Annotated in this window: 43 protein-coding genes (1 of these 43 cut by a window edge); 17 read left to right on the top strand and 26 right to left on the bottom strand. The window is 59.7% G+C overall.

Features of this window, described 5'->3' with window-relative positions:
• Positions 1-987 carry a tRNA dihydrouridine(20/20a) synthase DusA gene (dusA, locus tag AC07XZ_RS25645; protein ID WP_102688124.1) on the top strand — a complete coding sequence of 329 codons (987 nt, stop codon included), beginning with the start codon at positions 1-3 and terminating at the stop codon, positions 985-987.
• A 75-nt stretch (positions 988-1062) separates the two neighbouring features.
• Complete coding sequence (locus tag AC07XZ_RS25640) at positions 1063-1443, top strand: DUF2388 domain-containing protein (RefSeq protein ID WP_256590582.1); 381 nt, start codon at positions 1063-1065, stop codon at positions 1441-1443.
• Here AC07XZ_RS25640 and AC07XZ_RS25635 read toward each other — a convergent pair whose 3' ends face one another.
• Complete coding sequence (locus AC07XZ_RS25635; protein ID WP_102688123.1) at positions 1444-2277, bottom strand: undecaprenyl-diphosphate phosphatase; 834 nt, start codon at positions 2275-2277, stop codon at positions 1444-1446.
• Positions 2278-2783: 506 nt separating this feature from the next.
• Between AC07XZ_RS25635 and AC07XZ_RS25630 the strand changes: the two genes are divergently transcribed.
• The 3 genes from AC07XZ_RS25630 to AC07XZ_RS25620 all read left to right on the top strand — a co-directional run bounded on the left by AC07XZ_RS25630 (position 2784) and on the right by AC07XZ_RS25620 (position 6251).
• Positions 2784-3524: a winged helix-turn-helix domain-containing protein gene (locus AC07XZ_RS25630; protein WP_102688122.1), complete on the top strand. Its 741-nt coding sequence runs from the start codon at positions 2784-2786 to the stop codon at positions 3522-3524.
• A 291-nt stretch (positions 3525-3815) separates the two neighbouring features.
• Positions 3816-4475, top strand: coding sequence for a winged helix-turn-helix domain-containing protein (locus tag AC07XZ_RS25625; RefSeq protein ID WP_102688121.1), 660 nt, complete (start codon positions 3816-3818; stop codon positions 4473-4475).
• Positions 4476-4856: 381 nt separating this feature from the next.
• Positions 4857-6251: an undecaprenyl-phosphate glucose phosphotransferase gene (locus tag AC07XZ_RS25620; protein ID WP_102688120.1), complete on the top strand. Its 1395-nt coding sequence runs from the start codon at positions 4857-4859 to the stop codon at positions 6249-6251.
• Between the two features lie 346 nt (positions 6252-6597).
• Here AC07XZ_RS25620 and AC07XZ_RS25615 read toward each other — a convergent pair whose 3' ends face one another.
• From AC07XZ_RS25615 to galE, 6 genes are all read right to left on the bottom strand, one after another.
• The gene (locus AC07XZ_RS25615) at positions 6598-8676 is read right to left on the bottom strand and encodes a YjbH domain-containing protein (protein WP_102688119.1); all 2079 of its coding nucleotides are present in this window, start codon (positions 8674-8676) and stop codon (positions 6598-6600) included.
• Entirely contained in the window at positions 8673-9404 is a 732-nt protein-coding gene (locus tag AC07XZ_RS25610) for a capsule biosynthesis GfcC family protein (RefSeq protein ID WP_102688127.1), read from the bottom strand. Before AC07XZ_RS25610 ends, AC07XZ_RS25615 begins: the two co-directional genes overlap by 4 nt.
• A 29-nt stretch (positions 9405-9433) precedes the next feature.
• Positions 9434-10099, bottom strand: coding sequence for a YjbF family lipoprotein (locus AC07XZ_RS25605; RefSeq protein ID WP_102688118.1), 666 nt, complete (start codon positions 10097-10099; stop codon positions 9434-9436).
• An 11-nt stretch (positions 10100-10110) separates the two neighbouring features.
• Positions 10111-11226: a polysaccharide biosynthesis/export family protein gene (locus AC07XZ_RS25600; protein WP_172829496.1), complete on the bottom strand. Its 1116-nt coding sequence runs from the start codon at positions 11224-11226 to the stop codon at positions 10111-10113.
• Positions 11227-11316: 90 nt separating this feature from the next.
• Complete coding sequence (locus AC07XZ_RS25595; protein WP_003226528.1) at positions 11317-11553, bottom strand: hypothetical protein; 237 nt, start codon at positions 11551-11553, stop codon at positions 11317-11319.
• A 227-nt stretch (positions 11554-11780) separates the two neighbouring features.
• On the bottom strand, positions 11781-12797 hold the full coding sequence (galE, locus tag AC07XZ_RS25590) for a UDP-glucose 4-epimerase GalE (RefSeq protein ID WP_039772766.1): 1017 nt from the start codon (positions 12795-12797) through the stop codon (positions 11781-11783).
• Positions 12798-13177: 380 nt separating this feature from the next.
• Between galE and galU the strand changes: the two genes are divergently transcribed.
• A complete protein-coding gene (gene galU, locus AC07XZ_RS25585) occupies positions 13178-14011 on the top strand; it encodes a UTP--glucose-1-phosphate uridylyltransferase GalU (protein WP_085613139.1) in 834 nt (277 codons plus the stop codon).
• 47 nt (positions 14012-14058) lie between these two features.
• Positions 14059-14466 (top strand): phosphohexomutase domain-containing protein, encoded by a 408-nt coding sequence (locus tag AC07XZ_RS25580; RefSeq protein WP_085748361.1) that lies wholly within the window; start codon positions 14059-14061, stop codon positions 14464-14466.
• A 3-nt stretch (positions 14467-14469) separates the two neighbouring features.
• Here AC07XZ_RS25580 and AC07XZ_RS25575 read toward each other — a convergent pair whose 3' ends face one another.
• The 8 genes from AC07XZ_RS25575 to AC07XZ_RS25540 are packed head-to-tail and all read right to left on the bottom strand — an operon-like array spanning position 14470 to position 23956.
• Positions 14470-15618, bottom strand: a complete 1149-nt coding sequence (locus tag AC07XZ_RS25575) for an SGNH/GDSL hydrolase family protein (protein ID WP_102688117.1) — start codon at positions 15616-15618, stop codon at positions 14470-14472.
• A 12-nt stretch (positions 15619-15630) separates the two neighbouring features.
• Positions 15631-16674: an acyltransferase family protein gene (locus AC07XZ_RS25570; protein WP_102688116.1), complete on the bottom strand. Its 1044-nt coding sequence runs from the start codon at positions 16672-16674 to the stop codon at positions 15631-15633.
• A gap of 12 nt (positions 16675-16686) precedes the next feature.
• Positions 16687-17790, bottom strand: a complete 1104-nt coding sequence (locus tag AC07XZ_RS25565; RefSeq protein WP_011335164.1) for a hypothetical protein — start codon at positions 17788-17790, stop codon at positions 16687-16689.
• Positions 17781-19013 carry an MATE family efflux transporter gene (locus tag AC07XZ_RS25560; RefSeq protein ID WP_085608227.1) on the bottom strand — a complete coding sequence of 411 codons (1233 nt, stop codon included), beginning with the start codon at positions 19011-19013 and terminating at the stop codon, positions 17781-17783. The genes AC07XZ_RS25565 and AC07XZ_RS25560 overlap by 10 nt, the downstream gene beginning before the upstream one ends.
• Positions 19010-20122, bottom strand: a complete 1113-nt coding sequence (locus tag AC07XZ_RS25555) for a polysaccharide pyruvyl transferase family protein (RefSeq protein WP_007951622.1) — start codon at positions 20120-20122, stop codon at positions 19010-19012. Before AC07XZ_RS25555 ends, AC07XZ_RS25560 begins: the two co-directional genes overlap by 4 nt.
• A 14-nt stretch (positions 20123-20136) precedes the next feature.
• Positions 20137-21213, bottom strand: a complete 1077-nt coding sequence (locus AC07XZ_RS25550) for a glycosyltransferase (protein WP_102688115.1) — start codon at positions 21211-21213, stop codon at positions 20137-20139.
• 41 nt (positions 21214-21254) lie between these two features.
• Complete coding sequence (locus tag AC07XZ_RS25545) at positions 21255-23477, bottom strand: polysaccharide biosynthesis tyrosine autokinase (RefSeq protein ID WP_102688114.1); 2223 nt, start codon at positions 23475-23477, stop codon at positions 21255-21257.
• A gap of 38 nt (positions 23478-23515) precedes the next feature.
• On the bottom strand, positions 23516-23956 hold the full coding sequence (locus AC07XZ_RS25540; RefSeq protein ID WP_102688113.1) for a low molecular weight protein-tyrosine-phosphatase: 441 nt from the start codon (positions 23954-23956) through the stop codon (positions 23516-23518).
• A gap of 290 nt (positions 23957-24246) precedes the next feature.
• Between AC07XZ_RS25540 and AC07XZ_RS25535 the strand changes: the two genes are divergently transcribed.
• On the top strand, positions 24247-25191 hold the full coding sequence (locus tag AC07XZ_RS25535; protein ID WP_085748354.1) for a glycosyl hydrolase family 5: 945 nt from the start codon (positions 24247-24249) through the stop codon (positions 25189-25191).
• Between the two features lie 188 nt (positions 25192-25379).
• Complete coding sequence (gene tal / locus AC07XZ_RS25530) at positions 25380-26306, top strand: transaldolase (protein WP_102688112.1); 927 nt, start codon at positions 25380-25382, stop codon at positions 26304-26306.
• Positions 26307-26379: 73 nt separating this feature from the next.
• Here tal and rssC read toward each other — a convergent pair whose 3' ends face one another.
• The 3 genes from rssC to AC07XZ_RS25515 form a co-directional block, all read right to left on the bottom strand.
• Positions 26380-26862 (bottom strand): anti-sigma factor antagonist RssC, encoded by a 483-nt coding sequence (gene rssC / locus AC07XZ_RS25525; RefSeq protein WP_003226553.1) that lies wholly within the window; start codon positions 26860-26862, stop codon positions 26380-26382.
• Positions 26862-28043: a two-component system response regulator RssB gene (rssB, locus tag AC07XZ_RS25520; protein ID WP_041475374.1), complete on the bottom strand. Its 1182-nt coding sequence runs from the start codon at positions 28041-28043 to the stop codon at positions 26862-26864. The genes rssC and rssB overlap by 1 nt, the downstream gene beginning before the upstream one ends.
• A gap of 322 nt (positions 28044-28365) precedes the next feature.
• Positions 28366-29055, bottom strand: coding sequence for an MlaA family lipoprotein (locus AC07XZ_RS25515; RefSeq protein WP_011335174.1), 690 nt, complete (start codon positions 29053-29055; stop codon positions 28366-28368).
• 187 nt (positions 29056-29242) lie between these two features.
• Between AC07XZ_RS25515 and pcrP the strand changes: the two genes are divergently transcribed.
• A complete protein-coding gene (pcrP, locus tag AC07XZ_RS25510) occupies positions 29243-29863 on the top strand; it encodes an HAD superfamily inactivated hydrolase PcrP (protein WP_102688111.1) in 621 nt (206 codons plus the stop codon).
• A gap of 108 nt (positions 29864-29971) precedes the next feature.
• The gene (locus AC07XZ_RS25505) at positions 29972-30235 is read left to right on the top strand and encodes a DUF4404 family protein (RefSeq protein ID WP_039772780.1); all 264 of its coding nucleotides are present in this window, start codon (positions 29972-29974) and stop codon (positions 30233-30235) included.
• Positions 30236-30298: 63 nt separating this feature from the next.
• Here the strand turns inward: AC07XZ_RS25505 and queF are convergent, their stop codons facing one another.
• The gene (gene queF / locus AC07XZ_RS25500; RefSeq protein WP_085608218.1) at positions 30299-31129 is read right to left on the bottom strand and encodes an NADPH-dependent 7-cyano-7-deazaguanine reductase QueF; all 831 of its coding nucleotides are present in this window, start codon (positions 31127-31129) and stop codon (positions 30299-30301) included.
• 61 nt (positions 31130-31190) lie between these two features.
• Positions 31191-31724 carry a copper-resistant cuproprotein CopI gene (gene copI / locus AC07XZ_RS25495; RefSeq protein WP_102688110.1) on the bottom strand — a complete coding sequence of 178 codons (534 nt, stop codon included), beginning with the start codon at positions 31722-31724 and terminating at the stop codon, positions 31191-31193.
• A gap of 154 nt (positions 31725-31878) precedes the next feature.
• Between copI and AC07XZ_RS25490 the strand changes: the two genes are divergently transcribed.
• Positions 31879-32559 carry a heavy metal response regulator transcription factor gene (locus AC07XZ_RS25490; RefSeq protein WP_007951608.1) on the top strand — a complete coding sequence of 227 codons (681 nt, stop codon included), beginning with the start codon at positions 31879-31881 and terminating at the stop codon, positions 32557-32559.
• A complete protein-coding gene (locus AC07XZ_RS25485) occupies positions 32559-33896 on the top strand; it encodes a heavy metal sensor histidine kinase (protein WP_102688109.1) in 1338 nt (445 codons plus the stop codon). The genes AC07XZ_RS25490 and AC07XZ_RS25485 overlap by 1 nt, the downstream gene beginning before the upstream one ends.
• Positions 33897-34015: 119 nt before the next feature.
• Here AC07XZ_RS25485 and AC07XZ_RS25480 read toward each other — a convergent pair whose 3' ends face one another.
• From AC07XZ_RS25480 to AC07XZ_RS25470, 3 genes are all read right to left on the bottom strand, one after another.
• Complete coding sequence (locus AC07XZ_RS25480) at positions 34016-35260, bottom strand: lipoprotein-releasing ABC transporter permease subunit (protein WP_011335181.1); 1245 nt, start codon at positions 35258-35260, stop codon at positions 34016-34018.
• Positions 35261-35323: 63 nt separating this feature from the next.
• Positions 35324-36007, bottom strand: a complete 684-nt coding sequence (lolD, locus tag AC07XZ_RS25475; protein ID WP_162831788.1) for a lipoprotein-releasing ABC transporter ATP-binding protein LolD — start codon at positions 36005-36007, stop codon at positions 35324-35326.
• Between the two features lie 7 nt (positions 36008-36014).
• The gene (locus AC07XZ_RS25470; protein WP_102688108.1) at positions 36015-37265 is read right to left on the bottom strand and encodes a lipoprotein-releasing ABC transporter permease subunit; all 1251 of its coding nucleotides are present in this window, start codon (positions 37263-37265) and stop codon (positions 36015-36017) included.
• A 94-nt stretch (positions 37266-37359) separates the two neighbouring features.
• Here AC07XZ_RS25470 and AC07XZ_RS25465 point away from each other — a divergent pair, with 94 nt between their 5' ends.
• Together AC07XZ_RS25465 and AC07XZ_RS25460 are read left to right on the top strand one after the other, a co-directional pair.
• Positions 37360-37941 (top strand): PilZ domain-containing protein, encoded by a 582-nt coding sequence (locus tag AC07XZ_RS25465; RefSeq protein ID WP_039772787.1) that lies wholly within the window; start codon positions 37360-37362, stop codon positions 37939-37941.
• A gap of 14 nt (positions 37942-37955) precedes the next feature.
• The gene (locus tag AC07XZ_RS25460; protein WP_007953017.1) at positions 37956-38678 is read left to right on the top strand and encodes a glycerophosphodiester phosphodiesterase; all 723 of its coding nucleotides are present in this window, start codon (positions 37956-37958) and stop codon (positions 38676-38678) included.
• Between the two features lie 42 nt (positions 38679-38720).
• Here AC07XZ_RS25460 and sthA read toward each other — a convergent pair whose 3' ends face one another.
• Together sthA and AC07XZ_RS25450 are read right to left on the bottom strand one after the other, a co-directional pair.
• Positions 38721-40115 (bottom strand): Si-specific NAD(P)(+) transhydrogenase, encoded by a 1395-nt coding sequence (gene sthA, locus AC07XZ_RS25455; RefSeq protein ID WP_102688107.1) that lies wholly within the window; start codon positions 40113-40115, stop codon positions 38721-38723.
• Between the two features lie 197 nt (positions 40116-40312).
• A complete protein-coding gene (locus AC07XZ_RS25450) occupies positions 40313-41362 on the bottom strand; it encodes an FAD:protein FMN transferase (RefSeq protein WP_173892811.1) in 1050 nt (349 codons plus the stop codon).
• Positions 41363-41415: 53 nt separating this feature from the next.
• Between AC07XZ_RS25450 and AC07XZ_RS25445 the strand changes: the two genes are divergently transcribed.
• A complete protein-coding gene (locus tag AC07XZ_RS25445) occupies positions 41416-42708 on the top strand; it encodes an MFS transporter (RefSeq protein WP_007953024.1) in 1293 nt (430 codons plus the stop codon).
• Between the two features lie 65 nt (positions 42709-42773).
• Here AC07XZ_RS25445 and AC07XZ_RS25440 read toward each other — a convergent pair whose 3' ends face one another.
• Positions 42774-44237 (bottom strand): glyceraldehyde-3-phosphate dehydrogenase, encoded by a 1464-nt coding sequence (locus AC07XZ_RS25440; protein ID WP_007953026.1) that lies wholly within the window; start codon positions 44235-44237, stop codon positions 42774-42776.
• A gap of 354 nt (positions 44238-44591) precedes the next feature.
• Between AC07XZ_RS25440 and mfd the strand changes: the two genes are divergently transcribed.
• Positions 44592-47699, top strand: partial view of a transcription-repair coupling factor gene (gene mfd / locus AC07XZ_RS25435; protein WP_102688106.1) — the 5' portion only. It continues 342 nt past the right edge of the window; the window shows 3108 of its 3450 coding nt (coding positions 1-3108); the start codon lies at positions 44592-44594; its stop codon lies off the right edge, out of view.

The raw sequence follows: 47699 nt of genomic DNA, 5'->3' as shown, positions 1-47699 counted from the left end.
ATCACCGCCACACCCGCCCCACTCTCCCGCCGTTTCTCCGTCGCGCCGATGATGGATTGGACTGACCGCCATTGCCGGTACTTCCTACGCATCCTGTCGAAAAACGCCCTGCTCTACACCGAGATGGTCACCACCGGCGCTTTGCTGAACGGCGATCACGAGCGTTTCCTCCGTCACAACGACGCCGAGCACCCGCTGGCGTTGCAGTTGGGCGGTAGTGTTCCGCTGGACCTGGCCGCTTGCGCACGCATGGCGCAGGAGCACGGTTACGACGAGGTGAATCTGAACGTTGGCTGCCCGAGTGATCGGGTGCAGAACAATATGATCGGGGCGTGCCTGATGGGGCATCCGCAGTTGGTGGCGGATTGTGTGAAGGCGATGCGGGATGCGGTGTCGATTCCGGTGACGGTGAAGCATCGGATCGGGATCAATGGGCGGGACAGTTATGAGGAACTGTGCGATTTCGTCGGCACGGTGCGAGATGCCGGGTGCACCAGTTTTACGGTGCATGCGCGGATTGCGATTCTGGAGGGGCTGTCGCCGAAGGAGAACCGTGACATTCCGCCGTTGCGTTATGACGTGGCGGCGCGGTTGAAGGCGGATTTTCCGGAGTTGGAGTTCATTCTGAACGGCGGGATCAAGACGATGGAGGCCTGCCATGAGCATTTGCAGACCTTTGACGGCGTGATGCTGGGGCGCGAGGCGTATCACAATCCTTATCTGCTGGCCGAGGTGGATCAGCAGTTGTTCGGCAGCAGCGCGCCGGTGATCAGCCGGGCCGAGGCGCTGGCGCAGTTGCGGCCTTATATAGCCGAGCATTTGCTGGCCGGCGGCGCGATGCATCACATCACCCGGCATGTGCTGGGCCTGGGCACCGGGTTCCCGGGGGCGCGCAAGTTTCGTCAGTTGTTGTCGGTGGATATCCACAAGGCCAAGGATCCGCTGGCGTTGCTGGATCAGGCGGCGGAGTTGCTGGCGGGTCGTTGATCGATGCGTTGAATGTGCGGGCAACGAATGAGCGCTGCCCGGTGTTTTGCTGTACTGACAGGATGTCTTTTGGTTATGCCCGCGTTCAGCCGCGTTTTATTCAAGCGTTTCACCCTCCTCGCTTTACTCTCGACTCTCTCTGCAAGCGCCTATGCATCCTGTGATTTTGCGAAGGGGTGCGGCAACGGGGAAAATGGCCCTTTTCAATCTACCCAGATGTCTGGTTTTCTGGTTTTCAGGACGACGATGGTCACAGTCGACGGGATGTCGGACATTTCCGGACTGAAAAAACGTGTGTATTCGGTAGAGGAAATAGAAGCGGCACGTTATTTCCTCGCCAGTGACGGCATGCTGCAAGCCGCGTATTTCACCTCGGCGTTGCAACGGTTTCGTCAGGATTCGCCCGACTCTGAATTAAATGACCTCGCCGTCGCTGCGCTGATCAGCAGTCAGTGATCAAGCGGCTGCGGCCGCCGTCCAGTTCACCCAGCCGAACTGCCAGGTGGCGAGGATCAGCAAGCCGAAGGCAATGCGGTACCAGGCGAAGGTGGCGTAGCTGTGGTTCGCAATGAACTTCAGCAGGCCGCGCACGGCGATCATCGCGAAGATGAACGCTACGACGAAGCCCAGGGCGAAGACCGGCAGGTCGCTGCTCTGGAACAGTTCGCGGTATTTGTAGCCGGAATACACCGCGGCACCGACCATGGTCGGCATCGCCAGGAAGAACGAGAACTCCGTCGCCGCCTTGCGTGACAGGCCGAACAGCAAACCGCCGATGATGGTGGAACCGGAGCGCGACGTGCCTGGAATCATCGCCAGGCACTGTACGCAACCGATCTTCAGCGCGTCGGCCCACTTCATGTCGTCCACATGGTCGACATTCACTACATGATCCCGCTGCTCGGCCCACAACATCACGATGCCGCCCACGACCAATGCGACCGCTACGGTGATCGGGTTGAACAGGTATTCATGAATCGTGTCGGCGAATAACACGCCGAGTATGACCGCCGGGAAAAAAGCGATCAGCAGATTGCGGGTAAAACGCTGGGCATTGCTTTGGGTTGGCAGGCCTTTGACGATCTCGAAGATCTTCGGGCGAAACTCCCAGACCACGGCCAGGATGGCGCCCAGTTGAATAATGATGTTGAACGCCATGGCGCGTTCGCCGCCGAACTCCAGCAAGTCGGCAACGATAATCTGGTGGCCCGTACTGGAAATGGGCAAGAACTCGGTCAGGCCTTCTACCGCCCCAAGAATCAGCACCTTGAACAAGGTCAGTAAATCCATTAATCCTCCGTCAGAGCGCTCTTTGCGGGCGCCCTGTTAAATGCATTCAGGCATTGAGTATCTGAAGTAAAACAATTGGCAGATGAACACCCATTGCCCGACTCGGGGACGGAGAATATGTCTTATCAAAAGCCACACTCAAGGCATGTTAATAAACGTCCGTGTGTGAACTTGTCGACGTTATAGCCAAAAGACAGGCCTCCCCATAAAATGTGACCCACCTCACAGTGCTCTGATACGTATGCAGTTGAGTGATGGCCAAGGGACATAAAAACAGGTCGCGATAATTACAAAATAGTGGCACCATTCCATATTGCCACCATCTAACGGCCTCAATTCCGTTAGTTCACAGCCCCGAAAAAATCAACTAAAAGCTTGAATCGCTTAATTATTGTTAGAAAACTCGGGAGCCACGTCTAAAATTCGTCCAAATGTTACCAATTGTCAGTCACAGATGAGAACCGGTGCTTTAACATCCCGATGTCAGCACCTTTTCGAGTCAATGCATGATGCTCACAGGTAACTTAGCGACTAGAAGCCCGCGCCGCACAAGCGACGAACCAGGTGTTCTCACTCTGGGTCGTACCCGTGGCGTGGCTGAACACTTTAGCGCGCTAATCGCAAAGCATGTGCAGAGCGGTGTGGCTGTTGAAGCCGACGCCTACATTAGTTCATATCAGCACAACGAATATCACGGCCTGTATCGGGCGATCTTCATTATCATCGACAGCCCTCAGGCACTCGAAGATAACCTTGCGCTGGTGGAAAACCTGCGCAACGACAACTTGAAGCCTATTATTTGTGCAGTGATCACAGGTCGCGGCGCCCACAACAAGATCAAGTACTTTCTGGCCGGTGCCGACTTCTGTATCAAACTCAATACCTTGTCCGATGAAAGCGCGGAACTGCTGGGTGAGTTCTTCGACAGCGAAGAATGGCAACGCGATATCAATCTGGTGCTGGACCCCACCCGCATCTGCCTCTCGGACACCAGCAAGAAACTGGATATCTCCTTTGCCGAAATGAAGATCCTGCAAGCCTTTGCGCAGACCGGCAATCACATTCTCAGCCACGATGAAATCGCCAGCATCATGGGGCTGAACACCCAATTCTACGACCCTCGGGCACTGGAAAAATCCATCAGCCGCTTGCGCGGGAAAATCAAGGACGTGTACGGTACGAACGCCATACAGAGCATTCGCGGGTATGGCTATCGTCTGATGAGGGGGTTGATCTCAACTCCTTGATTCAGGGAAAACACTCTTTTGCAGCATACGAGGGAACGTCTGATGCAACGCTTCAAACATCCGCTTTCTCATAGTTTTAACCGCGTCACACATCTAATAAAAAGCTGTCAATTGCATGAGCGCTGCAACACTTAAACATAACAATAAACCATTACTCTAACGCAGACCGAGTGGAACTTATCGAGGCCATCTTTGGGCCCAGACCCTGCCTGATCGATTAATTCCGAGGAAAACATTGCTCGCCTGCCATTATTTTTTCGCCAAATTTGGTGTGTACTTTAGGAGAGAGACATGGAAACCAGCACGACCCTCCCAAGAAAATACTTTGTTGTCGTGACTAACAGCTCAGCGTCGCAGCGCGAACTCGAGAGCATTCTCTCCAGTGAGCGTTTCAATTCGTTTGGCACGTCTCAGGCACAAATGTTTATTGAAGGTGTTGCTTCGCCCTCTTCCACTCCGATGCTGATGGAGTTCACTTACCCACGCGGCACAAGGAAGCATGTCGCACCCAGCATTGAACATGATACCCAGCGCATATTGGCCACCCTCGAATCGGAATGGCTGGCAGCACAATCGGCGCATTCATTTCACAATTCCACGGCCATGTCCGAAAACCCCACTGACACTACCCGAACGATTAAATCCGACGCGCCCTGCACCGAAGCCTGGCATCTGGACAATGATCAGGGTGCATTGACCAAAGAAGGCGTCGAGATCAGTCTCACCGGGCTCGAAACCGCACTGGTCCGCAAGATGCTTCACCATGAAGAGCGTGTTGTCAGTCGCGACGATCTGATCCTCAGCATCGGCCGCGAGCCGGAGCAGTACCGGGGACTGGAAATGTGCCTGAGCCGTCTTCAAGACAAATTCAAGAACGCCAGCAACGGTGAACGATTGTTTCGTGCCGTGCGCAATCGCGGTTATTGCCTGATCCAGGAAGTTGTTGCCTAAACAACATCCCCCCTACAAGACAAACAGATACAAGTGCGATTACAAAAATAAAAAAGCACTCTGTTTGGTTTCACCCCTCCCTGGTTATACCCGCCTCCTGACCCCACCTACGATAGCAAACACAATATTGATTATTCACCCCCTGCCTTTCGACCTTTTCTAACGTTTGCATATTGAAAATTTAAACAAGTTGGCACTGTGCCATCTTGTTAGAACTCGTCAGACAGCATCCCCGACAATAACTTAGTCTATTGACTGACGACAGTTCCGCATTCCGGCGTTGTTACCTCAGGACACTGGCTCAAACAACAATAACAAGTCTGCTTAACAACTCGGTTTTCTACTGTCGAAACCTGAATGGACGTCTTTTGGGGATATCGTATGGATCTTTCTCTTCGTATCAATCGAAACACCGGCCTCAAGGGACTGACCTTTTGGGGCCAATGGGCGCTGGCACAGAGTTTCATTGTTTCCCTGTTGTTCATACTGGCCGAACAGCACACCGGCACCGTCGAGTTCTACTATCGGATGTGCACGATCCTGGCGGTACTGGCCTCGGTGCCGGCTTATACCTTCAGCGGCGCGTATCGAAAGCGAGACAATTACCTGACCGGGCTGGGTCGACTGTTCATGGGCTGGTTCATGACCATGGCCGGGCTGGCGTTCATCGCCTTCATCTGCAAGGCCGATGCGCTGTTCTCCCGCCAGGTCATCCTTGAATGGGCGGTGTACGGTTTCCTCGGTCAGGCGCTGCTGTACGCACCGCTGCATGCGTTTTCGAAGTTCTACCAGCGTTCGCGCAAAAGCGAACACAAGACCCTGATCGTCGGCACCGGCGAACTGGCACTGGGCCTGGCGAAGAAGTTGAGCCAGCACGAAAACCTGCCGCTGGTCGGTCTGGTCAGCAACGGCGATACCCCGTCGCTGGAAGCGGACGCCCCGCGCGTTGTCGGCGCTCAGGACGAACTGCTCGAGCTGATCCAGACCCACGACATCCGCCGCTTGTACATCACCCTGCCGCTGTCGGAAGCCGCCAAGATCGAGGCGATGTATGTGGACTTGCTGGATGCCAACGTTGACGTGGTCTGGGTGCCGGATCTGAACAGCCTGACACTGCTTAATCACTCGGTGAAAGTCGTGGATGGCCTGCCGGCGATCTACCTCAACGAAAGCCCGTTGACCAGCCGCCCGACCGCAGCGCTGAGCAAAAGCCTGGTGGAAAAAGCCGTCGCCCTGCTGGCCATCATCCTGTTGAGCCCGGTGCTGCTGGCCGTGGCGTTGGCGGTGAAGCTCAACTCACCAGGCCCGGTGTTCTTCAAGCAGGATCGCCATGGCTGGAACGGCAAGGTGATCAAGGTCTGGAAATTCCGCTCGATGCGCGTGCACGATGACCGTGACGTCAAGCAGGCCAGCCGCAACGATTCGCGCATTACCGCGGTCGGTCGCTTTATCCGTCGCACTTCGCTGGACGAGCTGCCGCAACTGTTCAACGTGCTGCAAGGACACATGGCACTGGTCGGCCCACGCCCGCATGCCGTGGCGCACAACAACTACTACTCGGGCAAGATCCTCGCCTACATGGCCCGTCACCGAATCAAACCGGGCATCACTGGCCTGGCGCAGATCAGCGGTTGCCGGGGCGAGACAGACACTCTGGACAAGATGGAAAAGCGTGTTGAGATCGACCTGAAGTACATCAACAACTGGTCGCTGTGGCTGGATGTGAAGATCCTGGTGAAGACGCCGTTCACCCTGTTGTCGAAGGATATTTACTGAGACGCAGGGCTTGAGAAGGCAACACCGCAAGGGGACGAAAGTCCCCTTTTTTGTGGGCGGGATTTGGGGGTTGGCGGAGGGCTCTGCGGCCGAGGAAAGTCTGATGATTTGATGTCGGCTGAACAGACGCCATTGCGGGCAAGCCCGCTCCCACAAGGATCCGGGGAATGGCGAAGATTAAGGAATCACCTGAAACCTGTGGGAGCGGGCTTGCCCGCGATGGCGCCGGATCATTCAACACCAGGCTTGAGCCTGCCAACTTCGCCAGCTGCATCAAGATCCCCCTTCACCACAAACCAAAACGGGAGCCCACAGGCTCCCGCTTTAACTCCCCGCTCCCCCGAACCTACTCGGTAATCTTCCCGAAGTTGCGGTAGAACATGTCCCCTTCCCGACTGTCCGTCATCGAATGCAGCTGGAAGCTGCGATTGAGCCGCGCGCCACCGTCACGGGTCAGCGGTGCCCACACCAGGTTGGCGCGGCGCATGGTCGACATGCTCATCATTTCGTCGAACGGAATCGACAGGTACAGCCCCTTGTCGAAACTACCTTCACCATACTCGGCGCTGCCGGCGGTGGTGATGGTCGCCCAGGCGCCAAAGCGCACGCCGTTGAAGAACTCGCGGGAGATATCCACCGTGCCGCCAAAGTCGCCCGCCAGGTAACGCCCGACGCTGACTGCGGCCAGCGTGTCGAACGGCAGGTCGGTGTAGCCGGTGATGTGACCGGTCCAGACCGAGTAATCACGCAGGCCGAAACCCTGGTCGAACTCACGCTGACGCACATAGTTCAGGTCCGCACCGATCGACCAGCGCTTGCCGGTCGGGCGAAACAGCACCTCGCCCCCGACCCCGGCGAACATCGATTCCAGATAACCGCCGTAGACCATGCCGTACAGATCCTTGTCCAGTTGCTCGGCGTGGCTGACCTGGAACAGCGGCATGGTGGTGTCCGACGTGGTCAGGTACTGACGCAAGTCGGTGCGCACACGCGGCAGGCCGCTGGGGGCGTCGTAGGTGAACTTGTCGAAGTTGTTGATCAGGTTCTGACTCAGCAGACCGTTCCACCAGGTGTTGCGGTTGAAGCGGTACTCGGCATCCAGATCCGCCGTGAACTGATAGAGCAAACCATCGGGGCCGCCGACGTTCTGTTTGAAGCCCAGGCCAACGCCGTAATTGAAGTGCTGCGGCGCTTCGGTGTAGAGGGTTTTCTCGTTGCGCGGCATCGCCGGGTTGATCTCGGTGGTGCGGTGCAGCGACTCCAGCGGTTCCTCGTTGTTGAGCACTTCGCGGAAGGTCTGCCGGGGCACGCTGGTTTCTTCCAGCGGCAGGTCGTAGCGCTTGTTGACCACGGTGAACCAGTCGATGTCGTCGTTGACGCTGTTGTCGAGAATCCGGCTCGCGCGGCCGACGGCTTTGGGCGAATGGAAATAGCGCTGCTGCTCGCCGTACACGATCAGTTCGGAATCGCGCTGGGTGATGCGCTCGACCTTGTAGCCAGCGTTCTGCTGCAAACGGCGCGACACGTCGGCCCAATTGACCTCTTCCATCGTCGTGCTCGGCGCCTTCGCCGGCAGCGGTTCGGCCGGTGGGTCGAAGGTCTTGGCCGGGGCCTTGCGGCTGACGAAATTGGTGTGGAACGTGATGCCGAACATCGCCGTGTTGCCGCGCTCCCAGGCCGCACTCACATCGACGGAATCGGTCACCTTGAACACCGCACCGAGGTTGATCGGCGAGTCCTGCTTGATGATGTTGTCCTTGGGCTCGTGCTTGTAGTCGTTGCCTTCGTATTCGAGCTTCAGGCTGAGACGGTCCCAGGGCGTCTGGTAACTCACACCGCCGAAAAACGACGGCTTGCCGCGAAAGTACGAGCCGGCGTTGACGTCACCGGTGCCTTCCAGATCCGGGCGGGTGTTGAAGCGGTCACTGATCGAACCCAACGGGTTGTCGACATCGCCGCGATTACCGATGTAACCCCAGGCGATGCCGGCGCTGAAATCGAAATTGTCATAGCGCTTGTTGGCCACGAAGAATTCACTGGCAAACAAACCGGTACCGCCGATGTCTCGAAAGCCCAGCGCCACTTCCGGCGCCCAGTGGCTTTCCTGCCACAGCCGGACCTTGGCGTCGACCGCCTTGTCCTTATAGCTCTGGCTGCCGCTCAGCGCTTCGGAACCGTACGGACGGTTGGTGATGGCGGTGTAGCGAAACGAACCTTCCAGCCAGTCGAGCGGCTGCAACGAAACGCTGTATCGGCTGTACGGTTCGGTGCGGTTGGCGTTGACGCTCAACTCACCGGCGGGCGACATGCGCGCGGTCGGGGTCTGCAACAGACCGACGCCGCCGAAGTCATTCTGGGTAATCCGAGGCTCGGCATGCACCAGGCCACACGGCAATAACAACACAGCTGCAAAACGCAAATTCAACGAACCACCTCAGCCAACTGCGTGGCAATCAATTCGGCCAACTGCTGATTCAGTTCAGGGACAGGCGGATCCAGATCATCGTTTTTCACCGGCACCAGAATCTTGCTGCCGGCCACGGGCATCTGCCCGCTCTCGCGGTTCCAGTGGGCGATGCCGACCCGCCGCGATTCGCCGTTGGGCTGGATCAGCCACAGGTAATCGGCATCGGCGTCCGCCGTCAGCAACGTGCAGCCCTGCAGATATTCGCGGGCCTCCTGCAACGGCTGATAAGGCAAACGGCACGGCTCGGCGACGGCGCCCAGCACTTCGACTTCGTCGACCCGTTTCGGGTAGATCAGTTGATCGCCATCGTCGAGACGGATGTTGCGGGCGAAGCCGACTTCCACCGCCACCGGATCGAGATCGGCGATCTGCCGCCCGGTCACCGGCATCTGCCGGACCTGCTCGGCCAGGCGCTGGGCCAGCGCCGCACGGCTCGGCTTGTCGAAGAGCATGGCCATGCGCGTCAGCACATCCAGATCGAACAGCACGCCGACTTTGAGTCGCGTCTGCTCTTCCAGCAACGACTGACGCAACAGGACGCCCGCCAGCCAGTAGCCTTCGGCATTCGGCACGGCTTCGCCTATCACATCGCGCAAACGTCCGCCCGCCGGCAATTCGATCGGGCCCGGGTTGGCGACATCACCGCTGACGATGACCGCTGCATCGCTGCCACCGGTGAGCAACATCAAGCACGCCGACAGCGCTCTGAGCCGCTTCACGGCAGATGCCTGCTGTCAGGGGTCAGCTGCACGATCCTGACCCGCAACTGCGAGGTCAGTTGCTGCTCACTCTGCACAATGAAACCGTCCACCGGATCGACCCAGTAACGATTGGTCGCGCGCAGGCCGATGGCTGGCGCGTCAATCTGCTCATCGACACGCAGCACGGTGTATTCCTTGTCGAGAATCTCGAGGGTTTCCAGGGATTTTCGGGAGAAGCGGCTGTTGAGGATGATCCCGACTTCCTGGCCCTTGTAGAGGTCGATCCAGCGGCGGCTGGTGTAGCCATCGGTGATGCGATGCAGGCCCTGTTTGAACGGCGAGTCATCGGACAGACGCGTGCCGTCCAGATCGCCGTCCACGCCCAGGCCGACAGTGCGCATGGCCAGGCCGTCGCGCATCAGCAGCACCTGCTTGCCGGAGGCGACCCAGAACTGCAGGTCCTCGCGCTCGCGCACCAGCGCCAACACCCCGGAGCCGGACGGCGTGGTCAGTTTGAGTTGGGGATACTTGACCCCCGCGACCTGCTCCGCCGACACGTCCAGTTCATCCGGCCCGATGACGGCGGACTTGAGGTTGTTCAACGAAGCGCTCATCAGCGGATTGCAGCCACTGAGCAACACGGCCGCCATCAGGCACACGCCCACTTTCAACGTTTTCACAGTCGGCGGCCTTATTTGCTGTTGTTACTGTATTCGCTCCAGTTCTTCGCAGCGGAAGCCCCCGTCCCGACAATCGATGCCGATGGCACCAACTGGCTGATCAGGCGATTCCAGCGAGTCACGTTGGCAGGCCCGACATAGACCACGTCCTGAGGCCGCACTTCGAAGTGCGAGGCGAGCGCCATGGCGGTCGGCGATTCGGCTTCCAGCTGATAGATTTTCGCCGGCTCCACGTCGAGGTTTTCCACCCCGCGAATCACGTACACGGCGTTGCCGTTGGAGGTGGTCTGGCTCAGGCCACCGACCGAACCGAGCACGTCGGACAGGTTCATGGTGGCAGTCTTGAAGCTCAGCGCACGGGGCTGGTTGACCTCGCCCATCACGTAGATGCGCTTGTTGTCGTTGTACGGCAGATACAGTTGATCGCCTCCCTTGAGGTAGACGTTCTGCAATTCGGAATCCTGCTGATTGAGCGCATCGAGATTGAGCGGATAGACCCGCCCGTTGCGCGTCAGCATCAGCCCCGACAGGTCGGCATTGTTGGTATCGACACCGGCCGAACCGAGGGCCTCGACCACGCTCAGCGGGTTGGTCGAAATCGCCTGGGGGCCGGCCTTGGTGACGGCGCCCGAGACCACGACTTTCTGGCTGGCGAAACGCAGCACCGCGACATCCACTTGCGGCTCGGCAATGAACGCCGAGAGGCGTTGCTCGATGTCCGAACGCAGTTGCTGGATGGTTTTGCCGGCGGCCTGGACTTCTTTGATGTACGGGTAATACAACGTGCCGTCGGAGCGCACCAGACGACCGTTGGCATCGATCTGCTGTTGCGCACCCGAAGGGGCGGTCAGCTCGGGGTGATCCCAGACCGTGATGTACAGCACATCGTTGCTGCCGATGCGGTATTCGGCCGGGGTCGCCAACAACTCCGCCGGCACCGACTCACGCTTATACGTAGCGCGGTTCATGGCGATGAGCTTGGGGGTGATCGGAATGAGCTCGACCCGGCTGCTTTCGCTGGCGCCCTGGCGCGTGATGCTACTGGTGCTCAGGTACTGGCCGGGGGAGAACATGCAACCTTGCAAAGCGATACTTGCCAACAATAAAAGAGAAAAACGACGGGTCATAATGGCACTACGCTATTCAAGGGCGAATCCAAAAACAAAGTCACCCGACTTTCGTCGGGCGACCCTGTACTGCACCAACAGATACTTCAGTTAGTTGTGCGTGCCGGTTGTACCCGTGGTACCGGTGGTACCCGTTGTACCGCCGTTGGCACTTCCACCACTGTTGGACGCCGCTACAGCACTGGCGACCATGGCAGTACTGGCAGCAGGCGCTGTAGAAGCCGCAACACTGCCAGATACATTGGTCACTGCTGTAAGCGGCGCTTCAGCTGCGGAGGCCCAGTTGCTCAACATCGTCAACAGGGCGATCGCCATCACTTTCTTCATATCAACTCCTTTCTAACATCGCACCTGAACATCGGGTGTTGGTTAGAGGTGGTAGAGTTCAAGTCGCAAAAAGCGCGAACAAGATCCGTTGTTCTTTCACAGTCTTACGCAACTGATAAAAGTCGAACGGCAGGTTTATATCTACGGACTTGCAAAAGGCATTGCCAGTCTAATTTCCCGACGATATCTAACAACCTGACTGAAACTAACATTGCACTAAAACGCCATCATCCCTGATAACCCCGGGGATGATTCGATTGCCAGCGCCAGGTGTCGGTGACCATGTCCTGCAAGTTGCGTGTGGCTTTCCAGCCGAGTTCCTTGGCGGCCTTGGAGGCGTCGGCCCAGCTCTCGGCAATGTCCCCGGAACGCCGTGGCATTACCCGGTAAGGCACCGGCTGCCCGCAGGCCTGCTCGAAGGCCCGCAGCACCTGCAACACGCTGTAGCCGTCGCCGGTGCCGAGGTTCCAGGTATGAATGCCGGTACGGTCGGCGATGGTTTGCAGGGCTTTCAGGTGCCCGTCCGCCAGATCCACTACATGGATGTAATCACGCACGCCGGTACCGTCGACCGTCGGGTAATCATCGCCGAAGATCGACAACTCCTTGAGGCTGCCGACCGCCACCTGGCTGATGTAAGGCACCAGATTGTTCGGAATGCCGTTGGGGTCTTCGCCCATCTGGCCGCTGTGATGCGCGCCGATCGGGTTGAAGTAGCGCAGCAGCGCAATGCTCCAGCGCGGTTCGGACTGGCACAGGTCGCGCAGCACGTTCTCGACGATCAGCTTGGACTGGCCGTAGGGATTGGTCGGAGTGCCGGTCGGGAAATCCTCGCGGATCGGCATCTGCGCCGGCTCGCCGTAGACCGTGGCAGACGAGCTGAACACCAGCCGGAACACTCCCGCCGCTGCCATCGCCTGGCACAGCGTGATGCTGCCGCTGACGTTGGTTTCGTAGTATTCGAGCGGCTTGCGCACGCTCTCGCCGACAGCCTTGAGCCCGGCGAAGTGCAGCACGGCATCGATGGCGTGCTGCTGGAAAATCCGGTCCAGCAGGGCCCGGTCACAGACATCCCCGCGAATCATCAGCGCACTTTTGCCGCAAATGGCTTCCACCGCGTGCAAGGCGGCGTCGCTGCTGTTGCAAAGATTATCCAGAACTACAACTTCATAACCTGCTTCAAGTAGTGCAAGTGTGGTGTGCGAGCCGATATAGCCGGCGCCACCCGTTACCAGAATCTTCATAGCGCGGTCCATAAGTGGGAAAAGTGCCAACTCGCGTGTCAAGCGCTGTTTGTTTAATGTGTGTCTTGATTCACACAAACAGCGCGACAACAACCAGAAACAAAAACAGTTCAATCACTGGCTATAAATATTTTTACAAGCCAAACTGTATTGCCTGGTACTTATTAGCACTCCCGCGCATTCATCACTATCAACGGATGCCGACTAAAAATAACCAATAAGTGTCAAACCGACATCTCATAACATTGTCGTGTTTTACACTCATTGCTATTTGCCACTCATCTCCCGAGTCAGGTATTAAAGTACAGCTTCAATAACTTGCAACCTTTCGTTATTGCAATAAACGATGGCAGTGCGCCATGAATGACCAGGAAACTTTTATGATCCGTAAATGTTTGTTCCCCGCTGCCGGTTATGGCACGCGTTTCTTGCCGGCCACCAAAGCCATGCCCAAGGAAATGCTGCCGATCGTCAACAAACCGTTGATCGAATACGCCGTTGAAGAAGCACGGGACGCCGGCCTGCAACACATGGCCATCGTCACCGGACGGGGCAAGCGCGCACTGGAAGACCACTTCGACATCAGCTACGAACTCGAACACCAGATTCGCGGCACCGAGAAAGAGAAGTTTCTGGCCGGCACTCGCGAGCTGATCGACACCTGCACCTTCTCCTACACCCGTCAGGTGGAAATGAAAGGCCTCGGCCACGCGATTCTCAGCGGCCGCCCGTTGATCGGTGACGAACCCTTCGCCGTGGTGCTGGCGGACGACCTGTGCCTGAACCTCGAAGGCGACGGCGTACTGACGCAGATGATCGAGCTGTACAGGAAATTCCGCTGCTCGATCGTCGCCATCCAGGAAGTCCCGCGCGACCAGACCCACAAGTACGGAGTGATCGCCGGCGAGGCGATTTCCGAGGGCATCTACCGGGTCAACCACATGGTGGAAAAACCGGCCCCGCAAGACGCACCGTCGAACCTGGCGATCATCGGCCGCTACATCCTCACGCCGGACATCTTCGACCTGATCGCCGACACCGAGCCGGGCAAGGGCGGCGAAATCCAGATCACCGACGCCTTGATGAAACAGGCGCAGAACGGTTGCGTGCTGGCCTACAAGTTCAAGGGTCTGCGCTTCGACTGCGGCGACGCCGAGGGTTACCTGCAGGCGACCAACTTCTGCTACGACAACGTTTACCTGAAGGGCCGCTGAGCGGCCCCCACTGATTCATTGCAGCACGCACATCCAACGAGGCAACCATGAACATTGCACAACATTCCGCAGAGATTGAACGTGAGGTGGACAACCTCGGGGTGATGAGCTGGTTATCCCGCCATCAGCCATTGCCCAGCGCCAATGGCCCGTGGCTGGGCACCCTGCTGCTGGTCGACCGCCTCGGCGTGTTTCCGTCGTCCGGGGACATACGCCGACCGATGCGTGATCCGTATCCCCTGCTCGCCCACCTGAAACGGATCTACGGCGAACAGGCGCTGGAGGTCGATGACCGCGACGGCCTGAAAGTGATTTTCAGCGACTGGCGTTTTCGCGTGCGGATTTGCTGCAACGACCCGGCGATCATCGTCAACGTGGAAACCCGTTGCGTGACGCAGTTGATGCCGCAGAAAACCGCAGAGCTGCTGAGCCATCTGGATCTGTTCGACAACTGACGGCTACTTCGAAGTCTCGCCACAGCTGTCCTGTGGCGAGACTTTTTGCTGTCCGCCCACGACCCAACGATAGAAGTAATCGGCAATCACCCGCCCGCCCGTGGCCGGCAGCGGATGAATCTTGTCCGGCCCGATCATGGCCGCTGCGTAGCGTTTGACGTCCGTACCGAACGCGCATTGCAGATTGGCGTAACCCAGACGCTGCTCACGGGCCCAGGGCTCGATGACCTGCGCATAAGCCGACATCGGATAGGCGCTGGAGCGGGTGGTGTCCTGACGCAGGATCAGGTTGATGCTCGCTGCCGGTTGTATCTCGCGGAGCATGCCGACCAGCCCCTGAACATTCTGCAGATACTGCTCAGGCTTTACGCCAAAACCCTGGTCGTTGCCACCGAGCATGATCAGGTAAATGTCTGCGGGGATCTTCGACACCACGGCTTTCCACTGCGCCTGCCAGCGCGCATCGTCGTGATAGAAATCAGCAGATGCCGCACCCGACGCGGCCAGTTTCGATACCCGAACCCCGTTCTGATCGTTACTCAGCCACAGGCCGAACAAGGTCGGCGCACCCTTCAGCACTTCCAGTCTGAAAGACCAGTCGGTCGCGGCCGACGTGCCAGGTAAAGGGACTTTCTGTACGCCCTCGCCCGCGAGTTTCAACGGCTGCCAGTCGGCGGAGGGTGACCAGCGATAACGCAACTCACTGGACTCACCGTTGCCGAGGTAAAGCAGTTTCGCCTGAGTGACCGCGGTGTTGATGGCAGGCGTCGGGCTGGCCTCGACTTGCAGCCAGGCGCCGGGGCGGCCGGTCACGGTGCGGCTGTCGGGGCTGGCCTGGCCGAGGCCGGAGACCTGCCAGTCGCCGCCGAAGTATTTTTCGCTGCTGCGGGTGTACTTGAAGTGCGTGCCGCCCAGCGCTGCACCGTGGTTGAAGCCGACGTAGCCCGGCCCGGCAAACCCGACCTCCCCGGCCACGCGCTGCACCAGTTTGTTCAGGTAGAAATCCTGCCCGGCGCTGTAGCTGTCGCCGATCACCGAGATCGACAACACCTTGCCGGCCTTGCCTTCGCGCCACTGGCCAAAGCGCTCGCGAGCGTCGCCGATTTGCACCACCGACGCCGCCACCGGCGGCACATCATCAACAGCCAGCATGGATCGCTTCCTTCATCGGGTCTGCGCCACCGGAGCGATGGTTGCCGCCGGTTTCTTTTTCGTCGCCGCACGTTCGCCGAGAAACAGCACGGAAGTGAAGTTGAACCGACTGAAAATCATCGACAACACCACAGGCCCGAGCAAACCAAATGTCAAACCGCAGAACACCAGCACGCTTTCGTCTTTCACACCCAGGCGGCCGAGGATCGAACGCGACGTAGCGGCGAACAATACGTGAAACAGGAAAATCGCGTAGGAGTAACCGCCAAGCCAGGTCAGCGCCTTCGAGCGCATGTCACTCGACAGCAATGCGATGCACGACACGCAGCCCACCGCCAGGCCAATCAGGCTGCGGCGGTCGACGATCAGCTCGCGGTCCACCGACGCCACGTACAGCAACGTCAGCGAGATCAGCACAAACACCAGCGGGCCGATCACCTTGAACGTCTGCTTCAGCTCGCTGACTTTCTCCTGACCGATCATGCCAGCCACGAAGAACGGCAGCAGATAAATCGCCCCGTTGATACCGAATGCGTCCAGCGGAAACGGCGGCAACAGGAACACCGCCGCCGCGAACGCGAACAACAGATACAGGCGCGTCGGTGTACGCAGCAGCCCGCGCCATTCCAGCAGGCCGACGAATATGAAAATGATGAACACCGCCTGCAGGAACCAGAAGTGGTTGATCGGCACATAGAACGACAACAGCGCATCCATCACGCTGACGTCCTTGTTCACGCCCGGCCCCACCGCCTGCAATACTGAGAACGGCACCCCCACGCAAAACAGCGGCACGATCAGCCGCCGCACCTTGCCGCTGAAGAACGCGGAAAAGTCATTGCCGCGAATCTTGTAGAGGGAATAGATGTAGCCGGAGATGAAGGTGAACAGCGGCATGCGCACGTACACCATCGAATCGGCGATCACCCGGAACGGCGAGCCGATGTCGATTTTCAAACCGCCGCCCAACGGCCCGATCACGTGATAAAGCACCAGCAACAGGCACGCCAGGCCACGCAGGGTTTCGATCTCCAGGGACTTTTTCTTGCTCGACATAAAGCACCCGCCTCAATTCAGAATTCTTGATTCAACCTTCACCGGTTTGTTCGCCCGCAGCATCAAGCCCAGGCCCACGAACAGCACCGGCACCACCATCGAAAAGTGCCGGGCGAACGAACCGAAGTCCGGTTCGAACAAGCCTTGAACCAGCAGGAATGCCAGCGGAATCGCGATCAGTTCCTTGGGTTTGGTCTGGATCGGCGCGCCCTTGTAATCGGTCGAGGTGATGACTTTGAACAGCAGCAGCGCGGTCATGATCATCAACGCCACGAAGATCACCTGGCCCGGCCCGGACAGCAGGATCAGCTCTACGGGGAACGACAAGCGGAAGAAAATGATCATCGAGTCCAGGGCCTGCGAGACGAAGTCGCTGCCGCTGAGCCACGACACGATCAGCGATTTGGACCCCTCCTCGCCCGCCGTGCGCAGTTCGTTGTTGCTGGCACGAATCGACGACACCGGAAAGCCCAGCGCCAGTTGGATCGCCATCGCAACCGCCAGGTAGAACAGGAACAGCATCAGGAAGAAGGTGGTGCGCGAGACGTACTTTTTCATCACGCAGACGCCGACCCAGGACAGCGAAAACAGAATCCAGTAGGGCCGGATCAGCACGCCGTAGATCACCGCCGAGAGGAAAAATCCGCCGCGATATTTGCGTGTCAGCGAGCTGAACAGAATGCTCAACACCGCCACCGACACGATGATTTCCTTGGTCAGGTTTTCCAGGAAAAACGAACGCACGATGCCCCACAGGCACAGGGTTCCGAAGATGGTCAGCGGCATGCGCCGGAACACCACCACGGGAATCGCCGTGAGGAAAAAGTTGCAGAACATCCCGTAGGCCCAGGCGTTGGTCAGGTTGATCCCGGTGGGCCGCAGCAGGAACGCCGAACACTCGTAGGACGAGCGATCCGGCGAGAACGGGTTCCAGAAATTACAGTTGTCGGCCCGGGCATAGGACGACCACAGGGTCATCGCATCCGGGCCCGGATCGCGCGGCACCAGTAGCGGCATGGCCACGGACAGAAACAGCCCGGTGAACAGGATCAGGAACGACAGCGACGAATCGAGACGGCGACCACGAAACTCGATGCACGGCAGTTTCAGGCCCATGACACGACAGCCTTTTTCGCCCGCGTGGCACGGGTCAGCAGCGCAATCACGCCGAGCTGCACGATGATCGCAAACACGTTGCCCCAGGCCGCGCCGTAGATCGAATAATGCTTGATCAGCAGGTAACTGACCGGCACTGAAACCAACAGACAAATAGCCGCGCTGGCGAGGGATACCCGACTGTTTTTCGAAGCGATCAACCCGCCCCAGACGATGTCGCCAATGGCACGCAGGGCGAAGGAGAAAATCAGCACGCCGAGGATGCCGTTGTCCGGACGCGGAACACTGGTGGCGACGTAATCGAGCACCACGTTGAAAAACAGATAAATGCCCACCGCGACCGCCGCCGACACCACCAGCGAACGCGCGACCCATTTGTTCACGAACAACTGCCGGACCGTGAACGGTTGCTGATCGGCCTGATAACGCTTGGCGAGCAGCGGAATGCCGACCACCGCCACCACCGCGTAAGACAACGCCTGCAAGGTGTTGGCCGCCGACCACGCATACACGTATTTACCGAGGCTGGCGTAGGGCTCAAGATCGATGATCAGAAAGCGCTCGGCGTACTGACTTAGCGCGATCAGGCCCGTGCCGAGGTAAAACGGCAGCCCGGCTTTCCACACTGCGGCGGTGGCTAGCGTCCCCTCTTCCCGCCCGCGATGAACGTTCACCACGATCAGGTAACCGGCGACGATCACCAACACGTTGGCGATGACCCACAGCCACAACACGCTGGCGATTGCCGACACCCAGCCGAGCGCCATTCCGCCCACCGCCAGCAACGCCCAAAGTCCGGTCTTGATGAAAAACAGCAGCGCACCCGCCGTGGCTTTCTGTGCGGAAAACACGAACGAGTTGATCTCGAACGACAGGTGTTCGGTGAGCAGCACCAGCGTCACGCAAGCGATCAGCGCGGTGGTTGCCTCCACCGACTGGAACAGTGAATAAATCACCACCGTCAGCACCGACAACGCCAGGCCCACGGCCAGGTACAGCAGCAGCACCTTGTCCACGACCCGTCGCGAACTGCCGCCCACGCTGATCAGCCGATTGATTTCGGAACTGAAACCGACGCTGTAGAACTTCGACGCGATCAACGACGCCGCGACCACCACGCCGTAAAAACCCAGCGCCTCGTAACCGAGGTAATGGGTAATGGCGAGCACCAGCAAGAACTTCGCGCCCAGTGCCCCGCCCCGCAGCAACAGCCGGAATATCATCGAATGACGCCCTTGATGATGTCGTCCATGGCCACGGTTTTCGCCTCGATCTCACGGCAGGTGTCGGTCAGGCGTTTGCCGAAATTCGACAGCGCGTCAGGCGCGTAAACCGTGTCGATGATGGTGTCGACATTGATGTCGCCGCCGTTGATGACCCAGTCTTCGACGCCCATGTCCTGATAGGCGCCGAAGCCTTTGCGCTCGTAGCTGATGTGGTACGCCGGCACACCCGAGAGCAGCGATTCGATCGCGCCGTGCAGGCGCACGGAAATCACCAGGTCCGGTTGGTATTTGGCCAGCGTTGCTTTCAGCGGCAGCAAGTCTTCGGTGATGCCCAGTTCGCGATAGAACGCGCCGTCATCGTTACCGCGCACGGCGCTCTGTACGGCGCAGACCACTTTGCTTTTGTTCTTCAAGCGCTGCAGCAGCACTTTCAGGTTGGCCACGTAAGCAAGTTTCTTTTCCTTGCTCCACGCCGGTGGTTTGCGCAGCACCACGCACACCGTGGCCGGCGTCGAGGCGCAGCGGGTGAACTTGGGTTGCTGAAGGATCTTGCCGGCCAGCGCCTGCACCGCGAGGTCCGGTGCGCGGTAGACATTCTCGCAAGCATCGAACAGCGCCGAGGAACGGTTATCGCGCACGAACACCGCGTCGGCGCTGGCGTAGTGGCCGACGATCTTGTCGCTGTCGCCGTGGAACGGCCCGATGCTTTGCGGCAGATACACCGACGGCACTTTGCTGAGGATCGCGGTTTCCAGCTGCTTGGCGTGGCCGAGTTTCAGCTTGATGTGCTCGAAGGCACTTTTCGAACGCATGTAGCCGCCGCCGACGCCGACGATCAGATCGGTTTTCTTCAACAGATCCGCCAGCCCCGCGTAGGACTGGTTGAGGAACACCGCTTCTTTGACTCGGCCCAGGCCCTTGGCCGCCATCACCGGCGCGTCGAAGCGCGGGTGCGGCAGGTACTTGAAAGAGTCCGGATCGGAAGCCACGACACTGATCGCGGTGTCTTCGCCAAAGTTGCGCTGCACCAGCGCAATGGCCAGATCGACCAGCAGACCATCGCCGGAATTGGAGGCACTGTAGCCATGCAAAATCGTTACGTTCATGAGCGGAGTTCTACTTAATAAGAGGGAGCGGAATACACGTCGTAGGTTTGGCGGATCATCAACGCGGCGCTGAAACGCTCACGGACGATGCGCCGACCTTCGATGCCGAGGGCCGACAACGCAGGCTTCTGGATTTTCTTCAGGCGATCGGCCAGCGCCTGGTGATCACCGGCGGGGAACACGTAACCGGACACACCATGGGTGACCAGTTCGGGCAACGACGTGCAGTCGCTGGCAATCACCGGCAGGCCCAGCGCCATGCCTTCCAGCGGCACCATGGCAAAGCCTTCCCAGCGGCTCGGCACGATCAGCGCATCGGCTTTCTGATACAGCGCGTGCACTTCGGTTGGCGTCACCCAGGGCAGGTATTCCACCCCGTCCAGCGGCGGACATTCGACGACGTCCTCGTTCACCGCACTGCCCACCACCGTCAGTTTCAGGTCGCTGCGTTTTGCTTCGCTGTAGGCCTTGAGCAATACGTCGAAGCCTTTCTGGTAGTCGAGGCGACCGACGAACAGCAGATGAATCGGTGCCGGATCGTTGGCCTTGCGTTCTTCATGCTTGTGATCGATGCCGTTGTAGATCAGCGTCATGCGCTTGCGCTCGATGCCAAACTTTGCGGCCTTGTCCAGTTCGAACTGGCTGACGCAAATGATCTTGTCCGTGACCTTCTGCAGCACCCGCTCGATCCACGCATAGACTTTCTGCTTGATCGGCGAGCTTTCCATCAGGAACGAAAACGCATGGGGGCAGTAGACGATTTTCGGCTTGCGCCACGGCCGCAGGAGCACGCACACGCAACGGCCGATCACCCCGGAAAAGGTGCTGTGCAGATGCACCACATCGGGTTTTTCCTTGAGCAGGACCCGCGCCAGTTGCCAGGCAAAACGCAGCAGCGACGGCACATTCCGCCCGCTTCGGGCGAAGGTGCGGATCTGCTGTGCATCGATGCCGTGCAGTTCTTTCTTCTGGTCGAGCGGGACCAGATACACCAGCTCATAGCGCCCGTCTTCCGGAGCCGCCGAAATCGTGCGGATGACCGTCGCCACCCCACCTTTGATCGTTTCCGCCACGTGCAGTATTTTTTTCACAACCCACCCACTTTCATGCCTGTAAGGACCGTCGCTGAATTTCAGGACTGGTCGGACGCGTATTCGTAGTTGTAATAGCTGCCGTTGCCGTAATAGCTGGCCGCACGCTTCTCGACGCCGTTGAACACCGCGCCCTTCAACTCGATACCGTTCTGGGCGAAACGACGGATCGTCATTTCGATTTCCTTGGCCGGGTTCACCCCGAACCGCGCGACGATCAGGCTGATGCCGGCTTCGCGACCGACAATCGCCGCATCGGTCACGGCCAGCAGCGGTGGAGTGTCGATGATCACCACGTCATAGCGCTCGCTGAGTTGCGCCAGCAGTTCGCGGAAATTGGCGTGCATCAACAGTTCGGAAGGGTTGGGCGGAACCTGGCCACGGCTGATGAAGTGCAGGTTGTCGACCTCGACCTTGTTGATCGCCTGATCGAGGGTGCAGCGCTTGACCAGCAGATCCGACAAGCCGTTGGTGATCGGCGTGTTCAGCGTCTTGTGCAGATGCCCCTTGCGCATGTCGGCGTCGATCAGCACCACGCGCTGCCCGCTCTGGGCCATGACCGCCGCGAGGTTGGAAGAGACGAAGGTCTTGCCGACCTGCGGGCTCGGGCCGGAAATCATGATGCGGTTGTTGGTCGAATCCAGCGCCGCGAAGTGCAGGCAGGTGCGCAGGCTGCGGATCGATTCGATGGACAGGTCCGTCGGGTTGCGCAGGGCCAGCAGATACGCCGGCGTGTCCGCCGCGACTTTGGCCCGGACTTTTTTGCTGTCCTCTTCCTGTTGCAGAGCGCTGTAGGGAATCGACGCGTAGACCGGCAAGCCGAGCTGCTCGATGCCTTCCGGCCCTTCCAGGCCCTTGCTCAGGGATTTACGCAACAGCACCAGCGCCACGCCGACGAAGGCGCCGAGGAAGGTGGCGATCAACACGATCAGGGCTTTTTTCGGTTTGACCGGGCTGGTCAGGTCGACATCCGCCGTATCCACCAGACGCACGTTACCCACAGCACCGGCGCGAACGATGTCCAGCTCTTGGGATTTGTTCAGCAACTGGGTGTAGATCTGCGAGGCGACTTCGACATCGCGGGTCAGATTGAGCAGTTCCTGCTGCGTGGCTGGCAGGTCCTGAACCTTGCCTTCCAGCGAGCGCTGTTGCTGGGTCAATTCGCCAATCTGGGTCATCAGCGCGCGGTAGGCCGGGTGCTGTTTGGTGAACTTGCGATCCATCTCCGCCTGTTGCAGTTTCAGCTCGGAAATCCGTGTTTCGAGCGCCACGGACTGGCCGAGCACCGATTGGGTTTCCATGGAGATGTTCACGGTCTTGCCGTGGGTCTGGTAGGCGTTGAGCGCATCGCTGGCCTTGGCCAGATCACGCTTGACCTGCGGCAACTGGCTTTGCAGGAAGGCCAGGCTTTGCGCCGCTTCGGCGGAGGTGCGGCGCACGTTCTGATCGACGTACAGCGCGGCGATCTTGTTGAGGATCTTCACCGCTTCGGCGGCGTCGCTGCTGGCCAGGGCCAGGCGGATGATGCCCGACTCCTTGCCTTGCTCGGAGATGTCCAGCGCGTCCTGATAACCCTGGATGGTCACGATGCGCGGGTAGCGCACCACTTCGAAACGTGTCCCGGGGTTGGCCAACAGTTGCGCGACCTGCCCTTCTACGCCGTCCTGGGCGAAGGCTTCGCCCGCCACGCCTTCTACCAACAGGTTGTCGTTGTCGTCCAACAGCTGAAAGCGATGTTGTTCGCCGGCAATCAGGGTGAGTTTCTTGCCCAGCAGTTCCTTGGGCAGATTGAGCTTCGCAAACTCCAGACGCTCACCGCCCCAGGCGTAGCTGCTCAGGCCGAAACGCGGCGGCGCGACGCTGAGTTCGGTCTCACCGCGATAGCGCCGGGAGAGAAAGCCGCCGATCAGTGGAAAGGTGTTGGGGGTGACGTCGATATCCAGGCGCAGATCGTCGACCGTCTTGCCGATCACTGCGCGGGATTTGATGATGCCGATTTCGGTCACCGACGGCGATTGCCCGCCGAGCATGCTGTTGAGGTCGGAAAAACCGAGCATGTCGTTCTTTTTCGGTTCGACCTGCACCAGCGCGTTGGCCAGATACACCGGCGTGGCCAAAATCGCATAGGCCACACCGGTCATCATGAACGCGCCGGTGAACGCACCGATCAACCACTTCTGATCGATCAGGCTGCCGAAGATGCCGAGAAGATCAATACTGTCTTGATCATTTTCACGGGTGCCGATTACTGACGGTAACTGCATAAGTCTTTCTTACCATTCACTGAACTGAAGAATATTCATCAACGCGCCAGGCGTTGCGCCCATGAGATAACAGCATCTTCAATCAATGCATGGGCATGAATAAAAGCGGCTTGCCCCTGACGATACGGGTCCTGTATTTCTCGTTCGCTCTGCCACTTGCCCAGCAGAAACACTTTGCCCCTGGCGTGAGAGGCAATCTTCAGTACTTGATTAACATGTTGTTTTTCCATGACCAGAATCAGGTCTGATTCATTGACGATGTCCGCTGTCAGTTGCCGCGCCGTGAACCCTTCGGCACTGTGTCCGCGGTCTTCCAGCACCTGGCGCGCGGTCGACTCCATGCCTTCGCCGACCCGTGCAGACAGGCCTGCGGAGGTCACGCTGATCGCCGAGGGTGTCAGTGCATTGCGCAACAGAAGTTCCGCTGTCGGACTTCGGCAGATATTGCCTACGCAAACGACAAGAATCTTTTTGAACAAGGTTTACTTTCCCGTGTAATGTCAATCGGCCAACATGCCTTGCACATTCGAATGAACCCGCAAGACCTTCCTTCACTCGGAAATAGATTCACCCTTAATACCGATGCATTAAGTACCACGGCCTCTAAAAGTCCCCCAACCAGAATTACCGGACTAAAAATAACTGTGATTTTCGGGCGAAAGTTTTCCGACAAAAAATAACATTCGTGCACTTAGCCTCTTTATTGCCCTCGAAACCTGTGTAACGAGATAACCCTTCGCTAGATGTCATTCTCATCAGGAGAGCCGACATGAAATCAGCACATCTCAAACATCTTGGTGCCGCCGCCCTGTTGATGCTCAGTGCTACCGCGCAGGTTCACGCCAGCACGTTGTTCCCGTCACTGCCCGCCAGAACCATCGGCGTTCAGGTCAAGATCCAGAACTTCACCCCGGCCGACGCCGAGCAGATCAAGGCGGCCGGATTCAGTTTCGTGCGCTTCGGCGTGTGGAGCGACAGCCTCGGCGCCAAGGCCTATCAGAAACAGATCAGCGATGCGTTCGCGGCGGCGCGAGCCGCCGGATTACCAGTCTTGATGACTGTGCGCGCCACCAAGCCGTTGACCGGCGACCTGACAACCGCCGGTGAAGCGTTCGCCAACGCGGTGAGCGGGCTTGAGCAAGCATGGAGCACACAACTGGTGGGGATCGAAATCTGGAACGAGCCGGATCTCGACACCTACTGGCCCACCGGAGACTTCAAAAACACCTTCGTGCCGTTCATGACGGCCATGTGCAAGACGCTGCAGGGCAAACCGCAATCGACGCCTCTGGTAGGCTTCGGTTTTGCCCGCCCGCCGACGGCCGGTTCCGCCTCGACCGTGGCACTCAACAGCATTCTCGGCACCTATCCTGAGTGCCTGGACGCCATTTCCTACCACCCCTACGGCATGACCGCGACACAGATCAGTAACGCGCAGAACTTCATTCAGCAAAACTTCCGTCTGCCGGGCGTCATCAGTGAATGGGGCATCTCGGCGCTCGCTTCAAACGGTGGGCCGGAAGGGCAAGCCAGTAAAATCTCCGCGTTCATCGCCGATGTTAAAAAACTCAACATTCCGCTGACGTCGATTTATGAATGGAAGAACAGCGAGTCGGGGAGCAACGACCGGGAGAAGAATTTCGGCCTGCTGACCTCCGATGGCCAGCCGAAACCGGCACAGGCGGCGGTCTCGACGCATTTGAACGCCGATTAAGCCGTACAGCGGGTCGGTTGCTTTGAACCTGTGGTTCTTTTTGGCATCGTATTGATCGATAACGCGCCCCGCCTTTCAAACAGCCGTTTTCAGGTTGTTGCCACCGGGGCGCTCGATACGCCGACATGCCCTTGAGTGGCTGTCGGCGCTCGGGTAATGTCACCAGACCCATAGGACAGAGCACGCTCATGACTTCCAAGCTGGAACAACTCAAACAGTTCACCACCGTCGTGGCCGACACCGGCGACTTCGAAGCGATTGCCCGGGTCAAACCGGTCGACGCCACCACCAACCCTTCCCTGCTGCTCAAGGCAGCCGCGATTCCGGCCTACGCCGAACTGCTGAACGCCAGCGTGCGCGACTGCAAGGGCGATGTCGGCCTGGCCAGCGACCGTTTCGGCGTCGCAGTCGGTCAGGAAATCCTCAAGGTCATTCCGGGCCGCATTTCCACCGAAGTGGATGCGCGCCTGTCGTTCGACAAGGACGCGATGCTCAAGCGTGCCCATCGCCTGATCGAACTGTACGACAAGGCCGGCGTCGGCCGTGACCGCGTGCTGATCAAGATCGCCTCGACCTGGGAAGGCATCCGTGCCGCCGAAGTCCTGGAGAAGGAAGGCATCCAGACCAACCTGACCCTGCTGTTCTCCTTCGCTCAGGCCGCTGCCTGCGCCGATGCCGGCGTGTTCCTGATCTCGCCGTTCGTGGGCCGCATCTACGACTGGTACAAGAAGGCCAACGGCAACGACTACACCGGTGCCGACGATCCGGGCGTGCAGTCCGTGACGCGCATCTACAATTACTACAAGGCCAATGACTACAAGACCGTGGTCATGGGCGCGAGCTTCCGCAACCTCAATCAGATCGAGCAACTGGCCGGCTGCGACCGTCTGACCATCAGCCCGGACCTGATCGACAAGCTGGCAGCCGACACCGGTAAGCTGGAACGCAAACTCGCTCCGGGCCATGCCGGCGAAGCGCGCCTGAGCCTCAACGAATCGCAATTCCGCTGGTTGTCCAACGAAGACGCGATGGCCACCGAGAAACTGGCCGAAGGCATCCGTCAGTTTGCCCGTGACCAGGAAAAACTCGAGGCGCTGCTGCAAGCCAAGCTGTAATCGGCCGAGCGCAAATGCAAAAAGGGCGAACCCTCACAGGTTCGCCCTTTTTTGTGCCTCGCGTTCTGGCTGATCAGTGCCGTTCGAGGGCATTCACCAGGTCATGGAAGGCTTCGCGGTTGGAGTCGTTCAGGCCCATGAGGATCTTGTGCGCTTCGAGCACCTTGATCCGCACCACCTCTTCCGACTGATCCTGATCCGGCAGGTCATCGAGGCATTCCGGGCACGGCACGGGATGGTTGACGATATTGAACACCTGCTCGAAACCCATCGACTGCAACAGACGGGTAATGTCCTCGTGGGTGGTGACCACGGTCGGCAGCAGGCCGACCTTCTGCCGCGACAGGATCGACAGCTTGGCCAACAGGCCCAAGGTGGTGCTGTCGATGCTGCGGGTTTCGGTCAAATCGATCACGATCGCGTTGAAATTCAGCGCGGTGAAGATTTTTTCAATAGTCGCATCCAACGCCGAACACAGGGTCAGGCGAACTTCACCGACGAACTTCAGGACGAAGGTGCCGTCCTGCTCGGCGAACTGGATTCTACCGGTACTCATCAAAGATTCCTGCTCAACACCAACAGGGCGATATCATCCGGCATCTCCCCTAGCGTGGCCAATCCAAAAACCTGCCGCAGACCATCCAGGCTGCCGCCCGCCGACTTTACCTTTTGCGGTAAAGCGGCTTCTTTCTCTTTGAGTGTGGGCTCTGGCAAAAGATCCAGAATGCCATCAGACATCAGCGTCAGGCTGAACGTCGGTGGCAGTTCGAGCACGTGGTCTTCGTAGGTGGCTTCATTGAAAAGCCCCACGGGCAGACCGCGCCCCTCGAGGTAGCGAACACTGTCAGGCGTGTACAACACAGGCAACGGCAGATGGCCGCCGATGCTATAGGTCAACAAACCGGTCTCCTCGTCGATGACTCCACCGACCATTGTGACGTGTTTACCCAGCTTACAACTGATCAGCCCCCGGTTGATATGACCGAGGACTTCCGAAGGCTTGAATTCCGGCAGCGTGCCGTTGCGCTTGGATTCGAACAGCAGGCGCGTAGTCATGAACTTCAGCAGCACGGTGACGAACGCCGAAGAGGCGCCATGACCCGATACATCCGCCAGATAGAACGCTACCCGGCGCTCGTCGACCCGGAAGTAGTCGACAAAATCACCCGACAGGTACAGCGACGGGATGATCTGGTGCGCAAACCTGAATTCGTCGATGGCCCATGGACTTTCCGGCAGCATGTTCATCTGCACCTGGCGACCGGCGTTCTGGTCTTCCTGGAGCAGGTTCAGGCTGGCTTCGAGTTCGCGGTTGGCCTTTTCCAGTTTCTCGCGGTAGCGCTGGTTTTCCAGCAGCAGACGCGCACGATCCAGGGCCCGGCGCACGGAGTGCTCGAGCACGGCCAGATCTTCGAGAGGCTTGATCAGGTAGTCCGCCGCGCCTAGGCGCAGGGCCTCGACCGCGTCGTTCATCACGCCGGCGCCCGAGACAACGATCACCGGAGTCTGCGGTGACCGCTCAGTGACCTGACGGATGAGTTCGAGACCGCCCATCTGCGGCATGCGCAGATCGCAGATGACCAAGTCGGGCGTGTCTTGCTCGAATACCTGAAGACCCTGCTGGCCGTTACTGGCCTGCAAGACGCTGAAACCACTGTCTTCCAAATAGGCCGCGAGGCTCGCGCGCACTACTTCGTCATCATCGATTATCAGCAGCGTGGCACTGGTTTTTGGCATGTGGGCAAACGGCGCCAGAATTAGGTTGGCGTAGCAGGCGGGGCAACGGCCCGGCGCAGACTACTGGATTCGCTTTCTAGCCTCTCTGCTGCACCGCTTCGGAGCGTTTGCCCCGCACACGGTTGCACCAGAGGTGCCCTTCTAAGGCGCAGACGGTACTCCCATCCTTCGAGCGTTTCAAGCATGCGCCGATGGTCGCTTGGAGACTTTGTTTGTCAAATCACTCGCAGTTATAAGAACGGCTTCAACCGTAACCCAATCATTGGACGCGCCCACAAAAAAGGCGACCTCGCGGTCGCCCTTTTGTACTGATCAATCGAGATCAGAAATCGTCTTCGACCTGCCCGTCCTTGACCTTGAACTCGCGGTTCTGCAGGTAGGCGTTGCGGATGAAGGTGTACTTGTCGCCGCTGATCAGCTTCTCGCTCGACAGCAGGCTGGCGCGGGTGTCGACGATGTTCAGGCCGAAAATCGAGTTACGCACCGGCACATCGTTGATGTAGCGGTACGGGCCGGTGAAGCTGTCGACGTACTTGGACGGCGCGTCGCGCAGGGTGCTCGGGCCCATCAGCGGCAGCATCACGTAAGGGCCGCTGCCGACGCCCCAATAGCCGAGGGTCTGGCCGAAGTCTTCGTCGCTGCGGTTCAGGCCCATTTTGGTGCCGACATCGAAGAAACCGAGCAGGCCGAAAGTGGTGTTGAAGATCAGGCGAGCGGTGTCGACGCCAGCGGCGGCCGGTTTGGCCTGAAGAATGTTGTTCGCCAGGTTGGTGACATCACCGACGTTGCGGAACATGTTGTGGATGCCGTCTTCCAGGAATTGCGGAGTAACAAATTCGTACCCCTGCGCCAGAGGCTTCAGCGCATAGGTGTCGACGAAATCGTTGAACTGGAAGATCGGACGGTTGACGCTTTCCCAAGGGTCTTCTTCCGTTGCGGCCTGCGCGGCGAACGGCACCAGCATCACGCTGGCACATACACAAAGCTGAGCAAGAGGATGGCTCCAGCGCATAGAAAACTCCTTGGATAGTACGGACGCAGCACCTGGGCCGCGGCGATTAGTGCGTCAGTATAAGACGGAAACGGCGCTTTAGGCAGTTCCCCCCGGTGAAACCCACTGTAGGACGCTTCGTCATTGGCCTGTCATGCAACTGTCACCGACATTGCCTAGCCTGATCGCTATTTCAGGGACGTTTTCCATGCCTCAAGCCGAAGCCTTGCCCCTCGCGGCACCGACGCTGACCGCCGTGCTGTTCGGACTCAGCGGCTGTCTGGTGGACTTCGGCGCCCGCGCCCGTCATCACGCCAGCGTCGGCCCGGAACACGCCGACATCACACCCGGCGCCCTCGACAGCCTGAGCAGCCTGCAACGCCAGCAAATCCCCTGTGCCTGGCTCGATGAACTGTCGACGGCCTGCACTCAAGTCCTGTCATCGGCGCTGCCTGACTGGATCAAACCGTCGCAACATTCGGCAACAATCAATCCGTGGCCGGCGCCCAATGCCTGCTGGCAAGCGTTGATGGGCTTGAATGTCGATCGCCTCGACGGTTGCGTGCTGGTCAGCGGCGAACCGCGCCTGCTGCAATCGGGTCTGAACGCGGGGCTTTGGACCATTGGCCTGGCGTCGTGCGGCTCGCTGTGCGGCCTGGCGCCGGGCGAATGGCAAGCCCTGAGCCAGAAGGAGCGCGAACAGCTGCGCGGCAAGGCGACGGTGCAGCTGTTCGGCCTCGGCGTGCACTCGGTGATCGATCATCTGGGCGAACTCGACACTTGTCTGGCGGACATCAGCCTGCGCCGTCTCAAAGGCGAAAAGCCCTGACCGGGATCATGCAGGTTGGCCAAGAGTGGATTAGTCTTAAGGAGAGACATAGACCTTTGGCGCACGGCTGCGGTCTATGCCAGTGCCTCTCGATAAAAGGAAACAACCATGCCCGCTCAAGAACTGCAGAAACAGCTCAATGCCCTGCGCGAGCAACTGGATCAAAATCCTCCGCTGACCGAAGCCGAGCGCGCTGATCTACATGCCCTGATGGAACAGATCGAACTGGAACTTGAACTGGAAACCAAAACCAAGGACTCCAACATTGCCGATGGCGTAAACCTGGCCGTTGAGCGCTTTGAAGTTGATCACCCCACCATCGCCGGCACACTGCGCAACATCATGAATTCCCTGGTCAGCATGGGCATCTGAAACCCGCGAATGCAAAAAAGCCCTGCCATCACTGGCAGGGCTTTTTCATGTCCGCGAGGCGGGTTACTGACGAACCAGACGATGGTTCGGCAGTTGCACGCTTTCAGTGCTGCGATAAGGGTTGATGTCCAGCCCGCCCCGGCGCACATAACGCGCGAACACCGTGAGTTTTTCCGGCTTCAGCAGGCGCTGCAGGTCGAGGAAGATCCGCTCCACGCATTGCTCGTGGAAGTCCGAGTGCTGACGGAAGCTGACGATGTATTCCAGCAGGCTGGCGTGATCCAGCGCCGCGCCACGGTATTCCACCACCACGCTGCCCCAGTCCGGCTGGCTGGTCACCGGGCAATTGGATTTGAGCAGATGGCTGTGCACGCTCTCCTCCACCACCCGCGAATCGTCGCAGCGCAGCAGTTCAGGACGCGGGTGTTCGTAGTTGCTGACGCTGATATCCAGATCGTCGATGCACACGCCCGGCAGCGCGACAACGCCTTCGGCTTCGACGTCTTTCAGGCTGCGAACCCGCACGCCCACCGGTTTGCCGGCAGCAGCGGACAAGTCCTTGACCAGCGTCGCTTCAAGGCTCGCGATGTCGGCGAAAGGCGTCTGGTTCAGCGAGTTCAGGTAGAGCTTGAACGACTTGGATTCAATGATGTTCGGCGAATCCGCCGGAATGCTGAATTCACCGATCGCCACCACCGGTTTGCCCGACGGCAGCAGCCACGACAGTTCGAAGCAGTTCCAGAAATCCACGCCTTTATACGGCAGGGTTTCGGCGGTCAGGCCCAGCTCGGCCCATTTCGCGGTGCGCGGGATCGGGAACAGCAGGGACGGCGTGTACGTGGCGATGTATTCGCTGGATTTGCCCAGCGGCGAATGTTCGGCTGCGGGATGCATGGCGGAAACCTGACTGAAGAATCAGCGGATTCTACCAGCCTTTGCTCCCGCCTTTGAGTGCTTACTGACTGACTGTCAGTTTGCCGACCATTCCGGCCTGGTAATGCCCGGGAATGTTGCAGGCAAATTCCAGGTTTACCGCTTTGCTGAAGGTCCAGGTCAACTCGGCGGTCTTGCCCGGCTCCACCAGCACGCTGTTGGGGTCGTCATGCTTCATGCCGTGGCCCATCGAGCTGTGATCCATGCCCGCCATGTCGTGGGACATTTCCTTCATGCCGGTCGGCGTGAGCATGCCGCTTTGCTGCATCTGTAACATTTCCTGCTGATGTTTTGCATGCATCGCCGCGTCGCCGAGGTTGAATTCGTGCAGCAACTGGCCTTTATTCACCAGCACGAAACGAACGGTCTCACCGGCCTTGATCTCGATCGCCTTCGGATCAAAGCTCATGTCGCCCATCACCACTTCGATGCTGCGGGTGGCCTTGGCCGCCGGAGCCGGCTGGCCGAAGTCATAGGTGTGCGCCGGCGATGCCCACAGCGGCGAACTGAGCGCCAGCAGACACGCGGCAAGGGCCAGACGATTGCGCAAAAACATAGTCGTACTCCAACAAATCAAGGTTCAGCCTGTGGGAAACTCTAGCCCGCCTGCGCTGGCAGCGACCTGACAGGGAGATTACAACTTTGTCAGGTTGGCGCGCACCGCGTGAGCCCACGGTATAACGTCCTCGTTCCCGCAACCCGAGTCGCCCATGAAACTGCTCATCGTCGAAGACCAACCCAAAACCGGCCAGTACCTGCGCCAGGGCCTGACCGAGGCCGGTTTCAACACCGAACTGGTGGCCGACGGCACCACCGGCCAGCAATTGGCGTTGAGCGGCGACTATGCGCTGCTGATCCTCGACGTGATGCTGCCCGGTCGCAATGGCTGGCAGATTCTGCAAGCGGTGCGCAGCGCCGGTCTGGAAACGCCGATCCTGTTTTTGACCGCCAAGGACACCGTTGAAGACCGGGTTCACGGCCTCGAACTGGGCGCCGACGACTACCTGGTCAAACCGTTCGCCTTCTCCGAATTGCTGGCGCGGGTGCGCAGCCTGTTGCGCCGCGGCAGTTCCACGCCCCAGGAAACCAGTCTGCGCCTGGCCGATCTGAGCCTGGACCTGATCCGCCGCCGGGTCGAACGCAGCGGTCAACGCATCGACCTCACCGCCAAAGAGTTCGCTCTGCTGGAAATGCTTTTGCGCCGCCAGGGCGAAGTGCTGCCCAAATCGCTGATCGCCTCGCAGGTCTGGGACATGAACTTCGACAGCGACACCAATGTGATCGAAGTGGCGATTCGTCGACTGCGTCTGAAGATTGATGACGACTTCCCCCACAAGCTGATTCACACCGTACGCGGCATGGGTTACGTCCTTGAAGAGCGTGCCGACTGATGCGCCGACTGTCCTTGAGCGGTCGGCTGGCGCTTTTGTTCGCCGGCTGCACCGCCGTGGTTTCGCTGGTCGCCGGGGTCGTTTTCAATCGGGCCAGCGAGGGTCACTTCATCGAGCTCGACCAGCAACTGCTCGAAGGAAAACTGCTCAGCGTACGTCAGACACTGCTGAGTGGTAGCGACGCCGCGCACATCACCGATGAGTTGAGCCAACAGGGCGATGTCTCGCTGCGCATCAGCAGCCCTGAGGGACAACGCTGGTTCGGCCGTTCGTTGCATACGCCGGCGAATCTGCCGCAGCAACCCGGTCTGGCCACCATCAGCGACAACGGCACCGACTATCGCCTGCTCAACGCCGCGCTTGAACCGGAAAAACCGGATTCCCCGCAATTGACCTTGCTGCTGGACATCACCCACCACCAGCACTTCCTGCAACGCATGCAGCATCTGATCTGGCTGACCGTCGGCCTGTCGGCGCTGGCCACCGCGCTGCTCGGCGCCTGGGCGGCCCGCAGTGGTCTTCGCCCGTTACGCCGCATGAGTGCGGTGGCCCGTGGGATTTCGGCGCAATCGCTGAATGCCCGACTGCCGGAAGCGCGGATGCCCGCAGAACTCGCGGAACTGGCCCACAGCTTCAACGCCATGCTCGGACGCCTCGATGACTCCTTTCAGCGACTGTCAGCGTTCTCCGCCGACATCGCCCATGAGCTGCGCACCCCATTGTCGAACCTGCTGACCCACACGCAGGTCACTCTCACCCGCCCTCGCCCCCTCGAAGACTATCGCGAAGCGCTGCACAGCAACCTCGAAGAGCTGCAATGGATGGCGCAACTGGTCAACGACATGCTTTATCTGGCCAAGGCCGACCACGGCTTGCTGGTACCCAAGCGTGAACCGCTGGAGCTGGCGGAAGAAGCCGATGCGTTGCTGGAGTTTTTTGCGCCGCTGGCCGAAGACGCTCAGGTCAGCCTGAGCCGTGACGGTTATGGGCGGTTTGCGGGTGATCGCGCGATGTTGCGCCGGGCGCTGTCGAACCTGCTGGATAACGCGTTGCGCTTTACCCCTGCTAACGGCGAAGTACGCGTGCGGGTAGCCGAGCAGGCGAAATCCTTGAGCGTGACGGTGGAGAACAGTGGCGAAGGGATTTCTGCTGAGTTGCTGCCGCGCTTGTTCGACCGCTTCTACCGGGCGGATCCGGCGCGCCAGGAAGGCAGCAGCGAGCATGCGGGATTGGGGCTGGCGATTACTCAGTCGATCATCCGGGCCCATGGCGGGCAGATTCATTGCGAATCGGCTCAGGGCTGGACGCGGTTTGTGATTGAGTTGCCTCGAAGCTGATCGTTCCCACGCTCTGCGTGGGAATGCAGCCCGGGGCGCTCTGCGCCCCTTAAGAGCCGAACGCGGAGCGTCCGTTGATGCATTCCCACGCGGAGCGTGGGAACGAGCATCGCGTGAACTTACGAATAGCGCAACGCGTGCGCCGGTTCGATCTTCGCCGCTCGCCAGGCCGGGTAAACGGTGGCCAGGAAGCTGAGGATGAAGCCCGCCGAGCAGATCAACAGCACGTCGCCGCCCTGCAATTCCGATGGCAGGTTGCTGACGAAATAAACGTCCGAACTGAAGATGTGCTGCCCGGTCACTCGCTCGACCCAGCCCACCATCTCACTGACATTCAGCGCAGCAATCACGCCCAGCACGCCACCGATGATGGTGCCGACGATGCCGATCACCGTGCCCTGCACCATGAAGATCGCCATGATCTGCCGTGGTGTGGCGCCGATGGTGCGCAGGATCGCAATGTCCGCGCCCTTGTCGTTCACCACCATGATCAGTGTCGCGATGATGTTGAACGCCGCCACCGCGACGATCATCAGCAGCAACAGGCCGATCATGGTTTTTTCCATCTTCATCGCGCTGAACAGGCTGCCCTGGGTGTGGGTCCAGTCGTCAGCCTTGAAGTCGGCGCCGAGGCCGCTGGCGATGTCCGACGAAACCTTCGGCGCGGCGTACAGATCCTTCACCGCCAGACGCACGCTCTGCACCTGATTCGGCTCCCAGTGCTGCATGGTCGCGGCGTCGGAGACGTGGATCAGGCCCATGGAACCGTCGAGTTCGGCACCGACCTTGAACACGCCGACCACGTTCAGGCGCTGCATGCGCGGGGTGATGCCGCCCGGTGCGGTGCTGACTTCCGGCACGATCAGGGTAATCTTGTCGCCGACGTTGAGGCGGAAACGCCGGGCAGTGATTTCACCCAGCACTACGCCGAATTCACCAGGCTTCAAGGCATCGAGACGGCCCTGAACAATGTGCTGGGCAACGATCGACACCTTGCCTTCCTGAGCCGGGTCGACGCCGCTGATCTGGATCGGCTGCATCATGCCCTTGTAGGACAGCATGCCTTCCATCTCGGTGAACGGCACGGCGGCGGTCACTTCCGGGTTCTTCATCGCAGCGGCGGCCACTGGCTGCCAGTCGTCGATCGGCTTGACGCCGACGATGGTCGCGTGAGGCACCATGCCGAGGATGCGCGAGCTCATTTCACGCTGGAAGCCGTTCATCACCGACAGCACCACGATCATCGCCAGCACGCCGAGGGCGAGGCCGATCATCGAGGTCATCGATATGAACGAAACAAAGCGATTGCGGCGCTTGGCGCGGGTATAGCGCGTGCCGATAAAGATCGATAACGGTCTGAACATTCGCTGGGGCACCGTATAAAAATAAAAGACTCGACGCCTTTTCAGGCATCGGGTTTCAAGCCGTCAGATGGGGGTCAGGCAACCTTCCTGCAGTTGCAGGACGCGGTCCATCTGGCGAGCCAGGTTCATGTCGTGAGTCACCACCAGAAACGCCGTGCGCATCGAAGTGCTGAGTTCCAGCATCAGATCCTGAATGCCTTCGGCGGTATGGGAGTCGAGGTTGCCGGTCGGCTCGTCGAGCATCACCAGGCCTGGATTGTTGACCAGCGCACGGGCGATGGCCACGCGCTGACGTTCGCCACCGGACAGTTCCGCCGGCTTGTGTTCCAGGCGATGGCCCAGCCCCACTCGCTCCAGCAACGCCGTGGCACGCTGACGCGCTTCCGGGATCGCGGTCTTGCCGATCAGCAGCGGCATGCAGACGTTTTCCAGCGCGGTGAATTCCGGCAGCAAGTGGTGGAACTGGTACACGAAGCCGAGGGCACGGTTACGCAGCAGTCCACGCTTCTTTTCGCTCAGCGCCGACAGTTCTTCACCGTCGAGCCAGACACCGCCCTTGGTCGGCGTGTCGAGACCGCCCAGCAGGTTGAGCAAGGTACTTTTGCCCGAACCGGATTTGCCGACGATCGCCACCCGCTCGCCTGGATGCAGTTCCAGTTGCAGGTTGGCCAGCACTTCCACCGACTCCGGGCCTTCCTCGTAGGATTTGCCCAGGTTGCGGCAGCTCAAGATTGCTTTTTCACTCATGCCCGACTCACTCATAACGTAGCGCCTCCGCCGGCTGGGTGCCCGCGGCACGCCAGGCTGGATACAGGGTGGCGAGGAAACTCAGGACCAACGCAGCGGCGCAGACCATGACCACGTCCTGGCTCTGCACCTGCGACGGCAGGTAATCGATGAAATACACGTCAGCGTTGAGGAATTTGTGTCCGATCACGCCTTCGAGGGCCGAAATCGCGGCGCTGACGTTGAGCGCGGCGAAGATCCCGACCACGGCGCCGATGGCCGTGCCGACCACGCCTATCACCGTGCCTTGCACCATGAACGTGCGCATGATCGTGCCCGGTGTGGCGCCCAGTGTGCGCAGAATGGCGATGTCGCCCTTCTTGTCGTTCACCACCATCACCAGCGTGGAAATGATGTTGAACGCGGCCACGGCGACGATCAGCAGCAACAGCAGGCCAATCATGGCTTTTTCCATGCGGATCGCCTGATACAGGTTGCCGTGGGTACGGGTCCAGTCGCGGGCGTAGTAACGGTCTTCGCCGAGGCGTTGAGCGATGTTCCACGCCTCACGCGGCGCCTGGAACAGATCGTCGAACTTCAGGCGCAGGCCCTGTACCTGATCAGACTTCCAGCGGTGCATCTTCGCCAGATCCTGCAGGTTGGTGACGCCCAGGTAGCCGTCCAGCTCACCGGCGCCGACATGGAAGATGCCGACCACGGTGAAGCGCTTCATGCGCGGGAACATCCCGGCCGGGGTCACGCTGACCTCCGGCGCGACGAAGGTGATCTTGTCACCGAGGCCCACGCCGAGCTTGGTCGCGGCCTTGTCGCCGATCACGATGCCGAAGCTGCCCGGCGTCAGATCGTCGAGTTTGCCCTGCTTCATGAAGTTGTCGATGATCGAGACGTTGCGTTCCAGCGCCGGATCGATGGCATTGAGCAACACCTTGGACACCTGGCCGTTGTTGGTCAGCAATCCCTGCATCTGGGTAAACGGCGCAACGGCCGCCACCTGCGGGTTCTGCTTGACCTTGGCGGCCAGGCTCGGCCAGTCGTTGATGGCTTCACCGGACTCGATGGTCGCGTGGGGCACCATGCCCAGCACGCGGGTGCGCATCTCATGATCGAAGCCGTTCATCACCGACAGCACCACGATCATCACGACCACGCCAAGGGCGAGCCCGATCATCGAAGTCAGGGAAATGAATGACACAAAATGATTGCGACGCTTTGCACGGGTATAACGCGTGCCGATAAATACGAAGAGAGGTCTGAACATGTCGGGGCTTGTTCGGAGGGAAAAGGAACGTCCTTGTGGCGGGGGTCGATAACCAGCTTTACACTCAGACCACCGCCGCTACCATGGGTTCGCCATGTCGACATTAGATGAAGAAGATCGCCGCGAATACTACCGTATCGAGGACACGATCGCACTGGAAATTCGGCCCCTGTCCGCTCCCGAAGCCGCAGGCCAGGAAGTGTTGCAGGATGCTTCTCCACTGTTCAACCTGCTCAGCGAATTGCACCTGAGCGAATTCGAGTCGCAGCACCTGCTGCGCCAGATCAGCGAACGCGACCGCGCCATCGCGGCGTTCCTGAAATCCCAGAACAAACGCATCGACCTGCTCAGCCAGGTGGTCGCCCTGACCGTGCTCGGCCATATCGGCGAGCCGCAACCGGTGATCATTTCCGAGGGCGGCATCGACTTCCAGCACCCGACCCCGATCGCCACCGGCGCCCACCTGTCGGTGAAACTGGTGCTGATGCCCCAGGCGCTTGGCCTGTTGCTGCGCGCCCGCGTCACCCATTGCGACCGCAAGGGCGACGGCTACGACGTCGGCACCGAGTTCGAACACCTGACCGACGCCCAGCGCCAGTTGCTCGCCCGCTATATCTTGCAGAAGCAGGCCCAGGAACGACGTCTGGCCCGCGAACAGAACGAATCAGGCATCTAAATTAAGGAAGAACCGTGACCCTTATCTACGGCCACCGCGGCGCCAAGGGCGAAGCACCGGAAAACACCCTGAGCAGTTTTCAGGAATGTCTCAAGCACGGCGTTCGCCGCTGCGAGCTGGACCTGCACCTGTCCAAGGACGGCGAGCTGATGGTCATCCACGACCCGACCCTCAAGCGCACCACCGACAGGCGCGGCAAGGTGGTCGAGCACACCGCCGCCGATCTTGTGACCTACGACGCGCGCAAAGGCGGCCCGGGCTGGATCAAGCCCTGCCCTATCCCGACGCTGGAAGAACTGTTCGAAAAGTGCGACTTCGAGCACTGGCAGCTGGAAGTCAAAAGCGCTTCGCGCACCCGCGCCGCGACCACCGTGCTGGCGATCCGTGAAATGGCGGTCAGACACGGGCTGCTCGACAAGGTGACAATCACCTCGAGTTCGCGGGAAGTCTTGAAGGCTGCGCTGGATCTGGTGCCCGACGTATCACGCGGCCTGGTGGCCGAATACGCCTGGCTCGACCCATTGAAGGTCGCGCAAAGTTACGGTTGCGAGATTCTGGCGTTGAACTGGACGCTGTGTACGCCGGAACGCCTGCAAAAGGCGCAGCGTCAGGGGCTGCATGTGTCGGTGTGGACCGTCAACGAGCCTGCGCTGATGCGCAGACTCGCCGACTTCGGCGTTGACAGCCTGATTACAGACTTTCCCGGTTTGGCCACTGCCACCCTCGGGAATTGCTGAAATCGGTCTCCCCGGCCGGCTCAGGCCACCGGCCGGAGCCCGTCAAAAAAGCCGGTTGAGGCCGTCGTACGCCGCTACCCGATAGGCTTCAGCCATGGTCGGGTAGTTGAACGTTGTGTTGACGAAGTACTTCAGGGTGTTCAGTTCGCCCGGCTGGTTCATGATCGCCTGACCGATGTGCACGATCTCCGACGCCTGATAACCGAAGCAGTGAACGCCCAGCACTTCCAGGGTTTCACGGTGGAACAGGATCTTCAGCATGCCTTGCGGCTCGCCGGCGATCTGTGCACGCGCCATGCTCTTGAAGAACGCCTTGCCCACTTCGTACGGCACTTTGGCCTGGGTGAGCTCCTGCTCGTTCTTGCCGATCGAGCTGATCTCCGGAATGGTATAGATGCCGGTCGGCACGTCATTCACGAAACGCCAGCTACCATTGTCGACGATGCTGCCGGCGGCCGAACGGCCCTGGTCGTGGGCGGCACTGGCCAGACTCGGCCAGCCGATCACGTCACCGGCGCCATAGATGTTCTGCACACAGGTGCGGTAGTTCTCGTCGACTTCGATCTGGCCACGGCTGTTGACCTTGACCCCGATGTTTTCCAGACCCAACTGGTCGGTGTTACCCGTACGACCGTTGCACCAGAGCAAGGCGTCGGCCTTGATCTTCTTGCCGGACTTCAAGTGCAGGATCACGCCGTTGTCCACGCCTTCGACGCGGTCATATTCTTCGTTGTGACGCACGGTGATGTTGTTGTTGCTGAAGTGGTAGCTCAACGCCTGGGAAATTTCCGAGTCGAGGAAGCTCAGCAACTGACCGCGGTTGTCCACCAGCTCGACCAGCACGCCCAGACCGCTGAAGATCGAAGCGTATTCGCAACCGATCACGCCGGCGCCGTAAACGATCAGTTTGCGCGGGGTGTGGCCGAGGCTGAGGATGGTGTCGCTATCGTAGATACGCGGGTGGTGGAAATCGATGTCCGCCGGGCGATAAGGACGCGAACCGGTGGCGATGATGATGTGCTTGGCCACCAGTTTCTCGACCACGCCGTTGGCGCAGACCACTTCGATGGTTTGCTCGTCGGCGAAGCTGCCGGTGCCAATAAACACGTCCACGCGGTTACGGGCGTAGTAGCCGGTACGCGAAGCGACTTGTTTGGAAATGACTTTCTCGGCGCTTTTCAACACGTCCGGGAAGGAGAACCAGCGCGGCTCGCCGATCGCACGGAACATCGGGTTGGTGTTGAACTGCATGATCTGCCGCACCGAGTGACGCAGGGCCTTGGACGGGATGGTGCCCAGGTGGGTGCAGTTGCCGCCGACCTGGCGACGGCTGTCGACCATCGCCACCTTGCGCCCTGCTTTGGCGGCGTTCATTGCCGCGCCTTCTCCCGCCGGGCCGGAACCCAGCACCACCACGTCGTAGTTGTAGACAGCCATGCGTACTCCTCAGAACAGGCCGCGGTGCCAGCAGCACCGGCGGCTAAATCACGCCGAACGACGGCGCGAAGGAACAATTGGGGGCCAGTAGAAAACCCGGACACAGTCTATAGAAGCGTCAACGCCGCGCACATTAACCCTTGGTCGCGTCGTAGGCTACTTTTGCCTGCACTACAACGCCAGCTTTCGTACTGTTCTCAGTCAACTTTTGCGCCACTGAGCCGTTCGAAAGCGTGACTGGTGCGTGTGACGAAACCTGTATCGGCACGAATCACAAAGAATGCACCAATGTCGTGTTTTTCCGCATAGTCCCAGGCCCTTTCAGGCCCGAGAATCAGCAACAGCGTCGATAGTCCATCGGCCATCAGCGCTGAAGGATGAATTACCGTGACCGACGCCAGATCGTGTAGGACCGGCGCACCGGTCCGGGCATCGAAGGTGTGGGAATAGCGCCGGCCATCTTGCTGAAAATAGTTGCGGTAGTCGCCGGACGTGGACAGGCCATAGCCATCGACATTGATGACTCGCTCTGCCACCTGCTGATCGTCACGCGGTTCTTCCAGAGCGATACGCCATGGCGAACCATCAAGCTTTTTTCCGGACGCCTTGAGCTCGCCGGTGGCTTCGGCAAGGTAATCATGAATGCCCAGGGCCTCGAGCCGCGTGGCAATGGTGTCGACCGCGTAACCGGCGGCGATGCTGTTGAAATCCACCTCGACCGCCGCGTCCTTGCACAAGCGATCGCCGTCGATGCGCAGGTGCTGATGGCCGACCCGCTGCCGCACTTCGGCCAGCGCCGCCGCATCCGGGACTTTTTCTTCACGCCCCTGCGGGCCGAAACCCCACAGATTCATCAGCGGTTCGATGGTGAGGTCGTAGGAGCCTGCGCTTTGTTGCGACAGCTGCTCGCCCACGCGGATCAATTCAAGGACCGGCGCGGGCATGATCTGACAGCGATCAGCCGGCAATGCATTGAAGCGCGAGATATCGGAGTCTGCGCGGTAAGTCGACATCTGCCGGTCGACGTCCGCGAGGATTTTTTCCACTTCGACACGCACCTCCTGCGGGGCAGGCAAATGGGCGTGGCGCACGTACTTGATCGAATAGGTGCTGCCCATCGTCGGGCCGCCGAAAGTCTCCAGAGAATCGCCGTTGCCGCAGCCGGACAAAAAGCCGGTCAGCAGCACGAGAATCCCCCACCGTCCAGTTAACAATTCTTCATCTCCCCGCAAAACCGCGCCGGCCATTATGGGCTACGAGCGCAACGCTTTCTTACAAGATTTAGAGTGAGTACCTACCCATGTCCTCCACGACCGGCAAAGGCAAGGCGATTTTTCGCGTTGTCAGCGGCAACTTTCTCGAGATGTTCGACTTCATGGTCTACGGCTTCTACGCCACGGCCATTGCCAAGACCTTCTTTCCCACCGACAGCGCCTTCGCTTCCCTGATGCTCGCCCTGGCCACTTTCGGCGCAGGTTTCCTGATGCGTCCGCTGGGGGCGATTTTTCTCGGCGCCTACATCGACCGTCACGGCCGCCGCCAGGGCCTGATCATCACGTTGGCCCTGATGGCGGCCGGCACCGTGCTGATTGCCTGCGTGCCGGGCTACGCCACCCTTGGGGTTGCCGCGCCGTTGATCGTGCTGTTCGGCCGATTGCTGCAAGGCTTCTCGGCCGGCGTGGAATTGGGCGGTGTGTCGGTGTATCTGGCGGAAATCGCCACGCCGGGCCGCAAGGGCTTTTTCGTCAGTTGGCAGTCAGCCAGCCAGCAAGCGGCGGTGGTATTCGCCGGGCTGCTCGGTGTCGGCCTCAACCACTGGCTGAGCCCGGAACAGATGGGAGAATGGGGCTGGCGCGTGCCGTTCCTGATCGGCTGCATGATCGTCCCGGTGATTTTCGTCATCCGCCGCTCGCTGGAGGAAACCCCGGAGTTCCAGGCGCGCAAACATCGCCCTACCCTGCAGGAAATCGTCCGTTCGATCGGTCAGAACTTTGGCATCGTCATCGCAGGCATGGCGCTGGTGGTGATGACTACCGTGTCGTTCTACCTGATCACCGCCTACACGCCGACGTTCGGCAAGGCGGAATTGCACCTGTCGGACTTCGATGCGTTGCTGGTGACCGTGTGCATCGGCCTGTCGAACTTCTTCTGGCTGCCAGTGATGGGCGCGGTGTCCGACAAGGTTGGACGTAAACCCCTACTGTTGGCGGCGACGATTCTGGCGATCCTGACTGCTTATCCAGCGTTGTCGTGGCTGGTGGCGAATCCGAGCTTCAGTCACTTGCTGATCGTCGAGTTGTGGCTGTCGTTCCTGTACGGCTCGTACAACGGCGCGATGGTCGTGGCGCTTACCGAGATCATGCCGGTGGAAGTTCGTACGACCGGTTTCTCGCTGGCCTACAGCCTGGCGACCGCAACCTTCGGTGGCTTTACGCCGGCAGCCTGCACTTACCTGATCCATGTGCTGGACAACAAGGCGGCACCGGGGATCTGGCTCAGTGGCGCAGCCGTATTGGGCCTGATCGCTACGCTGGTGCTGTTCCGTGGCAACAGGCACGAACTGCGAACGGCACAAGCCGCCATCCCCCGCTGAGACAAATCGCGCACAAACAAAAACGCCCCGACCTAAGTCGGGGCGTTTTCATTTGCAGCTAAAGCTTAGCGCGGGAACGCTGGCGGGTTTACACCGGCCATGTCTTCCATCACGCGGATCACCTGGCAGCTGTAGCCGAACTCGTTGTCGTACCAGACGTACAGAACAACGCGGTTGTCCTGAACGATGGTCGCTTCAGCATCGACCACACCGGCGTGGCGCGAGCCCACGAAGTCGGTCGAAACCACTTCCTGCGAGTTGACGAAGTCGATTTGCTTGTGCAGATCGGAGTGCAGCGCCATGTAGCGCAGGTACTCGTTCATCTCTTCACGGGAGGCGGCTTTCTCAAGGTTCAGGTTGAGAATGGCCATCGACACGTTCGGCGTCGGAACACGGATCGCGTTACCGGTCAGCTTGCCGGCCAGCTCAGGCAGGGCCTTGGCAGCAGCGGTGGCAGCACCGGTCTCGGTGATCACCATGTTCAGCGCGGCGCTACGGCCACGGCGATCGCCCTTGTGGAAGTTGTCGATCAGGTTCTGGTCGTTGGTGTACGAGTGAACGGTTTCGACGTGACCGTTGATGATGCCGAACTTGTCATTCACGGCTTTCAGCACCGGCACGATGGCGTTGGTGGTGCAGGAAGCGGCGGACACGATCTTGTCGTCAGCAGTGATTTCGTTGTGGTTGATACCGTGAACGATGTTCTTCAGCTTGCCTTTGCCAGGCGCGGTCAGAACAACGCGGTCGATACCCGGGCACTGCAAGTGCTGGCCCAGGCCATCGGCATCACGCCATACACCGGTGTTGTCCACCAGCAGCGCATCTTTGATGCCGTACTGGGTGTAATCCACTTCGGTAGGGTTCTTCGCGTAGATAACCTGGATCAGGTTGCCGTTTGCGGTGATGGTGTTGTTTTCTTCGTCGATGGTGATGGTGCCGTTGAACGAACCGTGTACCGAATCGCGACGCAGCAGGCTGGCGCGTTTGGTCAGGTCGTTTTCGGCGCCCTTGCGCACCACGATGGCACGCAGACGCAGACCGTCGCCGCCACCGGTTTTCTCGATCAGGATACGCGCCAGCAGACGGCCGATACGACCGAAGCCGTACAGAACAACGTCGGTGCCCTTGCGTGCCGAAGCGTTTTGCTGGCCAACCACGTCAGCCATTTCTTCGCGAACGAACTGCTCGGCGGTACGACCGTTGCCTTCGTTGCGGAATTTGTACGCCAGCTTGCCCAGATCTACCGAGGCCGCGCCGAGCTTGAGCTCGCTCATGGCCTTGAGCAGTGGGAATGTTTCGTGGACGGAGAGTTCGCTGTCGTCGGCAGAACGGTGGCGAGCAAAGCGGTGAGCTTTGAGAATCGCGATGACAGACTGGTTGATCAGGCTGCGGCCATAGATCGAGCTCACCACGTTGTTGTTGCGGTAGAGCTGACCGATAAGCGGAATCATCGCTTCTGCGAGTGCTTCACGGTCGATCCATTCACCAAGACACTGGTCGGGCTTCTGAGTCACGGTAACCTTCCACATGTAGGGGCAGAAAAAAGGGGCTACATTATGCCGCCGAGAACCTCTTGTAGCAATGCGCGCTTGTCGCGCAATCGGTAACAAAAATCCGTCCAAAAAAATAACGCTCCCCGCCAGCCCAGTAAAACCGGGGCTTCCAGCGCAGCCATTTTTTCGACGACTGTTAGACGATGTCTGTAACCCTCCGTAACACCACCAACATTTGGCACTACATAACCGTAAAAAAAGCGCTGGTTTTTATGGTTACCACTACATTTTTCCGAAACAGCGCAGATAGACGCATCCTGCAACTGACAGGCGGCACCGGACGCCGCTACAATTACCGACTTTGTCGCAACGCCTGGAGCTCAACCTTCCGTGCCTGTTCTGCGTCTACCGCTTCTCCCTGCCGCGGCAGGTAAACAGCACTGGGGCAACCTCCCCGGTGCCGCCCTGAGCCTGGCGATTGCCGAGGCTGCCAGCGCTGCCAAGCGCTTCACGCTGCTTTTGACCGCCGACAGCCAGAGTGCCGAACGGCTGGAGCAGGAGCTGAGTTTCTTCGCCCCGGATTTGCCGGTGCTGCATTTCCCGGACTGGGAAACCCTGCCCTACGACCTGTTTTCGCCGCACCAGGACATCATCTCCCAGCGCATCGCCAGCCTTTATAGACTGCCGGAGCTGGAACATGGCGTGCTGGTGGTGCCGATCACCACCGCCCTGCACCGTCTGGCGCCAACCAAATTCCTGCTCGGCAGCAGCCTGGTGCTGGATGTCGGGCAGAAACTCGATGTCGAGCAAATGCGCGCGCGGCTGGAAGCCAGCGGCTATCGCTACGTCGACACGGTTTACGAACACGGCGAGTTCACCGTGCGCGGCGCGCTGATCGACCTGTTCCCGATGGGCAGCAAACTGCCGTATCGCATCGATCTGTTCGACGACGAAATCGAAACCCTGCGCACCTTCGATCCGGAAAACCAGCGCTCCATCGACAAGGTCGATTCGGTCAAGCTGCTGCCGGCCAAGGAATTCCCGCTGCAGAAAGACGCGGTCACCCGCTTCAAGGCGCGCTTTCGCGAGCGTTTCGACGTCGACTTCCGTCGCTGCCCGATCTTTCAGGACCTGAGCAGCGGCATCACGCCTGCCGGTATCGAGTACTACCTGCCGCTGTTCTTCGAGGAAACCTCGACGCTGTTTGATTACCTGCCACAGGACACGCAAGTGTTTTCGCTGCCGGGCATCGAGCAGGCGGCGGAAAACTTCTGGAACGACGTGCGCAATCGTTATGAAGAGCGCCGCGTCGATCCTTCGCGTCCTTTATTGCCGCCGGCCGAATTGTTCCTGCCGGTGGAAGACTGCTTTGCCCGCCTGAAGAACTGGCCGCGCGTGGTCGCCAGTCAGCAGGACGTGGAAACCGGTGCCGGCCGCGAACGCTTCCCGGCGCAGGCGCTGCCGAATCTGGCGATCGAAGCCAAGGCCACCCAACCACTGGCCGCGCTCTCCGCCTTCCTCGACGAGTTCCCGGGTCGCGTGCTGTTTACCGCCGAATCCGCCGGTCGTCGCGAAGTGCTGCTGGAGTTGCTGGATCGCCTGAAGCTGCGGCCGAAAACCGTCGACAGCTGGCCGGACTTTGTCGCGAGCAAGGATCGCCTGGCGATCACCATCGCCCCGCTCGACGAAGGCCTGATGCTGGACGAGCCGGCGTTGGCACTGGTCGCGGAAAGTCCGCTGTTCGGCCAACGCGTGATGCAGCGTCGTCGCCGCGAAAAACGCGCCGACGCCAACAACGATGCGGTGATCAAGAACCTCACCGAACTGCGTGAAGGCGCGCCGGTGGTGCACATCGACCACGGCGTCGGTCGCTATCTCGGCCTGACGATTCTGGAAATCGACAATCAGGCCGCCGAATTCCTGACCCTCGAATACGCCGAGAACGCCAAGCTTTACGTGCCGGTGGCCAACCTGCATTTGATCGCCCGTTACACCGGCAGCGACGATGCGCTGGCTCCGTTGCACCGCCTCGGCTCCGAGACCTGGCAGAAAGCCAAGCGCAAGGCCGCCGAACAGGTCCGCGACGTGGCTGCCGAATTGCTCGACATCTACGCCCGTCGCGCCGCCCGCGAAGGTTATGCGTTTGCCGATCCGAAGGCCGATTACGCAACCTTCAGCGCCGGTTTCCCGTTCGAAGAAACCCCGGACCAGCAATCCACCATCGAAGCCGTGCGCGAAGACATGCTCGCGCCGAAACCGATGGACCGACTGGTCTGCGGCGACGTCGGTTTCGGCAAGACCGAAGTGGCCATGCGCGCCGCGTTCATCGCGGTGCATGGTGGTAAGCAAGTGGCGATTCTGGTGCCGACCACCTTGCTCGCCCAGCAGCATTACAACAGCTTCCGCGACCGCTTCGCCGACTGGCCGGTGACCGTGGAAGTGATGAGCCGCTTCAAGTCGGCCAAAGAAGTGAACGCTGCGGTGGCCCAACTGGCCGAAGGCAATATCGACATCGTCATCGGCACGCACAAGCTGCTGCAGGACGACGTCAAAATCAAAAACCTCGGGCTGGTAATCATCGACGAAGAGCACCGTTTCGGTGTCCGTCAGAAGGAACAGCTCAAGGCCCTGCGCAGCGAAGTCGACATTCTTACACTGACCGCCACGCCGATTCCGCGCACGCTGAACATGGCAGTGTCGGGCATGCGCGACCTGTCGATCATCGCCACGCCGCCGGCGCGACGCCTGTCGGTGCGCACCTTCGTCATGGAGCAGAACAAGAGCACGGTCAAAGAGGCCTTGCTGCGTGAGCTGCTGCGCGGTGGTCAGGCTTACTACCTGCACAACGACGTGAAAACCATCGAGAAATGCGCCGCCGAGCTGGCCGAACTGGTGCCGGAAGCGCGGATCGGCATCGGCCACGGGCAGATGCGCGAACGCGAACTCGAACAGGTGATGAGCGACTTCTACCACAAGCGCTTCAACGTGCTGATCGCCTCGACCATCATCGAGACCGGCATCGACGTGCCGAGCGCCAACACCATCATCATCGAGCGTGCCGACAAGTTCGGTCTGGCGCAGCTGCACCAGCTGCGCGGTCGCGTTGGTCGTAGCCACCACCAGGCTTACGCCTACCTGCTGACCCCGCCGCGCCAGCAAATCACTGGCGATGCGGAAAAACGCCTGGAGGCGATTGCCAATACTCAGGATCTGGGCGCTGGCTTCGTGCTGGCCACCAACGACCTGGAAATCCGTGGCGCCGGCGAACTGCTGGGCGACGGCCAGAGCGGTCAGATTCAGGCCGTGGGTTTCACGCTGTACATGGAAATGCTCGAGCGCGCGGTGAAATCGATCCGCAAGGGCGAACAGCCGAACCTCGATCAACCGCTCGGCGGTGGCCCGGAGGTCAACCTGCGGGTGCCGGCGCTGATTCCGGAAGATTATCTGCCGGACGTGCATGCACGCCTGATCCTGTACAAGCGCATCGCTTCGGCCACC

It is taken from the genome of Pseudomonas sp. GW458-11-26-14-LB4 (assembly GCF_059423925.1).
This window is presented reverse-complemented; position numbering and strand designations above follow the sequence as displayed.

What these genes read in the sequence shown, in the direction of transcription:
- AC07XZ_RS25640 (WP_256590582.1), top strand. Translation starts at nt 1,063, where the DNA reads ATGCCCGCGTTCAGCCGCGTTTTATTCAAGCGTTTCACCCTCCTCGCT.
- AC07XZ_RS25635 (WP_102688123.1), bottom strand. Translation starts at nt 2,277, where the DNA reads ATGGATTTACTGACCTTGTTCAAGGTGCTGATTCTTGGGGCGGTAGAA.
- AC07XZ_RS25630 (WP_102688122.1), top strand. Translation starts at nt 2,784, where the DNA reads ATGATGCTCACAGGTAACTTAGCGACTAGAAGCCCGCGCCGCACAAGC.
- AC07XZ_RS25625 (WP_102688121.1), top strand. Translation starts at nt 3,816, where the DNA reads ATGGAAACCAGCACGACCCTCCCAAGAAAATACTTTGTTGTCGTGACT.
- AC07XZ_RS25620 (WP_102688120.1), top strand. Translation starts at nt 4,857, where the DNA reads ATGGATCTTTCTCTTCGTATCAATCGAAACACCGGCCTCAAGGGACTG.
- AC07XZ_RS25610 (WP_102688127.1), bottom strand. Translation starts at nt 9,404, where the DNA reads ATGTTGCTCACCGGTGGCAGCGATGCAGCGGTCATCGTCAGCGGTGAT.
- AC07XZ_RS25600 (WP_172829496.1), bottom strand. Translation starts at nt 11,226, where the DNA reads ATGACCCGTCGTTTTTCTCTTTTATTGTTGGCAAGTATCGCTTTGCAA.
- AC07XZ_RS25595 (WP_003226528.1), bottom strand. Translation starts at nt 11,553, where the DNA reads ATGAAGAAAGTGATGGCGATCGCCCTGTTGACGATGTTGAGCAACTGG.
- galE (WP_039772766.1), bottom strand. Translation starts at nt 12,797, where the DNA reads ATGAAGATTCTGGTAACGGGTGGCGCCGGCTATATCGGCTCGCACACC.
- galU (WP_085613139.1), top strand. Translation starts at nt 13,178, where the DNA reads ATGATCCGTAAATGTTTGTTCCCCGCTGCCGGTTATGGCACGCGTTTC.
- AC07XZ_RS25580 (WP_085748361.1), top strand. Translation starts at nt 14,059, where the DNA reads ATGAACATTGCACAACATTCCGCAGAGATTGAACGTGAGGTGGACAAC.
- AC07XZ_RS25575 (WP_102688117.1), bottom strand. Translation starts at nt 15,618, where the DNA reads ATGCTGGCTGTTGATGATGTGCCGCCGGTGGCGGCGTCGGTGGTGCAA.
- AC07XZ_RS25570 (WP_102688116.1), bottom strand. Translation starts at nt 16,674, where the DNA reads ATGTCGAGCAAGAAAAAGTCCCTGGAGATCGAAACCCTGCGTGGCCTG.
- AC07XZ_RS25565 (WP_011335164.1), bottom strand. Translation starts at nt 17,790, where the DNA reads ATGGGCCTGAAACTGCCGTGCATCGAGTTTCGTGGTCGCCGTCTCGAT.
- AC07XZ_RS25560 (WP_085608227.1), bottom strand. Translation starts at nt 19,013, where the DNA reads ATGATATTCCGGCTGTTGCTGCGGGGCGGGGCACTGGGCGCGAAGTTC.
- AC07XZ_RS25555 (WP_007951622.1), bottom strand. Translation starts at nt 20,122, where the DNA reads ATGAACGTAACGATTTTGCATGGCTACAGTGCCTCCAATTCCGGCGAT.
- AC07XZ_RS25545 (WP_102688114.1), bottom strand. Translation starts at nt 23,477, where the DNA reads ATGCAGTTACCGTCAGTAATCGGCACCCGTGAAAATGATCAAGACAGT.
- AC07XZ_RS25535 (WP_085748354.1), top strand. Translation starts at nt 24,247, where the DNA reads ATGAAATCAGCACATCTCAAACATCTTGGTGCCGCCGCCCTGTTGATG.
- tal (WP_102688112.1), top strand. Translation starts at nt 25,380, where the DNA reads ATGACTTCCAAGCTGGAACAACTCAAACAGTTCACCACCGTCGTGGCC.
- rssC (WP_003226553.1), bottom strand. Translation starts at nt 26,862, where the DNA reads ATGAGTACCGGTAGAATCCAGTTCGCCGAGCAGGACGGCACCTTCGTC.
- rssB (WP_041475374.1), bottom strand. Translation starts at nt 28,043, where the DNA reads ATGCCAAAAACCAGTGCCACGCTGCTGATAATCGATGATGACGAAGTA.
- AC07XZ_RS25515 (WP_011335174.1), bottom strand. Translation starts at nt 29,055, where the DNA reads ATGCGCTGGAGCCATCCTCTTGCTCAGCTTTGTGTATGTGCCAGCGTG.
- pcrP (WP_102688111.1), top strand. Translation starts at nt 29,243, where the DNA reads ATGCCTCAAGCCGAAGCCTTGCCCCTCGCGGCACCGACGCTGACCGCC.
- AC07XZ_RS25505 (WP_039772780.1), top strand. Translation starts at nt 29,972, where the DNA reads ATGCCCGCTCAAGAACTGCAGAAACAGCTCAATGCCCTGCGCGAGCAA.
- queF (WP_085608218.1), bottom strand. Translation starts at nt 31,129, where the DNA reads ATGCATCCCGCAGCCGAACATTCGCCGCTGGGCAAATCCAGCGAATAC.
- copI (WP_102688110.1), bottom strand. Translation starts at nt 31,724, where the DNA reads ATGTTTTTGCGCAATCGTCTGGCCCTTGCCGCGTGTCTGCTGGCGCTC.
- AC07XZ_RS25490 (WP_007951608.1), top strand. Translation starts at nt 31,879, where the DNA reads ATGAAACTGCTCATCGTCGAAGACCAACCCAAAACCGGCCAGTACCTG.
- AC07XZ_RS25485 (WP_102688109.1), top strand. Translation starts at nt 32,559, where the DNA reads ATGCGCCGACTGTCCTTGAGCGGTCGGCTGGCGCTTTTGTTCGCCGGC.
- AC07XZ_RS25480 (WP_011335181.1), bottom strand. Translation starts at nt 35,260, where the DNA reads ATGTTCAGACCGTTATCGATCTTTATCGGCACGCGCTATACCCGCGCC.
- lolD (WP_162831788.1), bottom strand. Translation starts at nt 36,007, where the DNA reads ATGAGTGAAAAAGCAATCTTGAGCTGCCGCAACCTGGGCAAATCCTAC.
- AC07XZ_RS25470 (WP_102688108.1), bottom strand. Translation starts at nt 37,265, where the DNA reads ATGTTCAGACCTCTCTTCGTATTTATCGGCACGCGTTATACCCGTGCA.
- AC07XZ_RS25465 (WP_039772787.1), top strand. Translation starts at nt 37,360, where the DNA reads ATGTCGACATTAGATGAAGAAGATCGCCGCGAATACTACCGTATCGAG.
- sthA (WP_102688107.1), bottom strand. Translation starts at nt 40,115, where the DNA reads ATGGCTGTCTACAACTACGACGTGGTGGTGCTGGGTTCCGGCCCGGCG.
- AC07XZ_RS25450 (WP_173892811.1), bottom strand. Translation starts at nt 41,362, where the DNA reads ATGGCCGGCGCGGTTTTGCGGGGAGATGAAGAATTGTTAACTGGACGG.
- AC07XZ_RS25445 (WP_007953024.1), top strand. Translation starts at nt 41,416, where the DNA reads ATGTCCTCCACGACCGGCAAAGGCAAGGCGATTTTTCGCGTTGTCAGC.
- AC07XZ_RS25440 (WP_007953026.1), bottom strand. Translation starts at nt 44,237, where the DNA reads ATGTGGAAGGTTACCGTGACTCAGAAGCCCGACCAGTGTCTTGGTGAA.